The following is a 57,671-nucleotide window of genomic DNA, read 5'->3' as shown; positions in this document are numbered from 1 at the left end:
CGCAGACGGCCGTTGGCCGAGGGGGCCGCCTCCCGGACCGTCATGGGCTGACGCTCGAAGTGGGCATGACCGTCCGGCAGTTGATGGGTGCCGGACGGCAGCGGCCTCATGAATCCGGAGAGCGGTCTACCAGCGGCCGCGTGCCGACGCCGAGCCCAGCTTGGAACTCAGCACCGACAGGACGACCGGGAGCTTGTCCACCGCGGACTTGGGGACAGTGGTGACCTGGACCGTGTCCCGCACCACGTCCTGTACGACGAGCTTGTAGGTGCCGTCCTCCTGGACGAGTTCGGCGGCGTAGAGCAGTGTTTCCACCAGGGGCCCCTCGGTTGTGTCGGGCGACGGGTCAGGCGACGGGTCAGGCGCCGTTGAGCCAGGCGTTCCAGGCCTTGACGGCCTGCTTTTCGTCCGCGTCCTCGGCGAACAGGTGGTGGCCCAGCCAGATCGGCCAGTTCCAGGAACTGCCGTTGAAGAACCGGTACAGCGCGTCCGGGCCGCGCAGGCCGAGGAAGTCGGGGCTCAGCCAGTCCACGACCACCTCCGTCGGGCCGCCGTCCGTACCCGGGAGGTCGAGCGACACCCGGTCGCCGACGGCCGTGTCGTCGTCGAGGCCGAGGCGCCGGCACAGAGTGGCGAAGTCGGCGGGGTCCTCGGTGCAGTCGCCACGGGCGGCCTTGACGTAGACGGCGGGGCGGCCAGCGAAGTGCTCCAGGTACTCGGGGAGGGAGTGCTGGTAGAAGTCGACGTGCTTCTCCGCCGCGTCCGCCTTGGTGTCCCAGTTCCAGGCGTCGTCGACGACGCCCGTGTGCACCCAGTGGATTCCCATCCGCAGATGGCTCGTGCCGCCGTCGGCCGGCTCGATGCGGTAGGTGAGCGTGTTGGAGAACCCGCCGTCCTGGGTCGCCCGGACCGCGAAGTGGTGCGGCGGCTCCCACGCCACGACGGTGCTGTCGCCGCGCGTGGCCTTTCCGCCGACGCGCGGCTCGACCTCCATCGGGTACAGCCAGCCGAGGTTGCCGGCGCCGGTGGCGACCGCGTCCCAGACCTGTTCGGGTGTGGCGGGCAGGTCCTGTTCCCGGCGGACCTCTAGCTCTCGGGCCATGGTCGCTTCTCCTTCGTCGTCGTTCATGGGCCAGTAGGCGAATGGGCCAAGCAGGCGAATGGGTCAGTAGGCGAGCGGCAGCGCGGTGAGCCGCCGTTGCAGCGGGTTGGGCCGCCAGTCGAGGACCGCGCCGTCGGCCAGCCGCAGGTCCGGGAGGCGGCGGACCAGCGTGCCGACGGCCACCTCCGCCTGGAGCTTGGCCAGCGGGCCGCCGAGGCAGAAGTGCGGGCCGTTGCCGAAGCTGAGGTGCCGGTTGCCGGGGCGGGTCAGGTCGAGCCTGTCGGGGTCCTCGAAGCGCTCGGGATCCCGGTTGGTCGCGGCGAGGAACAGGTAGGCCAGCTCGCCCTCGCGCAGCGTCCGCCCGCCGATCTCGATGTCCTCGGCCGCGACCCGGACGATCGCCTGGGTCGGCGTGTCGTAGCGGGCGAGTTCCTCGACGGCGGCGCGGACCAGCGCCGGTTCCTCGCGCAGCCGGGCCAGTTGGCCGGGGTGGCGCAGCAGGGCGAGCATGCCGTTGCCGACCAGGTGGGTGGTGGTCTCGTCGCCGGCGGTGATCAGGACGAAGCAGGTGGACAGCAGCTCGGAGTCGGTGAGCCGGTCGTCCTGGGCCTGGGTGGCGACCAGGGCGCTGATGAGGTCGTCGCCGGGGGCGGCCCGGCGTCGGCGGACGAGCCGGGCGAGGTACTCCTCGTACTGCTCGATCGCCGCCTCGGACTTGTCGATGTCCTCGGTCAGCCGGCCGAAGCGCTGGAACCAGGTCTTGACCTGCGGGAGATCCTCGGGCGGGATACCGAAGAGCTCGCAGACGACGGACATCGGCAGCGGGGCGGCGACCGCCTCGATCAGGTCCATGGCCGGCCCGGCGGCGACCGCCTCGTCGATGAGCCGGTCGACGATCCGCTGGATGCCGTCGCGCAGGGCTTCGACGCGCCGGGCGGTGAAGGCCCGGTTGGCCAGCTTGCGCAGCCGGGCGTGGTCGGGCGGGTCGGTGTTGCTCATCACCCGGCCGAGCCGGTCGGTGAGCCGGCTGAAGGCCTTGAGGTCGCCGCCGAGCGCGCTGTAGGCGCGGGTCATCCTGTCCCGGTCGTTGGAGAGCCGCAGGTCGCTCAGGGCCGCCTCGACGTCGGCGTACCGGGTGAGGTACCAGATGCCCTGGGCGCTGCGGTGGACCGGGTCCTCGCGGCGCATGCGGGCGTAGAACGGGTACGGGTCCCGGCGGGCCTCGGGTGTGAGCAGCGCCGCGCCGAGGTCGTCGCACCGGGCGAGGCCCGCGCTGTCGCGGGCCTCGTCGGTGGTGTCGGTCAGGTTCACCACGAGCCGCGCTAGCGCTGGGCGTTCATGGCGTCGGCGAGGCTCCTGGGGCGCATGTCGGTCCAGGACCGCTCGACGTACTCCAGGCAGGCGGCGTGGGTGTCGGGTCCGTGGGCGGTGCTCCAGCCGTCGGGGACGTCCGCGAACTGCGGCCACAGCGAGTGCTGGTTCTCGTCGTTGACAAGCACGAGGAAGGCGCCGTCCTGGTCCTCGAACGGGTTGGTCATGGGTCAGTCCTCCTGGAGGGAAAGGGTGGGGTCACCCTGGGGGGAAGGGGTGGTGTCATCGGTGCCCGCGGTGAGGTGGGCGGTGGTGTCCCCGGTGGCCTCGGCGAGGCGGGCGGCCAGGATCGGGCCGATCTGGGCCAGCGAGCCGGCTTCGGTCATCCGGTTGTGCCGGGTGGTGATCTCGTGCGATTCGATCCGGCCCGCGATGTACGGGCGCCAGGTCGCGGGCCCGGCGTCGTCCCCGTCGCGATCGATCGTGGAGTTGAACAGCAGCAGGTCGCCGTCGAACCCGGCGGGGACGAAGTCGACCGCCAGCTTCGCGTTGTTGATCATGATGTGGACGATGACCTCGATCTGCTGCTCCGTCAGGCCCTGCAGCGCGCTGCCCCGCCGGTTCAGGACCTCGGCGACCTCGGCGTAGGTCAGTTCGCGGTCGCCCAGTTCGGCCGGGTCGACGTCGAGCACGCCGACGAGCACGTCCCGCTCGGTGGGCACGGGCATCTCGTCGAACTGCACGTCCTTCACCGGGTAGGCGTCGAGGATGGCAAGGAGCGCGGTCCGCTCGCCGCGTGCCTGCAGCTCGCAGGCGAGCGCGTGGGCGATCAGCCCGCCGGCGGACCAGCCGAGCAACAGGTACGGGCCCTCGTGCTGGATCTTGCGGATCTGGTCGGCGTAGTCGGCCGCCATCTCCTCGACGGACGTCGGCAGGGGTTCGGGGCGGCCGAGGCCGCGTGCCTGGATCGCGTAGACCGGGTGCTGGGGACCGATGTGGTTCAGGAGCCCGCTGTACGACCAGCTGATGCCGCCGCCGGGGTGGATGCAGAACAGCGGGGTGCCGGTCCCGGTCGAACGCAGCGGCAGCACCACGTCCAGCGCGTCGGCGGGGTTGTCCATCACCAGGCGCTCGGTGAGACCGGCCACGGTCGGCGCCTCGAACAGCATGCGCAGGCCCAGCTCCAGGCCGAGGGTCTCGCGGACCCGGGAGGCCAGGCGGGCGGCGAGCAGCGAGTGCCCGCCCAGATCGAAGAAGTTGTCGTCGATGCGCACCTGTTCGCGGCCGAGGACCTCGGCGAAGAGGTCGCACAGGAGTTGCTCCCGGGGCGTCCGGGGGCCGCGTCCGGTGCCCGTCGCCCCGTACTCGGGGGCGGGCAGGGCGGCCCGGTCCAGCTTGCCGTTGGCGGTCAGCGGCAGCGCCTCCAGGGTGACGAACGCCGACGGCACCATGTAGTCGGGCAGGTCACGGCGGAGTCGCCCGGAGAGCTCGGCGGCCTCGGGCACGCCCTCGGGGGCGGGCACCAGGTAGGCCACGAGCCGCTTGTCGCCGGGCCGGTCCTCGCGGGCGACGACGGCCGCCTGGGCGACACCCGGGCAGCTCGCGAGGATCGCCTCGATCTCGCCGGGCTCGATGCGCAGGCCGCGGAGCTTGACCTGGTGGTCGGTCCGTCCGGCGAACTCCAGGGTGCCCTCGGCGGGCCACCACGCCAGGTCGCCGGTGCGGTACATCCGGCTCCCGGGCGGCCCGTACGGGTCGGCGGTGAAGCGCTCCGCCGTCAGGCCGGGCCGGCCGAGGTAGCCGCGGGCCACACCCGTCCCCGCGAGGTACAGCTCGCCGACCAGGCCCGTGGGGACCGGCCGCAGGTGCTCGTCGAGCACGTAGGCGCGCATGTTCGCCATCGGCCCGCCGATCGGCACGGTCGCGGCGTTCTCGGGGAGGCTGTGCACGGGGTGGCAGGTGGCCAGGGTCGTGGCCTCGGTGGGTCCGTAGCCGTTGACCACCTCGATGCCGGGGCAGACGTCCAGCACGCGGGCGACGGCGGCCGGGGAGACCACGTCACCGCCGGTCCACACCTCGCGCACCCCGGCGAGCAGACCCGGCCGCTCCTCGGCGACCAGACGGAACAGGCCGGCCGTCAGCCACAGTCCGGTCACCCCGTGCGTGCTGATCGTGTGCTGCAGCAGGTCGAGGTCGAGCCGCTCGGGCGGCGCGACCACGATCCGGCCGCCGTTGAGCAGCGGCACCCACAGCTCGTAGGTCGAGAGGTCGAAGGCGGTCGGGGAGTGCATCAGCACCCGCTCGTGGCCGCCGCCTCGGTATTCGGGGCCGCCTTGATATTCGAGGCCGCCTTGGTATTCGGGGGTGAGCGCGAGGCCGACCACGTCGCGGTGGGTGACGGCCACGCCCTTCGGCCGGCCGGTCGAGCCGGAGGTGTACATCACGTACGCCAACTGCCGCTGGTCGCAGCGTACTTCGACGTCGGACGCGTCTGGTTCGTCCTCGATCAACGCGGTCAGCGCGTCCTCGGTGAGCACCAGCGCGGCCCCGGACTCCTTCAGGATCAGGTCGATCCGGGACTGCGGGAAGCGCGAGTCGAGGGGCGCGTAGGCGCCGCCCGCCTTGATGATCGCCAGGAGCGCCACGACGAGGTCCGCCGAGCGGTCGAGGAGCACCGCGACCGGTGTCTCCGGCCGTACGCCCTGACGGATCAGTGCCCGTGCGAGGCGGTTGGACCGCTGGTCGAGTTCCCGGTAGGTCAGCTCGGTGGCGCCCGCTACGACGGCCACCGCGTCCGGGGTGGCGCGCACCTGGCGGGCGAACAGCTCCGGCAGTGCGGCCTCGGGCAGTTCGACGGCGGCGCCGGTGGCCTGGGACAGCAGCCGGTGGCGTTCCTCGCCGGACATGATGTCGATCCGGCTGATGGGCAGGCCGGGGTCGGCGACCGCGGCGCGCAGCAGCCGTGCCCAGCGCTCGAACAGCAGCTCCACGGTGGCCGGTTCGAACAGGTCGGTGGCGTACTCCACCGCGCCGACCAGCCCGTCGGGGCCACCGTCCGGGCCGAACTGCTCGGCCAGGCTGAAGGTCAGGTCGACCCGCGAGGTCCCGGTCGACGCCTCCAGGTGGCCGGTCGTGAGGCCCGGCAGCGTGAACTCGCCCACCGGGGCGTTCTGCAGGGCCAGCATGATCTGGAACAGCGGGTGGTGCGACAGCGAACGGGCCGGGTTGACCACCTCGACCAGGTACTCGAACGGCACGTCCTGGTGGTCGTAGGCGGCGAGTGCCTTCTGCCGTACCCGGCCGAGCAGTTCGGCGAAGCCGGGATCGCCGCTCGTGTCGGTGCGCAGCACCAGGGTGTTGACGAAGAAGCCGACGAGGTCGTCCAGCGCCTGGTCGGTACGGCCGGCGATCGGGCTGCCGATCGGGATGTCGGTGCCGGCGCCGAGCCGGGTGAGCAGCGCGGCGAGGCCGGCCTGGAGCACCATGAACATGCTGGCGCCGCGCGCGGCGGCCAGGTCCCGCAGTGCCCGGTGCAGTTCGGGGTCCAGCCGGACCACGACCCGGCTGCCCCGCTGGGAGGCCACCGGCGGCCGGGGCCGGTCGGCGGGCAGCTGCACCTGCTGCGGAATTCCCGCCAACTCGTCCTTCCAGTAGGCCAGTTGCCGGGCGAACAGGCTGTCGGGGTCGGTGGTGTCGCCGAGCAGGTCGCGTTGCCAACAGGTGTAGTCGGCGTACTGCACCGGCAGCGGGGACCACTGCGGCTCCTCGCCACGGCAGCGGGCCGTGTAGGCGGCCGCGAGGTCGCCGGAGAGCGGCCCCATCGACCAGCCGTCCGCGGCGATGTGGTGCACCACGACCAGCAGCACGTGCCGGTCGGGCGCGAGCGCGTACAGCTCCGCCCGGACCGGCGGCTCCGCCGCGAGGTCGAAGCCGCGCCGTGCCGTCCGCGCCAGCCGCTCGGCCAGCCAGCTCTCGTCGAGGTCGACCACCGGCAGGTCGAGGTCGACCACAGGCAGCTCGGGGTGCGCCTGCGATGCGCTCAGCACGACCTGGTACGGCACGCCGTCCGTCTCGCGGAAGACCGTCCGCAGACTCTCGTGCCGGGCGATCACGTCCGCGAGCGCCGCATGCAGGGCCGGGCGGTCGAGTTCGCCGGTCAGGCTCAGCGCGAGCGGCATGTTGTAGGTGGCGCTCGGCCCGTCCATCCGGTGCAGGAACCACAGGCGGCGCTGGGCGAAGGACAGCTCGACACGTTCGGGCCGTGGCCGCGCGGTCAGCGTGGGCCGCGCCGTGCCGGAGCCGTCGAGGCGGGCCGCAAGGCCGGCCACGGTCGGCGTCACGAACAGCGTGCGGACTTCGAGCTCCGCGCCGAGGGTCGCCCGGACGCGGGAGGCCAGGCGGGTCGCCAGCAGTGAGTGTCCGCCCAGGTCGAAGAAGCTGTCCTCGACGCCGACCTGGGCCAGGCCGAGCACCTCGGCGAACAGTTCGGCGAGGAGCTGTTCCTGCGGGGTGCGCGGCGCCCGCCCCGCTCCGGCCTGACCGAGGTCGGGCGCGGGCAGCGCGCGGCGGTCCAGCTTGCCGCTGGCCGTCAGCGGCAACGTCTCCAGCGCCATGAACGCCGACGGGATCAGGTAGTCGGGCAACCGCCCGCGCAGCCAGTCACGGAGTTCGCCGATGAGGGCGCCGGTGCCCCGGCTGCCGGTCGGGCGGTTGGTCAGCGATGACAGCGGCCTGCCGGCGGTCCCGGCCGACCGGTACGGCTCGACCGCACCGCCGTGCTGTGCGCGCGGGTCGGCGAAGACGATGTCCACGGCGTCGGGCACGGTGGCCGACCAGGTGACGCCCACCCAGCGGTCGAACTCCCGCCCGAGGGAGCGGAAGTCCTCCGGGTCGGGGAGTTCGTTCTCCTCCGGGCCGTGCAGCCGCTCCAGCAGCTCGGCGAGCGAGCCGTCGCCGTTCTGCACCGCCCGGGCCAGGGCGGACTCCCGCACCACGCGACGGTTCGGCACCCCGGTGATCCGTAGCACGTCCGCGTCCGGCCGGACGAGCAGCTCGCGCAGTTCGTCCAGGCCGACGACCTGCCGCCCCCACTCCAACGCGACGGACCGGCTCGGCGCCACCGGCGCGACCGGCGACTTGTGCAGCGTCACGTCGTAGCGGTAGCGGGTCAGTTCGTTGTGGTGGCGGCCGTGCTTGACCTCCACGGCCACCGCGCCGATGTGCGTACCGACGTCCGCGCCGATGTCCCTGCCGCGCTCCCGCAGGGCGGTGAAGAAGTCCGGGTCGACCAGGAGTTCCTTCTCCACCCTGACGGCCTGCTCCACCGCGCGGCGCACCGCCGCGAGGTCGCCGTCGGCACCGGTCCTGTGCAGCTGGACCGCGGTGGCCAGCGGGCGCAGCAGCCGCAGGTTGCGGACGTCGCCGACGAAGAGCGTGCCGCCGGGGACGAGCAGCCGCATCAGCTTCCCGATCACGTCCGCGAGGTAGTCGCCGGACGGGAAGTACTGCACCACCGAGTTGATCACGATGGTGTCGAACAGTCCGGCCGGGAGGCCGTCGGTGTCGTGCGCCGGGCGGGTCCCCAGTACGACGCGCTCGGCCAGGTCGTCCTGCCGGGCGACCTGCGCGGTCAGCGCGTCGATGGCCGTGGCGGAGAAGTCCGTCGCCCAGTAGGTCTCGCAGTGCGGTGCGATCCCCGAGAGAAGCAGGCCGGTGCCGACGCCGACCTCCAGCACGCGCCGGGGGTGCAGGGCCAGGATGCGGGCCACGGTGGCGTCCCGCCACTCCCGCATCTGCTCGACCGGGATCGGGCTCGCGTCGTAACTGCTGTTCCAGCCGACGAAGTTCTGGCCGAAGCCGGCTTCCTCGGGGGTGATGGGCAGGGCGTCGTAGATGTCCTGCCACTCGCCCACGTGGTCCGCTTCCAGGCCACTGTCCCGGGTGTCGTCCTGGTGCGGGACGACGTAGCCGACGAGCCGGTCGTCCTGGGCGAGGACGGCGGCCCGGGCGACGGCGGGGTGCTCGGCCAGGGCCGCCTCGACCTCGCCAGGTTCGATGCGGAAGCCGCGCACCTTCACCTGGTCGTCGGCACGGCCGACGTACTCCAGCTCTCCCCCAGCCTCCGGCCGGGGGGACCCCCAGACACGCCAGCGCACCAGGTCTCCGGTGCGGTACATCCGCTCACCGGCACCGAACGGGCAGGCGACGAACCGCCCGGCCGTCAGCCCCGGCCGGTTCAGGTAGCCGCGCGCCAGTCCCGCGCCCGCGACGTACAACTCCCCCGCCACGCCCGTCGGCACCGGCCGCAGCCGGTCGTCCAGCACGTACACCCGGGCGCCCGCGATCGGACGGCCGATCGGGGGCACGCCCGCCCCCGGGGACAGCGGATCGCTCATGGTCGCGCAGACCGTGGTCTCGGTCGGACCGTACGCGTTGACCATCCGGCGCCCGGACGCCCAGCGGTCCACCAGCTCCGGCGGGCACGCCTCGCCCGCCACCACCAGTGTCGACACCCGCAGGGAGCCGTCCGGTACGGCGGCGAGGACGGACGGGGGCACGGTCACATGGGTGACCGCGAGGTCCCGGTCGGTGAGCGCGGCGACCGGGTCCGCCGTCGGGGGCAGGACCAGGGCCGCGCCGCGCAGCAGTGCGGTGTAGATCTCCGACACCGAGGCGTCGAAGCTGGGCGAGGCGAACTGGAGCACCCGGCTGTCGGGTTCGATCGCGAAGCGCTCGATCTGTCCGGCGACCAGGCTCGCGACGCCACCATGGCCGACCACGACGCCCTTGGGACGGCCGGTCGATCCCGAGGTGTAGATCACGTAGGCCGGATGCCGGACGTCGAGCGCGACCACGGGGTCGGTCTCCGGCCACGTGGAGACCTCGGTCACCAGCGCCGGGTCGTCGACCATCAGGGCCGGCCGGGCGTCCGCGAGCATGTAGTCGATCCGGGCCCGCGGGTACGACGGATCCACCGGCAGGTACGCGGCCCCGGCCTTCAGCACACCCAGGACGGCCACCACGGACTCCACCGAGCGCGGCAGGGCGACGGCCACGGTCTGCTCCGGCCCGACGCCCCGCGCGATCAGCGCATGCGCGAACCGGTTGGCTCGGGCATTGAGTTGACGGTACGTCAATTCGTTGCCACCGCAGATGAGCGCGACCGCGTCCGGTGTCGCCGCCACCTGCGCGGCGAACGCCTGTGGGACCGGGACGGCGTCCGCCTCCCGGGCGGTCGCGTCGCCCTGCTCCAGCAGCCGGTGGCGTTCGTCGGCGTCGAGGAGTTCGATCCGTCCGATCGACCGGTCCGGGTCGGCGGTGACCGCCTCCAGGAGGCGCGTCCAGCGCCTGGCGAGCGTTGCGACCGTCGAACGGTCGAACAGGTCGGTGGCGTACTCCACCGCTCCGGTGATCCCCGCCGGGCTGCCGTCCGGACCGAACTGTTCGACGAGGCTCACACCCAGGTCGAACTTGGCGGTCCCGGTGGCCACCGCGTAGGTGGCGACGTCCAGGCCGGGCAGGGAGAAGCGGCCCATCGGAGCGTTCTGTACCGCCAGGATGGTCTGGAACAGCGGGTGGTGGGACAGCGAGCGGGACGGGTTCAGCACCTCCACCAGGTGCTCGAACGGCACGTCCTGGTGCGCGTACGCCGACAGCGCCGTCTCTCGCACCCGCCCCAGCAGCTCGGCGAAACTCGGGTCACCGCTCGTGTCGGTGCGCAGCACCAGCGTGTTCACGAAGAACCCGACCAGATCGTCCAGAGCCTCGTCGGTACGCCCCGCGATCGGACTCCCGATCGGAATGTCCGTCCCGGCACCCAGCCGCGTGTACAGCGCCGCCAACGCCGCCTGCAGCACCATGAACAGGCTCGCACCCGACCTTCGGGCCAACTCCGTCAGCGCCGCGTGCAGTTCGGGGCTCAGCTCCAGGCCGACGTGGTCCCCGCGCCAGCCTGCGACGGCCGGCCTCGGCCGGTCGGCGGGCAGCTGGAGCAGCTCCGGCAGGTCGGACAGCTGGTGCTTCCAGTAGTCGAGTTGTTCGGCGAACCGGCTTTCCGGGTCTGTCGCGTCGCCGAGCAGGGCGCGCTGCCACAGCGTGTAGTCCGCGTACTGCACCGGCAGGGCATGCCAGTTGGGCGTGCGGCCCTCGCACCGGGCTGCGTACGCCTCGGCCAGGTCGCGGGCCAGCGGGCCGGTGGACCAGCCGTCACCGGCGATGTGGTGCATCACCAGGAGCAGCACGTGCTCGTCCGGCGCGAGCGCGAACAGCTGTGCCCGCAGCGGTACTTCGGCCTCCAGGTCGAAGGGCTGCCGGGCGAACTCGGCGAGCCGCTCGAACAGTTCGGCCTCCGACAGCTCGGCCTCCGGCAGCTCGGCCTCGGGCACCTCGGTCAGCCGCGCGCGGGGCCGGGCTTCGGCCGGGTCGAGGACGCGCTGGCAGGGTACGCCGTCGACCTCCGGGAAGACCGTCCGCAGGCTCTCGTGCCGGGCCACCACGTCGGCCAGCGCCTCGTCCAGCGCCGCCCGGTCGAGCATTCCGGTCAGCTGGAGCGCCAGCGGGATGTGGTAGGTCGCTGCCGTGGCGTCCATGCGGTGCAGGAACCAGAGCCTGCGCTGGGCGAAGGACAGCGGCACCGACTCCGGCCGCTCGTGCGCGGTCAGCGCCGGGCGGGCGTGACCGGCCCCGGCCAGCGCCTCGGCCAGGCCCGCCACGGTGGGCGCCTGGAACAGCGCGCGCAGCCCCAGCTCCACTCCGAGCACCGAGCGCACCCGCGCAGCCAGCCGGGTGGCTAGCAGGGAGTGCCCGCCGAGGTCGAAGAAGTCCTCGTCGACCCCGACCCGTGGCACGCCCAGCACCTCGGCGAACAGCTCGCACAGGATCTGCTCCTGCGGCGTGCGCGGCGCCCGACCAGCGCCGACGGTCGCATCCGGCTCCGGCGCGGGCAGCGCCGCCCGGTCCAGCTTCCCGTTCGGCGTCAACGGCAGCACGTCCAGCACCACGAACGCCGACGGCACCAGATAGTCGGGCAGCCGGTCACGCAGGTACGCCGCCAGTTCGGCAGGGCGGACGGCCGTGTCGGGACGGGCCGCGACGTAGCCGATGAGCCGGTCGGTCCGGGCGAGCACGGCGGCCTGGGCGACGGCGGGGTGCTCGGCCATTGCCGCCTCGACCTCGCCGGGCTCGATGCGGAATCCTCGCACCTTCACCTGGTCGTCGGCACGCCCGACGTACTCCAGCTCGCCGTCGTTGCGTCGACGCACCACGTCCCCGGTGCGGTACATCCGCTCGCCATCGGCGCCGAAGGGGCAGGCGACGAAGCGTCCGGCCGTCAGCCCCGGCCGGTTGAGGTACCCGCGGGCGAGTCCCGGCCCCGCGACGTACAACTCGCCCATCACACCGGGTGGCACCGGCCGCAGCCGCTCGTCCAGGACGTACGCCCGGAAGCCCGCGACCGATCGGCCGATCGGCGGTACACCGGCCCCCGGGGACAGCGGGGCGCTCATCGTCGCGCAGACCGTCGTCTCCGTCGGACCGTACGCGTTGAACATCCGCCGTCCCGGCGCCCACCGGGCCACCAGCTCCGGCGTGCAGGCCTCGCCCGCCACCACCAGGGTGCCGGCCGTGAGGTCGGCGCTCTCCAGCGCGGCCAGGGCCGAAGGCGGAAGCGTCACATGGGTGACGTCGAGCCGACGGTCCGTCAGCGCCTCCAGCGGGGCCTCGGCCGGGGCCAGGACGAGGGCCGCACCGGTCAGCAGGGCCCCGCACAGGTCCCAGAAGGACGCGTCGAAGCTGGGCGAGGCGAACTGCAGAACCCGGCTGCCCGGCGCCACGCCGAGCCGGTCGATCTGCGCCGCCACCAGGCCCGACACGCCCGTGTGGCTCACCATGACGCCCTTGGGACGACCGGTCGAGCCCGAGGTGTAGATGACGTAGGCCGGATTCCGGACGTCGAGCGCGATCTCCGGATCGCTGTCCGGCCAGTCGCCTTCGGTCACCGTCGCGGGATCGTCGACCACCACGAGCGGCCGGGCGTCGTCCAGCATGTACGCGATCCGGGCCTGCGGGTACGCCGGATCCACGGGCAGGTACGCGGCTCCGGCCTTCAGCACACCCAGGACGGCCACCACGGATTCCACCGAGCGAGGCAGCGCCACCGCCACGGTCCGCTCCGGACCGACGCCCCGCGCGATCAGCGCATGCGCGAACCGGTTAGCCCGGGCGTTGAGTTGACGGTATGTCAACTCAACATCTCCGGAAACGAGCGCGACCGCGTCCGGTGTCGCCGCCACCTGCGCCGCGAACAGTTCCGGCAGGCTCACCCCGGCCGCCCCGCCCTTGACGGCGGGCAGCAGCTCGCGGCGTTCCTCGGCGGAGAGCAGGTCGATTCCACCGATCGGCTGGTCGGGTGCGGCGGCGACCGCGGTCAGCAGCCTGGTCCACCGGGCGACCAGAGTCTCGACCGTCGCCCGGTCGAACAGGTCGGTGCTGTACTCGACCGCACCGCTGAGCCCGGACGGCGCGCCGTCGGGCCCGTGCTCCTCCGCGAACCCGAAGGTCAGGTCGAGTCGTGCGGTCCCGGTGAGCACGGTCACCCCGGAGACCTGCAGACCCGGCAGCTCGAAGTCACCGCCCGGCGCGTTCTGCACGACCAACCCGGTCTGGTACAGCGGGTGGTGGGACAGCGAGCGGGACGGGTTCAGCGTCTCGACCAGGTGCTCGAACGGCACGTCCTGGTGCGCGTACGCCGACAGCGCGGTCTCCCGCACCCGTTCCAGCAGCTCGGTGAAACTCGGGTCGCCGCTCGTGTCGGTGCGCAGTACCAGCGTGTTGATGAAGAAGCCGACGAGATCGTCCAGCGCTTCGTCGGTGCGCCCCGCGATCGGACTCCCGATCGCGATGTCCTCCCCCGCGCCCAACCGCGTGTACAGCGCGGCGAGCGCGGCCTGCAGCACCATGAACAGGGTCGTGCCCGACCTTCGGGCCAACTCCGCCAGCGCCGTGTGCAGTTCGGTGTCGATCCGGAGTTCCAGCAGGTCGCCGCCGTACGACATGGTGGCCGGGCGCGGCCGGTCGGCGGGCAGTTGGAGCTGCTCGGGCAGCCCGGCCAGCGTTTCCGTCCAGTAGGCGACCTGGCGGGCGAACACGCTGGCCGTGTCCTGCTCGTCGCCGAGGATCTCGTGCTGCCACAGGGTGTAGTCGCCGTATGTCACCGGCAGCGGTGGCCAGTTCGGCGCCCCGCCGCCCTGCCGGGTGGTGTAGGCCGCGGCGAGGTCGCGGGACAACGGGCCCATGGACCAGCCGTCCCCGACGATGTGGTGCATGACCAGCAGCAGCACGTGCTCGTCGGGCGCGAGGGCGAACAGCTCCGCCCGCAGCGGTACTTCCGCGGTCAGCTCGAAGCCGCGCACCGCCGCCTCGCGCAGCAGGTCGGGCAGCTCCGCCTCGCCGGCCGCGCGTACGGTCAGCGGGACGGCGGCCTCGGTGGTGTCCAGCACCCGCTGGTACGGGACTCCGGCGGTGTGCGGGAAGACCGTGCGCAGGGTCTCGTGCCGGGCCACCACGTCCACGAGCGCGGCGCTCAGCGCGGCCCGGTCGAGGTCGCCGGTCAGCCGCAGGGCGAGCGGCATGTGGTAGGTGGCGCTCGGCGCCCCGAACTGCTGGAGGAACCAGAGCCGGCGCTGGGCGAACGACAGCGGCATGGGTTCGCGACGGGGCTGGGGTACCAGGGCCTGCCGGGCGGTCCCGGCGTCGTGCAGCCCGGCCGCGATCCCGGCGGGGGTCGGCGCCCGGAACATGCTGCGCAGTTCCAGCTCGACGCCGAGGGTCGCCCGAACCCGGGAGACCAGCCGGGTGGCTAGCAGGGAGTGCCCGCCGAGGTCGAAGAAGTCGTCGTCGACCCCGACCCGCTCCACGCCCAACACCTCGGCGAACAGCTCGCACAGGATCTGCTCCTGCGGCGTACGCGGCGCCCGCCCGCCGCCGACGGTCGCACCCGGCTCCGGCGCGGGCAGCGCCGCCCGGTCCAACTTCCCGTTCGGCGTCAGCGGCAGCGCGTCGAGCAGCATGAACGCGGACGGCACCATGTGGTCCGGCACCCTGTCGCGCAGATACGCCGCCAGCGCCGCCGGGGTCGCCCCGATCCCGGCCCCGGTCCCGCCCAGGGGGACGACGTACGCGACGAGCCGGTCCTCCCGGGCGAGCACCGCGACCTGGGCGACACCCGGGTGCGCGGCCAACTCGGCCTCGATCTCGCCCGGTTCGACCCGGAACCCGCGGATCTTCACCTGGTGGTCCACCCGGCCCGCGAACTCCAGCTCGCCGTCGGCGCGCCAGCGGACCAGGTCACCGGTGCGGTACATCAGCGCCCCGGCCGGGCCGTAGGGGTTGGCGACGAACCGGATGGCGGTGAGCCCGGGCCGGTTCAGGTAGCCGCGGGCGAGTCCCGCCCCGGCGAGGTACAGCTCACCCAGCACGCCGGGGGCGACCGGCCGTAGCGCCGAATCCAGCACGTACACCTGGCAGTTGGCGATCGGACGGCCGATCGGTACCGGCAGCGGGCAGTCGGCGGGGTCGGCCGGGAGCGGGTAGGCGGTGATCACATGGGTCTCGGCGGGGCCGTAGTGGTTGTGCAGCTCCCGGCCCGGCCTGCGGGCCTGGAAGCGGCGTACGGCACCGCCGAGGCGCATCGCCTCACCGGCCTGGGCGACCAGCCGCAGGCTCGGCAGTTCAAGGCCGGCCTCCTCGGCGGCCTCGGCCAGCGCCTCCACCACCAGGTTGGGCGCGAACAGCTCCTCGACCCGGTGCCGGTCCAGCCAGCGGGCGAACAGCTCGGCGCTGCGGCGCTGTTCCTCGGTCGGCACCACCAGGGTCTTGCCGTACAGCAGCGCGGAGAGGGTCTCCTGCACCGAGACGTCGAAGCTGATCGCGGTGAACTGCGCGGTGCGCGTACCGGGTTCGCCGCCGACTGCCCCGTGGTGCCACGCCAGCAGGTTCAGCAGCCCGGCGGCGGGCATCACCACGGCCTTGGGGCGGCCGGTGGAGCCCGAGGTGTAGATGACGTAGGCCGGGTGCCGCGGGTCCACGGTGACGGCCGGATCGTGCTCCGGCTGCTCGTCGGACGGTGTGACGGCCGCGAGGTCGTCGAGCACCACGGCCGGGCGCGCGTCCTCCAGCATGTACGCGATCCGGGCGGCCGGGTAGTCCGGGTCGACCGGCAGGTAGGCGGCGCCCGTCTTGAGCACCGCGAGGACGGCGACCACCAGTTCGGCGGAGCGCGGCAGCCGCAGGGCGACGACCTGCTCCGGACCCACCCCTCGCGCGATCAGCGCGTGCGCCAGGCGGTTGGCCCTGCGGTTCAGCTCCCGGTAGGTCAGCACGGTGTCCTCGAACACCACCGCCGGGGCCTCGGGGGTCGCCCGGACCTGTGCCTCGAACAGGGCGGGCAGGCCGGCATCGGGAGTGGGGCAGGCGGTGTCGTTGCGCGCGACCAGCAGTTCGTGCCGTTCCCCCGCGGTGAGGACGTCGATCCGGCTCAGCGGCCGGTCCGGCTCGGCGACCACCGACGCCAGCAGCCGCAGCCACCGGGCGACCAGTGCCTCCACCGTGGCGGGGTCGAAGAGGTCGGTGCTGTACTCGACCCGTCCGACGATGCCCTCGGCCGGTCCGCCGGTGCCGCCGCGCTCCAGCAGGTGGAAGCCGAGGTCGAACATCGCCGTCGGCGTCCGCGGCAGGACGATCTCGGCGGCCAGACCGCTCAGCTCGAACTCGGTGCGGGGCACGTTCTGGAGGGCGAGGAGCACCTGGAACAGCGGCTGGCGGGCGAGCGACCGGGCCGGGTTGAGGGCCTCGACGACGTGCTCGAACGGCAGGTCCTGGTGCGCGTACGCGGCCAGCGCGCCCTCGCGGACCCGGCCCAGCAGTTCGGCGAAGGTCGGGTCGCCGCTGGTGTCCGTGCGGAGCACCAGGGTGTTGACGAAGAATCCGACGAGGTCGTCCAGGGCCTGGTCGGTCCGGCCGGCGATCAGGCTGCCGACCGGGACGTCCGTTCCGGCGCCGAGCTTGTCCAGCAGCGATGCCAGGGCGGCCTGCAGCACCATGTACACGCTGGCGCCGTGCTCCCGGCCCAACCGGAGCAGCCCGGCGTGCAGTTCGGCGTCCAGTTCGATCGCGAGGTGGCCGCCGGAGTAGGAGGGGGTCGCGGGGCGGGGCCGGTCGGCGGGGAGCCGGATCTGCTCCGGCAGGTTCGCCAACTGCTCTGTCCAGTAGGCCTGTTGGCGGGCGAACAGGCTGTCCTGGTCGGCCGGGTCGCCGAGCAGCTCCTGCTGCCACAGGGTGTAGTCGGCGTACTGCACGGGCGGTGGCGTCCACTGCGGGTCCTCGCCCTGGCGGCGGGCCGCGTACGCGGTGGCCAGGTCGGCGGCGAGCGGGCCCAGCGACCAGCCGTCACCGGCGATGTGGTGCATCACCAGGAGCAGCACATGGTCGTCCGCCGAGACCTCGAACACCTCGGCGCGCAGCGGCGGTTCGGCCGCGAGGTCGAATCCGCGCGCTGCGGCCCCCGCCAGCAGGTCCGGCAGCTCCGTCTCGTCGGCCGGGGTGACCGACAGCCTCGGGCGCGCCTCCGCGGTGGCCAGCACCTGCTGGTGGGGCACGCCGTCCACGGCCGGGAAGACCGTGCGCAGGGTTTCGTGCCGGTCGACGACGTCGCCCAGCGCCGCCTCCAGGGCCGCCAGGTCCAGTGGTCCCGTAAGCCGCCACGCGAGCGGCATGTTGTAGACCGAGGCGGCGCCCTCCAGCTGGCGCAGGAACCACAGCCGGCGCTGGGCGGACGACAGCGGCACCCGTGCGGGCCGCTCCGCCCGCTCCAGGGCGAGCCGGGCCTGGTCCGCGCCGCCCAGACCGGCGGCCAGCCCGGCCACGGTCGGGGTCTGGAACAGGGTGCGCAGCGCGAGTTCCACGCCCAGGGTGGCACGGACCCGGGCCACCAGCCGGGTGGCGAGCAGGGAGTGCCCGCCCAGGTCGAAGAAGTCGTCGTCGGCACCGACCCGGGGCAGACCCAGCACCTCGGCGAACAACCCGGCCAGCACGTGTTCCTGGGGAGTGCGCGGTGCCCGTCCGGACCGCGTCGCGGTGGCCTCGGGCTCGGGCAGGGCGCGCCGGTCCAGCTTGCCGTTGGCGTTCAGCGGCAGGACGTCGAGGGAGACGAACGCGGCCGGCACCATGTAGTCCGGCAGCCGCTCGCGCAGATGCGCCCGCAGGTCCTCCGGCCGAAACTCCGCCCCGGTGGCGGGCACCAGGTAGGCGACCAGGCGGGTGTCCGCCGCCCGGTCCTGCCGGACGGTCACGGCGGCCTGCGCGACCCCCGGGTGTTCCGCCAGTGCCGCCTCGATCTCGCCGAGCTCGATCCGGAATCCCCGGACCTTGACCTGGTCGTCGGTGCGGCCGAGGAACTCCAGGTTCCCGTCCGGTCCCCACCGCACCAGGTCGCCGGTGCGGTACATCCTCGTGCCGGCCGGCCCGAACGGGTCCGCGACGAACCGTCCCGCGGTCAGCCCGGGCCGGTTCAGATAGCCGCGCGCCAGCCCCGCACCGGCGATGTACAGCTCACCCGGCACACCCGCGGGCACCGGCCGCAAGGCGGCGTCGAGCACATGCAGCCGGACACCGCCGAGGGGACGGCCGATCACCTGGCGCGGGCTCGACTCCAGCGGCGCGAAGACCGAGTCGACCGTGCACTCGGCCGGGCCGTAGTAGTTCAGGGAGAACACGCCGTCGGCCGCCCGCAACCGCTCCCACAGCTGCTCCGGCACGACCTCACCGCCCAGCCCGACCAGCGCCGGCCGCCACCGCGGGTCGTCCAACAGGCCGTGCTCGACGAGGACTTGCAGGTACGACGGGGTGCCGCCGACCGTGTCCAGTCCGGCCCGCACCGCGTACTCCAGGTAGGCCTCCGGGTCGGTCCAGGTCGCCTCGTCCAGGACGTGCAGCTCGTGGCCGGCGTACAGGGCGAACATCTGGTCGCAGGAGGCGTCGAACGACACGGACGTGGTCAGCCCCACCCGTACCCGCTCCCCCGTCCGGAACATCAGCGGACACTGGTTGGCGAACAGGTTGCGCAGACCGCCGTGCGTCGCCACCACGCCCTTGGGCCTGCCGGTGGAGCCGGAGGTGTAGATGACGTAGGCCGGGTGTCCCGGATCGACGGCCACCGCGGGGTCCGTCGCCGGGCAGCCCGCCACCAGCGCGGCCGTCTCCGGGTCGTCGGCCACCAGCCACCCTGCGGGACCGGTCTCCGGCAGCCGGTCCCGGGTGCGGGAGTCGGTCACCACCAGGACGGGCCGGGCGTCGTCGAGCATGTATGCGATCCGGGCGGCCGGGTACTCCGGATCGACCGGGAGGTACGCGGCGCCCGTCTTCAGCACCGCGAGGATCGCCACCACCAGCCCGGCCGACCTCGGCAGCGCCACCGCCACCAGCCGCTCCGACCCCGCCCCGCGCGCGATCAGCGCATGCGCCAGCCGGTTCGCGCGCGCGTCCAACTCCGCATACGTCAGCGACTCTTCCGGCCCCACCACCGCGACGGCGTCCGGAGTCGTACGCACCTGAGCCCGGAACAGCTCCGGCAGGCTCTCGGTGAAGTCCTGGGCCGCCGGGCCGGTACCCAGCGCGGTCAGCTCGGCGTGCTCCTCGGCGGTGAGCAGGCCGAACCGGCTGAGCCGGCGCTGCGGGTCGGCGACCACGGCGCGCAGCAGCCGCTCCCACCGCTCGATCATCGTCTCGACGGTGGCCGGGTCGTACAGGTCAGCGGTGTACTCGACGGACCCGTCGATCCCCTCCGGGGAGCCGTCCTGCGCGTGCCGCTCGGACATGGTGAAGATCAGGTCGAGCTTGGCGGTGGTCGACGTCGACGGCAGGTCGGCGACGCGCAGCCCGGGCGGCGCGAAGTCGGCCCGGGGTGCGTTCTGCAGCACCAGCATGACCTGGAACAGCGGGTGGTGCGCCAGTGACCGGACCGGGTTGAGGGCCTCGACCAGGTACTCGAACGGCAGGTCCTGGTGCGCGTACCCGGCCAGCGCGGTCTCCCGGACCCGGCCCAGCAGTTCGGCGAACGTCGGGTCGCCCGAGGTGTCGGTGCGGAACACCAGGGTGTTGACGAAGTAGCCGACCAGTTCGTCCTGCGCCTGGTCGGTCCGGCCCGCGACCGGGCTGCCGACCGGGATGTCGTCGCCCGCGCCGAGCTTGCTCAGCAACACCGCGAGGCCGGCCTGGAGCACCATGAACAGACTGGTGCCGTGGGCGCGGGCGAGCTCGCGCAGCCCGCGGTGCAGTTCGGCGTCCAGCCCGGCACGCACGGAACCGCCCCGGTGCGAGGCGACCGCCGGGCGGGGCCGGTCGCCGGGCAGCTGGAGCTGCTCGGGCAGATCGGCCAACTGCCGGGTCCAGTAGGCCGCCTGGCCGGCGAACAGGCTGTCGCCGTCGGCCGCGTCGCCGAGCAGCTCGTGCTGCCACAGCGTGTAGTCGGCGTACTGGACCGGCAGTTCCTCCCACCGCGGCTCCTCGCCACGGCAGCGCGCCGCGTAGGCGGTGGTCAGGCCCTGTGCGAGCGGGCCGAGCGACCAGCCGTCGCCGGCGATGTGGTGGAGCACCACCAGGAACACGTGCTCGTCCGCGGCCAGCTCGAACAGCCCGGCGCGCAGCGGCACATCGGCCGCCAGGTCGAACCGACGGTCCTTCGCTTCCGCCATGACGGCCGGCAGCCCGGCCTCGGTGGTCCGGCTCACGAGCAGCCGCGGGCGGGCTGCCTCGACGTCCAGCACCTGCTGGTACGGCACGCCTTCGACCGCCGGGAAGACCGTACGCAGGCTCTCGTGCCGGGCCACCACGTCCGCCACGGCGGCCTCCAGGGCCCGCCGGTCCAGATCGCCGGACAGTCGCCAGGCCAGGGAGATGTGGTAGTTCGCGCTGCCGCCCTCCAACTGGTGCAGGAACCACAGGCGCCGCTGCGCGAACGACAGCGGGATCGCCTCGGGGCGCTCGCGCCGGGCCAGGGCGGCCTGCGCCGGTCCGGCCGCCACCAGGGCGGCGGCCAGGCCGGCCGGGGTCGGCGCCTCGAACAGGGTGCGCAGCGGCATCTCCAGGCCGAGCGTCGCGCGGATCCGGGCGGCCAGGCGGGTGGCGAGCAGCGAGTGTCCGCCCAGGTCGAAGAAGCCGTCGTCGACGCCGGCCGACGCCACGCCCAGGACCTCGGCGAACAGCTCGCAGAGGATCTGCTCCTGCGGGGTGCGCGGCGCGCGGGCGGTGGCCGCCGGGGCGAGGTCGGGGGCGGGCAGGGCCCGGTGGTCCAGCTTGCCGTTGGCGGTCAGCGGAAGCGCGTCCAGCACGACGAACGCCGACGGCACCATGTACTCGGGCAACCGCTCACGCAGGTGCGCGCGCAGGTCGGCCGGGCGCAAGTCAGCCGCGCGCACCTCGGCCGCCCCCGGTGTGGCACTCGCGGCCGGCACCAGGTACGCGACCAGTCGGGTGTCGTCGGCCCGGTCCTGCCGTGCCAGTACTGCGACCTGGGCGACACCGGGGTGCACGGCCAGCGCCGTCTCGATCTCGCCGGGTTCGATCCGGAAGCCGCGCACCTTCACCTGCTGGTCGGCCCGGCCGACGTAGCGCAGGCCGCCGTCCGTCGCGCGGCGCACCACGTCGCCGCTGCGGTACATCCGCGTTCCCGGCGGTCCGAACGGGTCGGCCACGAAGCGCCCGGCGGTCAGGCCGGGCCGGTTCAGGTAGCCGCGCGCCAGTCCGGCGCCCGCGACGTACAGCTCGCCGGGCACGCCCGGGGCGACCGGCCGCAGGTGGGGGTCCAGCACGTATGTCCGCAGGTCCGGAATGGCTTCGCCGATCTGGCCTGCGGCGGCTGCGGTCCGGTCGAGCGCCGCGTACGTGACGTGCACCGTGGTCTCGGTGATGCCGTACATGTTGACCAGCCGTGGCGCGTCGTCCGGGTGCCGCTCGTACCAGCTCGCGAGCCGGGCGTGCTCCAGCGCCTCACCGCCGAACACCACCGTGCGCAGCGCGAGCGGGCGGCCGGTCTCCGGGGTCTGGGCGTCCGCCTGCATCAGCTGGTAGAACGCGGACGGCGTCTGGTTGAGGACGGTCACCCGTTCCCGGGCGAGGAGCTCCAGGAAGCGGCCGGGCGAGCGGCTGGTCTCGTGGTCCACGACCACCAGACGGCCGCCGTGCAGCAGCGGACCCCACAGCTCCCACACCGAGAAGTCGAAGGCGTAGGAGTGGAAGAGCGTCCAGACGTCGTCGGCACCGAAGCCGAACAGCTTGTCGGTGGTGCCGAACAGCCGCACCACGTTCCGGTGCGGGACCACCACGCCCTTGGGGTCCCCGGTGGAGCCGGAGGTGTAGATGACGTAGGCGGCGTGGTCCGGGTCGAGGGGGACCTCCGGGTCCGTGTCCGGCAGCCCGTCCAGGTCGACGGCGTCCAGCAGCAAGCGGTCCACCGGGTCCGCGCCCGGCAGGTCGCCGATCCGGCTCGTGGTCACGAGGAGCGCGGGCCGGGCGTCCTGGAGCAGGTAGGCGATCCGGGCGGCCGGGTACTGCGGGTCCACCGGGAGGTAGGCGCCGCCCGCCTTCAGTACGGCGAGCACCGCCACGACCTGCTCCGCCGAGCGCGGCAGGGCCAGCGCCACGCGCTGCTCCGGGCCCACCCCCCGGTCGATCAGGGCGTGCGCGAGCCGGTTCGCGCGGGCGTTCAACTCGCCGTAAGTCAGGCTGACTTCGCCGTCGGTGAGGGCCACTGCAGCTGGGTTCGCCCGTACCTGTCGCTCGAACAGCGCGGTCAGGCTGTGTTCCGACGGCCGCCCCTCGCGCCCGTCGATCCCCTTGCTCCGGTCGGCAGGCGCCGGAAGCAGTGCGCGGAGCTCGTCGGCGGACAGCACGTCCACCTGGCCGATCCTGCGGCCGGGGTCGGCGACGACGGCGCGCAGCAGCCGCAGCCACCGCTCGACGATCCCGGTCACGGTGGCCTCGTCGAACAGGTCGGTGCTGTACTCCACCACGCCCGACAGCCCGTCCGCGTCGGGCTGTTCGGCCAGGATGAAGGTCAGGTCGCACTTGGCGGTGCCGGTGTGGACCAGGTCGGTCGTCACCCGCAGCCGGGGCAGGTCGAAGGTGCCGAGGGGCGCGTTCTGCAGCGCGAGCATGGTCTGGAACAGCGGGTGGTGCGCCAGCGACCGGGTCGGGTTCAGCGCCTCCACCAGGTGCTCGAACGGCACGTCCTGGTGGGCGTACGCGGCCAGCGCGTCGGCCCGTACCCGGCCCAGCAGTTCGGTGAACGACGGGTCGCCGGAGAGGTCGGTGCGCAGGACCAGGGTGTTGACGAAGAAGCCGACCAAATCGTCCGCGGCCTCGTCGGTGCGCCCGGCGATCGGTGTGCCCAGGGGTACGTCGGTACCCGCGCCCAGCTTGCCCAGCAGGGCGGCCAGTCCGGCCTGGAGCACCATGAAGAGGCTGGCCCCGCCGCCGCGCGCGAGCGTCCGCAGGCCCTGGTGCAGCTCGGCGTCGATCCGCACCGGCAGGTGGGCGCCCCGGTAGGACATCGCGGCCGGCCGGGGCCGGTCGAACGGCAGCTCCACCTGCTCCGGAAGGTCAGCCAACTTCGAGCGCCAGTAGGCGAGTTGGCTGGTCAGCAGGCTGTCCTGGTCCGCGCCGTCGCCGAGCAGCTCCCGCTGCCAGAGGGCGTAGTCGGCGTACTGGACCGGCAGGGGCGACCACTCCGGCTTCGCGCCCTCGGCGCGGGCCGCGTAGGCGGCCGTGAGGTCGCGCGAGAGCGGTCCCGTCGACCAGCCGTCGCCGGCGATGTGGTGCACCACCAGCAGCAGCATGTGCTCATCGGCCGACAGCTCGAAGAGTTCGGCGTGCAGCGGCGGCTCCTCGGCGAGGTCGAAGCCGTACCGGGCCGCCTGCGCGAGCCGCTCCGGCAGCTCGCGTTCGCCTAGCTCGGTCACCCGCAGCCGCGGCCGGGCCTCCTCCGGGTCCAGTACCCGCTGGCACGGCACGCCGTCGACCGTCGGGAAGACGGTGCGCAGGCTCTCGTGCCGCTCGACCACGTCCGCCAGGGCGGCTTCCAGGGCCCGCCGGTCCAGGTCCCCGGACAGCCGCAGGGTCAGCGGGATGTTGTAGGTGGCGCTCGGGCCCTCCATGCGGTGCAGGAACCACAGCCGGCGCTGCGCGAAGGACAACGGGATCGCGTCGGGCCGCTCGCGCCGCCCCAGTGCCGGGCGCGCCCGGCCCGCGACGTCCACGGCCGCCGCCAGTTCCGCCGGCGTCGGCGCGTCGAACAGGTCGCCGAGCCGCAGCTCCACGCCGAGGACCGAGCGGACCCGGGCGACCAGCCGGGTGGCCAGCAGGGAGTGCCCGCCGAGGTCGAAGAAGCTGTCGTCCGGCCCGGGGTCGGCCACCCCGAGCACCTCGGCGAACAGTCCGACGAGCAGGTGCTCGGTCGCGGTGCGCGGTGCGCGGCCCGGCGCGGCGATCTGTCGCTCGGGCGCCGGGAGGGCCCGCCGGTCGAGCTTGCCGTTCGGGGTCAGCGGCAGGGCGTCCAGCAGCATGTACGCGGCGGGCACCAGTTGCCGGGGCAGCCGGTCCCGCAGGTGGTCGCGCAGGGCGGTGCCGGTCACGGTGGCGCCGGGCTCGGGCACCGCGTAGGCGACCAGCCGGGATTCGTCCTCCTCGGTGCGCACCGCGACGGCGGCCCGGGCGACCTGCGGGTGCTCGGCGAGGACTGCCTCGATCTCGCCGAGTTCGACCCGGAAGCCGCGGATCTTGACCTGGTCGTCGGTGCGGCCGAGGAACTCCAGGTTCCCGGCCGCGTCCCAGCGCACCAGGTCCCCGGTGCGGTACATCCGCGACCCGCTCGGTCCGAACGGGTCCGCGACGAACCGCCCGGCGGTCAGCGCCGGCCGGTCGAGGTAGCCGCGGGCCAGCCCCGGACCCGCGATGTACAGCTCACCCGCCGCACCGGTCGGCAGCGGCCGCAGGGCGCCGTCGAGCACGTACAGCCGGGCGTTGGTGACCGGTCGGCCGATCACCGGGCGGGGGCTCGACTCCAGCGCTGCGACCACCGAGTTGACGGTGCATTCGGACGGCCCGTAGAGGTTGAGGCAGAACACGCCTTCCGCAGCCCGCAGTTGCTCCCAGAGCCGCTCGGGTACGGCCTCGCCGCCCGCCCCGACCAGTGCCGGGCGCCGCTGCGGGTCGCTCAACAGGCCGTGGGAGACGAGCACTTGGAGGTAGGACGGGGTGGCTTCGAGGTAGTCGAGGCCACAGCGTGCCGCGTATGCGACGAAGGCGTCGGGGTCGGTCCAGGTCGCGTGGTCCAGGACGTGCAGCTCGTGGCCCCCGAACAGGGCGGCCAGCTGGTTCCAGGAGGCGTCGAAGGACACCGAGGTGGTCAGCGCCACCCGCAGCCGCTGCCGCTCCTTCAGCACCGGCGCGAAGTGCACCTGCCGGAGGTCGGTGAACAGGTCGAGCAGGCCGCCGTGGGTCGGCAGCACTCCCTTGGGCCTGCCGGTGGAGCCGGAGGTGTAGATGACGTACGCCGGGAGGCCCGGGTCGACGGCCACCATCGGGTCGGTCGCCGGGCAGTCGCTCACCAGGGCGGCCGTCTCCGGGTCGTCGAGCACCAGCCGGTCGACGGGCCCGGCCTCGACCCCGTCTCCGACCTCGGCACCGGCACCGGCACCGGCACCGACCTCGATCCCGGCCCCGGTCCCGACCCCGGCCCCGGGCAGCCGCTCCTCGCTGCGGGAGTCCGTGACCAGCAGGGCGGGCCGGGCGTCGGCGAGCAGGTACGCGATCCGGGCGGCCGGGTACTCGGGGTCGACCGGCACGTAGGCCGCGCCGGTCTTCAGCACCGCGAGGATCGCCACCACCAGCTCCGCGGAGCGCGGCAGGGCCACCGCCACCCGCCGCTCCGGGCCCGCTCCCCGGGCGATCAGGGCGTGCGCCAGCCGGTTGGCCCGCGCGTCCAGTTCCGCGTACGTCAGCGAGACGTCGCCGCACACCAGCGCGACCAGGTCCGGGGTCGCCCGGACGTGCTCCCGGAACAGCTCCGGCAGGCTCGTGGCGTGAGCGGGCGCGACCGGTCCGGCGCCGAGCACCGCCAGCTCGCGGCGCTCCTCGGCGGTGAGCAGTTCGATCCGGCCCACCGGCTCGTCCTGGTCGCAGTCCGCGAGGGTGTCCAGCAGCGCGAGCAGCCGCTGCTGGTGGCCGGCGAGGTCGTCGGGGCCGTACGCGTCCGGCGAGCCGTGCAGCCGGAGCAGCGGCGGGTTGCCGTCGCGGTAGTCGAAGACCCAGACGGCGAGGTCGGTGGTCGACCCGGACACGAAGTGGTGCACGGAGGCCGGGTGCCCGGCGAAGCTCGGCCGGGAGTTGAAGGCCATGATGTTGACGATCAGCGGGAACGCCGTGCCGATGCTGCCTGGGGCACCGAGGTCCCGCAGCAGGTCCTCGCTGCGGTAGCGCTCGTGCGCGACGGCCGTCTCGACCTCCCGTGCCGCCTGGGCGACGAGTTCGCGCCACGGCATGTCCGGCCGCACCGTGAGCCGTAGCGGCACCACGTTGGACATCGTGCCCGGTACCGCCGTCAGGTCGCGGTCGGCGCCCCGACGCGCTGTGACCGGCAGGGCGAGCACGATGTCCTGGTCGCCGGTCAGCCGGTGGGCGTAGAGCGCCGTGGCCGCGACCAGCAGCCGGGACCACCGGACGCCGCAGCGTCCCGCCGCCGCCCGCAGGGCGTGCGGGCGGCGCAGTTCCCGCTCCTCGGCCACCCGCAGGGCGCGGTGCGGGTCGGTCGCGGAGGTGTCGGCGAGCCGGGTCGGGGCGGGCAGGTCGGCGAAGCGCCCGGTCCAGTAGGCACGGTCGGCGGCGAAGTCGGTGGAGGCGCGGTAGGCGGCGTCGCTGTCGACCAGGTCGCGCAGCGAACCGAACGGGCAGGGCGGCACGGCGCCGCCGTCGGCGAGTGCCGAGTACACCTCGCCGACCCGCTGCCGGAGCATGGAACTGCTGATCGCGTCCAGCACCACGTGGTGGTAGTTCAGGTACCAGAGGTACTCCGTCGGCGACGCCTTGATCAGCGCGTGGCCGAACAGCGGGTCACGGGCGAGGTCCAGCGGGCGCAGCAGGTCCCGCTCCATCCAGGCCACGGCCGCCGCCCGGGGGTCGGGCTCCCCGCTGAGGTCGAGGTGGGCCGGAGCCCAGTCCCAGCTCTCCCGCAGGACCTGGCGCGGGCCCTCCCCGTCGTCGACGAAGGTGACGTGCAGGGCGTCGACCTCGTCCACCACCCGGCGCAGCGCGGTCTCGAACAGCTCCCGGTCCACCGGCCCGTGGATCTCCAGGCACTCGCCGACGCGGTAGCCCGGAATCGGCGTCCGGGCGCGCTGCTCGGCGAGCCAGATCTCGCGCTGGGCCGCTGTCAGGGGAAGGGCGTCACCGTCGCGACGGGGCATGGGGGTATCTCCGAAGGTGGGGCCGAAGGTGGGGGCGGGCGTGGTGGCGGGGCGCGCCGGACCGCACCGACAAGGGTGTCGACGGGGATGCCGACGGGGATGTCGTCACGCGGTCGGCCGGCGCGGGGCGGCGGCTGCGGTCAGGCGGCGGGTTCGCCGGCCTGGAGTTGCCATAGGGACGCGTAGAGTCCGTGCCGGGCGAGGAGTTCGTCGTGGGTGCCCTGCTCGGCGACGACGCCGCCCTTGTCCATGACGTAGATCCGGTCGGCGTTGCGGACCGTGGAGAGCCGGTGGGCGATGATCAGCATCGTCCGGTCGGCCGCGAAGACGCGGAGCGTGCGCTGGATGGCGGCCTCGGTCTCGTTGTCCACGGCGGAGGTGGCTTCGTCGAGGATCACGACCGGCGCGTCCTTGAGGATCGCGCGCGCCAGTGCGATCCGCTGTCGCTGGCCGCCGGAGAGCGCGGCACCGCGTTCGCCGATCACCGTGTCGTAGCCGTCGGGCAGCGTCGCGACGAAGGTGTGTGCCTCGGCCTTCACGGCCGCCTGGACCACTGCCTCGCCCGAGGCCCCGAAGCTGCCGTAGCGGATGTTGTCGGCGATGGTGCCGTCGAAGAGGAAGGGGTCCTGGGCGACGAACCCGATCGCGTGGCGCAGGTCGTGCCGGGACAGTTCGCGCACGTCCCGCCCGTCGAGCAGCACACTGCCCGTGTCCGCGTCCTGGAATCGCATCAGCAGCTTGGCGATCGTGGTCTTGCCGGAGCCGGTGGCGCCGACGAGGGCGGTGATCTGCCCGGCGGGGACGGTCAGCGAGAGGTTCTCCAGCGCCGGCGGCCGATCGGGGTAGGCGAAGGTGACGTGGTCGAGGACGATCTCGCCGTGCACCTTTTCGGTGTCGAGCGGTCCGCCGGTGCCGTTGGTCTCGGCGGGCAGGGCGCGCAGCCGCCGGACCCGGTCGTAGGCGGTGATCGTGCGCTGGTACTGGTCGACGATGGCGCCGAGCCGGTTCATCCGCAGCAGGACCATCTGGGGCAGCCCGATCAGCGGGCTGAACACCTCGAACGGCAGGCTGCCGTCGAGTACCGCCCGGCCGCCGATCAGCAGGGTGCCGGCCATCGAGCTGGTCGTGCAGACCCGGACGGTCTCGGCGTGGCGGATCGTGCTCCGGTCGGTCCGCCGGCTGCTGTCCTGGGCCTCCTCGCTCAGCCGGTCGATGCGTTCGGCCTCGTAGTCCTCGGTGCAGAAGCTCTTGACGGTGGCCCCGGCCTCCAGCGAGTTCACCAACTGGCTGTGCAGCTTGGCCTGGTGCTCGCCGGAGACGGCGTAGTCGGCCGTGACCTTGTCCTGGTAGTGGAGCGACAGCCAGGCGATGACCGGGATGGGCAGGAACGCGATCCAGGCGATCTGCGGTGCCAGCAGCAGGAACAGCGGCACCAGGAGGGCCAGGCTGGTGCCGAGTTGCAGCACGTCGTTGGCCGAAGTGGCGAAGAAGGTGCCCAGTTGACGGACGTCGTCGGTGAGCGCGCCGGCGATCCGGGTGGTCCGCTCGCCTTCCAGGTGCCGTAGTTCGAGGTGCTGCACATGGGCGTACGTCCGGTTGAGCCAGTCGTGCTCGATGTCCTGGCCGAGCCGGCGCCACTGGAGGTTCGAGGCGTACGACAGGCCCGCGACGGCGGCACAGGCGGCGGCCATCAGGCCTGCCAGACCGACGAGTTGGGCGGACGCGGTGGTCAGGCCGAGGCTGACCAGCGGTGCCGCCTCGCCCTTGATGAGGACCAGTCCGGTCCAGCCGAGGAAGGTACCGAGCGCCATCTCCGAGACCTGGCAGGCGACGGACAGGGCAACGGCCCCGTAGAGACGGCGTCGGTGCGGTCCGACGATCTCCACCAGGGGGTGGCGTTCGGCGCCCGGCCCGGCCGCGTCCTGGGCCGTGTCGACCGATCTGTGCCAGGCCTTGCGGAGGACGGCCGTGGTCGCCGCGGCCACCCCGCCCACCGCCACCAACTGCCTGCTCAGCGCCGACCCCTTGACCAGCGCGATCCCGGCCGCGACCCCGCCGCCGACGGCGAGCACCGGTCGCACGACCAGGCCGCGGTCCACCGGCGGGGCCGGCGCGGCGGCGGGTCGGGCCGGTGCCGGGCGGACCGCTCCGGTCGGATCCTCCGCGACCAGGGCGACGGCCCTGCGGACGATCCGGCCGACGTCGTCGGCGCGCACCCGCGCATCGTGCCGGACGAGCACCCCGCCGGTGACCGGGTTGGCGTGGGCCTCGGTGATCCCGGGAACGCGGCGCAGCGCGGCGGCGAGAATCTCGGCCGTCCGTGGCCGTCCGAGCACCAGCCTGACGTCCCAGCGCTGGCGGCCCGGAGTGACCGAGCGCGGACGCGGGTCCCCTTCCGCGGAGCGGAATCCGGCTGCGGCACCCAGTAGCGATGACATGCGTACGATCACCTGTTTGCGGAGGTCACGGGTAATCCGTCAACGGGCGCGCTGGAATTCGGCGCACGGCGGATCACTGCGGCGGAACGGAAAGTCCGAAAGGGGGCGGAAGCACGGCCGAAAGGCCCATGGCCGACCGCCGCGAGGACCCGTCTTCCGAGGTCGGCAGGAAGACGCGTCCAGGCGGCGGGCCGGGCCACGCGGCAGGGCGTCACTACGCCTTGCTACGCCTTCGCGGCGCCGGCGCCGGCGGTGGCGCGGATCTTCGGAGTCCTGGTCTCGTCCTTCTCGCCGCCCGAGGCCGCACCCTCGGTGGGCCGGTCGCCGTCACCGGCGGCGATCTGCGCCGCCACCATGTCGGCGGCCACCTCGACCGCGAGGTCGTGGATGTTCTCCCCGGCCTCGTGGGCCGCCTTCTTCACCTCCATGACAACACCGACGGACGTCGTGACGACACCGCGCAACAGCGGCTTGAGGAGACGCTTGGCCAGGGGCGCGACGATGAGACCGATCAGAAACGGCGGAACGACGGGCGGCATGATGCTCCAACCTCTATATGCACAGCGGGGAAGGCGGAAGGACCCATTTTCGGAATTCCCGATATCCCGTGCCGGACGCACTGCCGGGTTGAATTCCTTGCCGATGGGGTAAACCGTCCGCTCGTAGATCACCGTAGTCCAGTCACCACAGTCGAGGCCAAACGGTGTGGGCGGGTTTCACTCATGCGAGTGCTATCCATGTTCCGACCGCTACGGATTGCAATAGATGCACACAACAAACGAAGCACTTTTCCAATTTACCTATTATTGGCGATCGCCTTCCCGACCCACGTCGCGGCTGCGACCGTTCACGGACGAGTGAACTCCCAGCCGGCCGCTGGCGCACCGGCCGCCGCGAACGCCAGCATGGCCGGCATGGCCACCACGCACCCCCGAGCTGAGCGGGCCGACCAGGCCCGGGCGGCCGAAGCCCAGCTCGCCGCCGACGGAATCGACGGGGTGGTGTTCGGCTGGGTCGACAACGCCGGACTCACCCGGGTGAAGTCCGTCCCGCTCACCCAGCTCGCCCACGCCGCCGAGTACGGCGTGGGCGCCGTACCCTGCTTCGACGTCTCCCTGGTGGACGACTCCTTCACCGTCGCGCCTTCGGGTACCGGCCCGGTGGGCGACCTGCGGCTCGTCCCCGACCTCGACCGGCTCACCCCGCTCGCCGCCCAGCCCGGCTGGGCCTGGGCCCCGGCCGACCGCTACACCCAGGACGGCACCCCGCACCCCGGCTGCCAGCGCCGGTTCGCCCGCGAGGTCACCGAGGCCGTCGAGCGGCGCGGGCTTTCGGTGCGGGCCGGGATCGAGGTCGAGTGGGTGGTCGCCGACGCCGCCGGGACCCCGGCGGCACTCGGGCCCGGATACGGGATGACCCGCTTCGTCGAGCACTCCGACTACCTCCGCGAGGTGCTCCGCGCCCTCACCGGCCAGGGGCTGGCCGTGCTCCAGCTCCACCCCGAGTACGCCGCCGGGCAGTTCGAGGTCTCGGTCGCCGCCGAGGGGCCGGTCGAGGCGGCCGACACCACGATGCTGGTGCGCCACACCATCCGGGCCGTCTCCGCCCGGCACGGCCTGCGGGTCTCGTACGCCCCCGTCTTCACCGAGGGTTCGGTCGGCAACGGCGGCCACCTGCACCTCAGCCTCTGGCGAGAGGGCCGCAACCTCGGGTACGGCGGCCCCGGCCGCCACGGACTGCACCCCGACGCCGACCAGTTCCTCGCGGGCGTGCTGGCCGAGCTCCCCGCCCTGCTCGCCCTCGGCGCGCCCGGCGTCTCCTCCTACCTGCGGCTGGTCCCCTCCCGCTTCGCCGGGGCCTACCGCTGCTGGGGCCTGGAGAACCGGGAGGCGGCGCTGCGCCTGATCACCGGCTCCACCGCCGGGCAGGCGAACGCCGAGCTCAAGTGCTTCGACGCCGCGGCCAACCCGTACCTGGCGATCGGCGGCGTGCTGGCCGCGGGACTCGCCGGCCTGGACGCCGGCCTGCCCCTCCCGCCCGAGACCTCGTGCGACCCCGCCGCCCTCGGCGCCGCCGAGCGCCTCCCGGCGAGCCTGCCGGAAGCGATCGACGCGTACGAGAAGTCCGCACTGCTGCGGCAGGCGCTCGGTGCCGAGCTGTACGAGGCCGTGCTGGCCGTCCGGCGGGCGGAGGCGCAGTTGTTCGCGAACCACACGGACGCGGACGTCATCGAGGCCGTCCGCTGGCGCTACTGACGGGCGCCGGTTCCACTCCCCCGGCCCCCGGGGGGAATGAGCGGTTCCCCGGCCGTACCCGTGGCCGCGTCAGCCCACTTCGGCTCCGGGCGAGGAGCCGGGAGCCGGATCGGCGACAGCGGGTTCCAGCGGCTTCGCCATGTAGACCGCCTCGGCGCCGTAGCTCGCGGGCAGCCCGATCTCGGGCCGGGCGCGGTAGCCCAGCGGGGTCCACAGCACCTGAGAGCCGCGCACGGCGACCATCGAGAGGGTCCGGTAGCGGGCCGCCCGCCCGGTCCCCTCCAGATGCCACAGTATCCGGTGGGCCAGTCCCCGGCCGCGCGCCCGCTCGGCGATCACCAGGTCGTGGGCGTGCAGATTGCTCCCCCGGTCGCTCTCCTGTACCGCGCCTTCCTCGGCCAGGCTCAGGTCCGGGCAGCGGAACAGCGGGTACGGCAAGGCGAGCAGGTAGCCGCCGAAGCCACCCGCGTGCTCCAGCACGAAGCAGGTCGTAGGCGAGGCGAGATACCGGGAGCGCAGCGCCTCCCGCCCCTCGGACAGGCCGCTCGCGGCATAGGCGCGTTCCTCCAGCGCGACCACCTCGTCCCAGTCCTCCTCCCGGAACGGCCGGATCCGGGTGTCGGTCATGCGCCTCCTCCGTCCGGAGCCGGGCCGCCGACGCAGGTGTACGGCAGCGGCGCGAAGCCGTTGAAGCCGCGGGTGGCGTAGGCGGCGGCGTACGCGCCGCAGGAGTGGACCCACACCGGGTCACCGGAGGCGATCGCGCACGGGACCGGTACCAGGCCGTCCTCCTGGGCGTAGGCGTCGTCGCTGTCGCAGGTCGGGCCGGCCACCACGGCGTTGACGAACTGTCCGCCGGTGTGGGTGGGGAACTCCAGGCGGTACTGCAACTGGTCCATCTCGTACAGGCCGTTGAACTTGCCGCAGCTCAGGTAGAGCCAGTCGGCACGGGTGCCGTCGAGCCGGTGCCGGGAGGTCAGCCGTGCCACGTGGGCGCGGATCGCGCCGTGGTCGGCGACCAGGTGGCGGCCGGGCTCCAACACGAAGTCCAACGGGGCGGCGTTGACGGCGCGCAGCCGCTCCATGCCCTCGCGGATCACCAGGAACATCTTGCCCAGCGGCGGTTCCAGCGGCCGGCCGCAGCGGTCGAGGACGCCGAGGGCGGGCAGTCCGCCGCCGAGGTTGATCCGGTCCGGCGTGATGCCGCGCCGGCCGAGCGCCTCCAGGACCGCCGCCAGTGAGTCGATCGCCGCGGCCCAGGCCTCGGCGGTCATCTGCTGGGAGCCGACGTGCACCGACAGGCCGGAGGGCACCAGTCCGGCGCTCCGGGCGGCACCGAGCACCCGCAGGGCGTCCTCGGGCGAGCAGCCGAACTTGTGGCTGAGGCCCCACAGCGCGCCCTCGCCGGTGGTCGCGATCCGACAGAACACCCGGGAGCCGGGGGCGTGTTCGGCGATCGCGGCGACGTCCTCCAGGCAGTCGGTGGCGAAGTCGCGCACGCCCAGCCGGTAGGCCTCGGCGATGTTGCAGTCGGACTTGACGGTGTTGCCGTAGTGGATCAGCCCGGGGGCCGCTCCGGTGCGCAGCGCCTGGGCGATCTCCTGCGGGCTCGCCGCGTCGAAGCCCGAGCCGAGCCGGGCGAGGTGGCCGAGCACCTCGTCCACCGGGCACGCCTTCATCGCGAACCGGACGCCGACGCCGGGCAGTTCGGCGCACAGGGCGGCGTACTGGCGGCCGATGCCGTCCAGGTCGTAGATGACGGCATCCTCCGTGGCGGCGGCGAGCGCGGCACGCAGGGCGGGGTGGTCGTGCTGGTCGTTGCGGTCGTTGCGGTCGGGGAGGGACGCGGTGGATGGGTGCGCTGCGGCAGGCATGGTCGGGGCACGGTGGCCGGTTCTGCACTGGTCGGCCGTCCGGCGCGGTTCGGCGATCTGGCGCACGTCGGTGGTCTGAGGCCTCACGTGTGAACTCCCGGTCCGACTGGATGAATGGTGCCAAGGGCTTGCTGGCAGGCATGAGATGAGGCGAGGGAGTCCAGAGGCCGGCTGTGACGCCTGACCTGGACTCCCTCCGCTCCGCACTCTATGCACTTCTGATGCGTCGCCTGTACGTGCCATTCACCCTGCGCGTCACCCTGCGCGCCCTGCTCGACCCACCCTGGGCAGATCCTGATCAGCGAACCGTCTCACCGATCTTCCGCCGGGCAATCGCGGCCCGCCTTGAGCCACCGCTCGACATGCGGAACCACCCGAACGGCATCGGCGTGAACCTCCACGGCCTTGACGATCAAGTACTACCGGGCCTCGTTGAGTGAGGTTGGCCGGGTCGCCGTGTCCGGTGCGCTGCCCGTCTCGTTGCGGTAGCTGTTCCTGAACGATGTTTCGCCCCGACAGCTGGAAGGTGCCATGAGCGCGCGTCGTCTGTTACCGAACGAGGAGTCCCTCGACCTCATCAGGCAGGTCCGGCAACTGGCGGCCGGCGAACTCGCGTCACGGGTGGATGCCGATGAGGCGAACGAGGCGTTCCCCCGTGACGTCTTCAGGCTCCTCGGACGCGTCGGTCTGCTCGGTCTGCCGTACTCCGAGGCGTTCGGTGGCAGCGGCCTGTCCTACGAGGTGTATCTGCAGGTTGTCGAAGAGATCGCGTCCGTGTGGGCTTCGGTCGGCGTAGGTGTCTGCGTGCACGTGCTGTCGTGCTTCGGCCTGGCCACGACGGGTACCGAGGAGCAGAAGCGGGAGTGGCTGCCCGCGATGCTCGGTGGCGAGTTGCTGGGTGCCTACTGCCTCTCCGAGCCGCACGCCGGCTCGGACCCGGCCGCGATGCGGACCCGGGCCCGTCTGGACGGCGACCACTACGTCCTGAACGGCGCGAAAGCCTGGACGACCCATGGCGGCCACGCGGACTACTACAAGGTCATGGCCCGCACCTCGGAGGACCGCACGGGTATCTCGTGCTTCATGGTCCCGGCCGGCGCCGAGGGCCTCACCGCTGATGTGCCTGAACGGAAGATGGGCCTGACCGGGTCCACGACGGCGACCATGGTGCTGCGGGACGTCCGTGTCCCCGTCGAGCGGCGTATCGGTGCCGAGGGCGGCGGCCTGCGGATCGCTCTGGCGAGCCTGGATTCCGGCCGTCTCGGTATCGCGGCCGTCGCGGTCGGCCTCGCCCAGGGCGCTCTCGACCACGCGATCGCCTACGCACGCGCCCGGAAGACGTTCGGATCACGCATCATCGACCACCAGGGAATCGCGTTCCTGCTCGCCGACATGGAGGCCGCGGTCTTTTCAGCGCGCGCTGCGACCCTCCATGCCGCCCGGTTGAAGGACGCGGGGCTGCCGTTCAGCCGTGAGGCGTCGGTCGCGAAGCTCGTCGCGACCGACAACGCGATGCGGGTCACCACCGATGCGGTGCAGGTGCTCGGCGGGGTCGGCTACACGCGCGAGTCCCCGGTCGAGCGGTACATGCGCGAGGCCAAGGTGACTCAGATCTTCGAAGGCACGAACCAGATCCAGCGCATGGTCATCGGGCGGTCGCTCGCGAAGTCCGACAACGGAGACCTCACCCTTGCCCCCTGAGCTCGAGGGATCAGGTCGAGACGAGAGTCTCGGGCTGCATCTCGTAGGAATGCTGGATGGCCCGGTGCCGGGTCCAGAGGCCATCCGTGACCTTGCGCTCCCAGGGGACCTGCTGGAGTTGTTTGGTCTCTTCGAGCGTCGACGCGGGCTCCAGGTTGCGGAACCTGTCGACTTCTCCGGCGGCGACGGCGGTCAACGTCGCGAAGACGGGTTCCGGATCGAACTGTGCCCGGGGAAAGGCGAGTTCGGAGTAGTCGAAGAGCCGCTGCGAGGGGTCGTCCTCCCAGCTCTCCCAGGTCTGGAACATACGGTCGTTGAATCCGGTCAGGAACGGCCCCGGGTTGACCGTGGCGACTTCGATGTTGTGCTCCTGCAGTTCGTAGGCCATGGTTCCTCCCGGGAGGAGACCCATACGACCCTGCCGGCACCGCGTTTGACCATCTGCTTGGCGATCCCCTGAGTGAGGAGCAGCGGGCCGGTGACGTTGACCTCGAACCGATGCCGGATGTTCGATCCGGGAATGTCGACCGTCGAGCCGCCTTCGCCGACTCCCGCGTTGTTCACCAGGATCTCCACACCCCAGTCGAGAGCCTTGCGGCGATCACATCGAATCCTTTTTCCGCCAGGCGCATGGCAGATTCATATCCGAAGCCGGTACCTGCTCCGGTGCCACACACTCCGCCGACCCGCGATCCGACCGCGGTCCCGCCGGACGCCGTACGGGCAGCGGATCACGGGGCGGGGATCATTCATTGATTCCGGATAACCGTTCGGCTTGACCGTCGCGGATCCGGGGCTACGCTGATCTAGCGCCTCACGTCGGCTCTCCGCTTTCCATGTCGGGGCACCGCCCCGATTCTCGCCGCCGACCGTATACGGAAATCGCGGCAGCTGCGGCAGCCATGGCCGACGCCTTCCAAACGATCCTCACCGTTCTCCGTTCTCAGTCGCCGAATAGGCCGAGTTCACCCAGCACGCCGAGGAAGTGGAAGCCCATGACCGTTTCTGGAATCCTGACGTCGAGCAGGGGCCGACTCGCCCTTGGAGTGGCGGTCCTCTCCGCCCTGACCGTGGTGCCGACTCACGCCGCAGACGATCTCGGCAGGGCTCCGGGGGGCCAGAAGCCGACTGTCGTGCTGGTACACGGGGCATTCGCCGACGGGTCCAGCTGGAACGCGGTGGTGCAGCGCCTGCAGCAGGACGGCTACCAGGTCATCGCCCCACCCAACACGCTGCGCGGCATACCCCAGGACTCGACGTACCTGAACAGCCTCCTGAAGACCATCAAGGGGCCCATCGTCCTCGTCGGGCACTCCTACGCCGGCGAAGTGATCTCACAGGCGGCCGCCGGCGTCGACAACGTCAAGGCGCTCGTGTACATCAACGCGATCATGCCGGACAAGGGAGAGTCCTTCGCCAGCCTCTCCGGCAAGTTCGCGCCGGCCCCGCTCACCAAGGCGTTCAAGCAGGTCCCGTTCCGCAACGGCGACGGCACCACGGGCACCGACGTGTACATCCAACCCGCCAAGCTCCACGCGGACTTCGCCCAGGACCTCTCCCAGCAGCAGGCGTCCGTCATGGCAGCGACCCAGCGCCCGATCGCACAGTCGGCCTTCACCGACAAGCTCACCCAAGCGGCCTGGCGGGACAAGCCCGTCTACGTGCTCGTCGGCACGCAGGACCGGGCCATCAACCCCGACCTCGAACGCTACGAGGCCAAACGCGCACACGCGCGCAAGACAGTGGAGATCAACTCCTCCCACGTGTCCCTGATCTCCCACCCCCAGGCCGTCACGGACCTGATCGTCACCGCGGCCCGCAACTCCGGTCACCAGTAGGCGAACGGGCAGCACGCCCAGCACGCGGCGAGGGGCCTCCGGCATACACCGGAGGCCCCTTTTCGCAGAGCGCCTCGACGTGCGCCCCGCCCGGGCGAGGCGTGCTCTCACTCGTCGGCCGCCGCGACCGCGTCCCTGATGAGGCGGCGAGCGGCCGCGTCGGTCCGGACGGCGTCATGGGTCACCAAGCGGTCCTGGCACAGACCGCGCAGGCCGGAGACGAGGAGCGTGGCCCCTGCCTGCGCCTGCTGCGGCGAGTGCCCCAGCCGGACGTACGCCGCGGCGATGGGGCCGACCATGACCTCGACGGTCTCGGCCGCGATCTCGCCGTACTGCGCCGGATCGGTGGCGGCCAGGCTGAGCAGCTGCAGCAGCATGCGGATCGGCCCCGCCTGCTCCCCGACGGTCATCGCTTCCCACAGGTCATGGGCCGCCGTACGCAGCCCGGCGCTGTCGCTGACGTCGTCGAACATCGCGTGGGCGTCGGGACGGCTGGCGGCCAGCGCCTGGGCCAGCAGATTCTCGCGGCTGCCGAAGTAGTACAGAAGCATGCGCTTGGTGGTGCCGATCGACTCGGCGAGCGGACTCAGCGACATCTGCGCGACGCCGTGCCGCTGGAGGTGGTGCACCACCTGCTTCAGCAGCTCGGCTCGCTTCTCGGCATTGACGGGACGAGGCACGGCTTTGACTGTACCGACCGGTACGCGTACGGTGCAACGGACGTAGATGTGCCGATCGGTACATTAACTGAGTGGTGCCGTCCCGGTGGCCGGGCGCGGGCAGCCGAGAGGAGCATCGTGAGACTGGTCGGACCACGAGCAGGACAGGACCACCGGCACCGCCGAGGCCCCCGAGGGGTGGTCCTGTGAGGCGCCCCGTGAAGCACCGGATCGAGCATCACCGGGGCATGTCCCTGGCCAGGGTCCTGGCCGAGACCGTCACCATCCCGGCGCTGCTCTTCCTCGGCCTGCTGTTCTGCTTCCCCACGGCCTTTCACCAGCCTCAGCCCGACCAGGCGAAGCTCGTGATCGCCGATCTCCCGGTGGAACGCAAGGTCGGCACCGCTCTGCAGCGGCAGCATCCCGGCGGGTTCGACGTCACCGCCGTGGCAGACGCCCGAGAGGCCCGCCAGGCGGTACTGGACCGGGACGCGGTGGCGGGCTTCGCCGCGGAGGGCTCAAACGCCGTCCTGTACGTGGCCAAGGCCAACGGGGTGACCCTTGAGCAGGCGCTGACCAAGGGCTTCGCCGAGCTCGCGGCGCACAACCACCAGCACCTCACGGTCACGGACGTGGCGCCCACGGTGAGCAAGGACGGGTCCGGCGCGACCCTGGTGTACTTCGGAATCGCCTGGAACGTCCCCGGCTACATACTCGCGACCACGCTGCTGCGGGCGGTGCCCCTCAACCGGCGCAGGAAACTGATGACGATCGCGGGTGTCGCCGCCCTCTTCAGCGTCGTGGGTTTCTACGTCGGCGTGGGGCTGGGTTTCTTCCCCGACGATCCCACGGCCCTGGCCGTCTCCTTCTTGCTCACCACGGCGGTGGCCACGTTCTCCCTCGGCATGGCGCCTTTCGTCAAGCACTTCTTCCCGTTGGTGGGCCTGGGGCTGTACATCGTGCTGAGCGTGCCGTCCAGCGGCCTCGTCCCCGTCCCGCTGCTGCCGAGGTTCTTCCAGGTACTGCACACCGTCATGCCACTGGGCAACGCGGTCGACGGCTTGAAGGGAATCCTGTACTTCAACGATGCGGGGGTACTGAAGCCGGTCCTCGTGCTGTGCACGTGGATCACCGCGGGCATGGCGCTGCTGGGCCTCGACGCGTGGCGGCACCACCGCATGGCCGCGCGGCAGGGAACGGAGGTCCAGCAGGAGGACGTTCCGGAGCCGCCGGTGGAGGACCCGTCCGTGGAGGCGCCCACGCCTACCGCGCTTCCGGTCCACCCGCACCACTTCGGCGAACTGCTGCCGATGCTGGAGGGCACCGTCCGCGACGGCGAACAGCAGCCCGTCCGCCATGCCGCGGTGACCGTCATGGACACCGCCGGCCGGCAGTTGGTGCGGACCACCACGAACGCAGGGGGCGAGTACGCCGTGACCGGCCTGCCCGAGGGATACATCAGCGTGGTGGTCTCGCACCCCGGCCGAGATCCGCTGGTCCACCAGAAGCTGCTGCAGTCCGGTGTGGCCGTCCGGGCCGACTTCTCCATGCACGAGCGGCGCACCGGGACGTCAACGCGCACGGCCCCGCGACACCTCGATCTCGGCCACGCGAGGCAGGGATCCTGAAGGCCCCGGAGCCCTGTCCCACGCCGACGTCGTCTCCCGGGGCGCGAAAATCCCCGTCGGCGGCACCGCGCAGACAGCCGCCTTCCGCACCCCCTACAGTCGGTCTTCTGGCACCTGACGGTCCAGAAGGGCGGCCCGGCGGTGAACATCGAGCACATGGAAGACACGCATCGCGACACCTACGTCATCGGGGTGGACTTCGGAACCCTGTCGGGACGGGCCGTGGTGGTCCGCGTCGCCGACGGCGCCGAACTGGCCGTCGCCGAGCGCCCCTACCCGCACGCCGTACTCGACCGGCACCTGCCCGACGGGACACCGCTGCCGCCCGACTGGGCCCTCCAGGTCCCGGCCGACTACATCGACGTGCTGCGCACCGCCGTACCCGAGGCACTGGCCCGCGCCGGAGTACGGCCGGAACAGGTCATCGGCATCGGCACCGACTTCACCGCCTGCACGATGCTGCCGGTGCTGTCCGACTCCACGCCCCTGTGCGAACTGCCGGAGTTCACCGGCCGCCCGCACGCCTACGTCAAGCTGTGGCGCCACCACGCCGCCCAGGCACAGGCCGACCGCATCACGGCGCTGGCCGAGGAACGCAAGGAACCGTGGCTGAAGCGCTACGGCGGAAAGATCTCCTCGGAGTGGGAGTTCGCCAAGGCACTGCAACTCCTGGAGGAGGACCCCGAGCTCTACGAGCTGACCGAGCACTGGATCGAGGCCGCCGACTGGATCGTCTGGCGCCTGTGCGGCAGCTACGTCCGCAACGCCTGCGCCGCCGGGTACAAGGGCCAGTACCAGGACGGCGGCTACCCCTCCCGCGCATACCTCGCCGCACTCGACCCCGGCTTCGCCGACTTCGTGACCGGCAAGCTGGACCGCCCGATCGGCCAACTCGGCGACCTGGCAGGTCGGTTGACGGCCGAGGCCGCGGCCTGGACCGGCCTCCCCGAAGGCATCGCGGTGTGCGTCGGGAACGTCGACGCCCATGTGACGGTGCCCGCGGCGACCGCGGTGGAGCCGGGCCGCATGGTCGCCATCATGGGCACCTCCACCTGCCTCATGATGAGCTCCGACCGGTGGGCCGAGGTACCGGGCATGTGCGGGGTCGTCGACGGCGGCATCCTGCCCGGCCTGTGGGGCTACGAAGCCGGACAGAGCGGGGTGGGCGACATCTTCGGCTGGTTCGCGCGCACCGGGTTCCCCGCGTCGTACGCCGAGGAGGCCGCCGCCCTCGGCCGCGACCCGCACGAGCACCTCACCGCACTCGCCGCCGGACAGAAAGTGGGCGCACACGGCCTCCTCGCCCTCGACTGGCACAGCGGCAACCGCTCCGTCCTGGTCGACCACGACCTCAGCGGCGTCCTGGTCGGCCTGACCCTCTCCACCCGCCCCGAGGACGTCTACCGGGCCCTCCTCGAAGCCACCGCCTTCGGCACCCGCACCATCATCGAGGCGTTCGAAACCTCCGGCGTGCCCGTCCAGGAACTGACCATCGCGGGCGGGCTGACGAAGAACGCCCTGCTGATGCAGATCTACGCCGACGTCACCCGACGTCCGCTCGGCGTCATCGACTCGGCGCAGGGTGCCGCCCTCGGCGCCGCCATGCACGCGGCGGTCGCGGCGGGCGCCCACCCGGACATCCGGGCCGCCGCCCGTGCGATGGGCAAGGCCCGGCCGGCCGTCTACCTCCCCGACCCCGACCGGGCCGCCGCCTACGACCGCCTCTACGCCGAATACCGGCTGCTGCACGACTACTTCGGCCGCGGCGCCAACGAGGTCATGCACCGCCTCCGCCACATCCGCGCCCAGGCGTCCGCCTGACCGGCCCCCGCCCAGCTGCCCGGTAGCTGTCCCGGGCGATGCATGGGGCTCAGTAGCCCACGGTGAAGCGGCGGTTGAGGTGTCGGGGGTTGTCGATCTCGTCGACGAGAGCGGTGGCGTAGTCCTCGTAGGAGATGCGTGCCTGGCCGTCCGCTCCCGCGACGGGGTTGTCGAGGCCGGTGCGGTAGCTGCCCGTGCGCTCACCCGGGGCGAAGTGGACCGGGGGCGGGGAGAGGTAGGTCCAGGTCACGGAGTCGTCGAGGGCGAGGTAGGCGTCCAGGGCGCGGATCTGACCGATGGCGTACGGCTTGAACTCCTCGGGGAAGCCGGGGGCGTCGTAGAACCGCACGCCGTCGTCGTCGAGGAGGCTGGCGCCGCCGCCCATGTGGATGATGCGCGGGCCGGCCGGGCCCAGGGCGCGGACGGCCGAGGCGGCGGCGTCGACGGCGTCGGTGTAGAGGGCGGCGTCCGGGCCCCCGACGGTGAGCACCAGGACGTCGGCGTCCTTGGCGAGGACGGCGACCGCGGGCCGGTCGGTGACGTCGCCCGCGACCGCGCGGACCCCGTCGGGAAGCGCGGCCAGCGCATCGACGTCGCGGGCCACGGCGGTGACCTGGTGGCCGCGTGCGGCGGCCTCGGCGACGACGCGGGAGCCTGCCTTGCCCGCGGCTCCGAACACGACGATCCTGCTCATCACGTGCTCTCTTTCTCTTTCTGTTGCTGATGGTGGGACGGGGCTGCTGTGCCGCCTCGCACTCCACTGTCCGCGCGAAGCCCCTGGCAGGCGAGGTACGGTGCAGACGTGTCGTGGTCAAAGACGGACATGAGCGTGAGCGCAGGGGTCGGTGGCGGGGCCGGGGAGGCCCCCATCCCGGGGTTCGGGTTCAACCCGCCGCACGCTCCCGTGCCCGGTATCGAGCTCACCGATCTGGCCGCCCTGCACGGCCGGGTCACCGACGGCACCCTGCAACGGGTGCACCGCGCCGGCTTCCACTCCCTCACCCTGATCACCGAGGGCAGTGCGGAGCACACCGTCGACTTCGTCACGTACCCGTGCCGCCCCGGCACCCTGCTCTGGGTCCGCCCCGGCCAGGTGCAGCGGTTCACCGCACCCGGCCGGATGAACGGCACCCACGTGCTGTTCACCCCGGCCTTCCCCGAGCCGACCGCGGCGATCGTCCGCCTCACCGACGACTGGTCAGGGCCCGTCTGCCGCCAACTGGGAACGGGCGGCGACTACGCCACCACCTCCGCGCTCCTCGGCCGGCTCCACTCCGAGTACACCCGCCCGCAGGGAACGTCCCGCGACATCCTGCGACTGCTGCTCGCCGCACTCCTGCTGCACATCGACCGCCTCCCCCGTCCCGGGACGGACACCGGCGCGCGCCCCGGCAGCGAGGTCTACGCCCGCTTCCGCACCGAACTGGAACGCTCCTACGCCGTCACCCGGCGCGCCGAGGACTACGCCGACCGCCTGGGCTACACCGTCAAGACCCTCACCCGCGCCTGCCGGGCCGCCACCGGACAGTCCGTCAAGGAGGCCATCGACGCCCGGGTCGCCCTCCAGGCCCAGCGGCTCCTCGCCCACACCGACGAACCCGTCGCCGTCATCGCCCGCCGCCTCGGCTTCTCCGAACCCACCAACTTCGGCAAGTTCTTCACCCGCCACACCGGCACCACCCCCGGCGAGTTCCGCCGCAGCCAGTCGGGGACCACCGGCCACTCGGCCGTGTGACCGGCAGGAAGAGAAACGACCCGGCGCTCAGCGGGACTTCCCTGCCCTGCGGTTCGGCCGGGGTGCCGGGGCTTCACCCCGTGAGCTGCGGAGCGGTGGGGCGCTCCATGGCGTTGTCCAGATGGGTGATGACGGCCGGCACGTCGTCGCTCTCGGTGTTCCGGATCAGCTCCAGGGCCGGCCGGACGAGGCCGCCCGGTCGCGCTATCAAGCGTGCGAGTACGGCGGCCCGGGTGTCGAGCCGCTCGATGGTGGCCTCGCGCTCCTGCTCGTTCTGACCGGCGAGCAGAACGGCGTTGTGCCACGCCTCCTCGCGGGACTCACGGACACTGAAGTCGAGGATCCGCTCGTCGGTGCGGCCCCCGATCCGGTCCAGCAGCGACAGGAGCGGCGACAGCGCGTCGACCGAGTCCTGCACCGCCAGCACCACCCGCGCGAGGATGTCGTTGATCAGCAGAAAGTCGTGCCGCAGCGCATGGATGGCCTCGCCCGGGCCGGTCCGTGCGGCGGCGACGGCCAGGTCGAGGTTGATGTGCGCGTTCACGCCGAGTATCAGGTGCTGGACGATGACGGTGTCCGCGTCGTCCAGCAGCCCGAACGTCTCGCGCCAGCAACGCGGCCCGCTCCGGTCGCGACGCCAGGCGTCGTACGCGTCGAAGTAGCGGTTGCCGAAGAGCGTGTCGAACCGGTCCATCCGGACGCCGTCCTCGAACTGCCCCTCGTGAATCGCCGTGCGGATCTCGACGGTCACCTGTCGGTACAACGCCGCGAAGTACCCGGCCCGGTCACCGGCGCGGCCGGCCTCCCGCACGATCCCGGCAAGCCCGTCCACGACATCGTCGATGTTCTCTGCCGCCATGCCCAACTCCCCTTTCGTGTCCGCCCGTTCGGCCCGCATGCGGCTACCGCTGACCGCAGCGCCAGCACGGCCCCGTCCTGCCACCGCACTCCGGGGAGTGAACTACGCATCAGACCACGGGAGTTGAACGACGAGCTAGGTGGCTGAACGGTTCCCGGCCGCCACGACCACATCCCCCGCCGCGGTCCGCGAGTACAGCACCGAGCGCCCGGCCCGGCGCCGTTCCACCAGCCCGGCGCCCAGCAGCACCTTCAGATGCCGGCCGACCGAGCCCAGCCCCTGCCCGGTCACCGCCGTCAGCTGGGTCGTGCTCATCGGGGCGTCCAGCAGCGCCAGCACGCCGGCGCGTGCGGCACCCAGCAGCGCTTCCAGACCGGCCGGAACCGCCCGCTCCGATGGGTCGGCGAGCGCGCCGGAGCAGGAGTAGACCAGCGCGTACCGGTCCGGTTCCTCCCAGGAGACCCAGCCGCCCTTCGGGGTGACCGGGACGAGGAGGAGGTCGGCGCCGGAGATCTCGCGGGGCGGGTACTCGTGCAGGTTGACCTGCAGCCGGTTGGCACCGAGCCAGCGGGTCCGGCCCGGCCGCAGCGAATCCAGCACCTCGGCCCAGCCGCCCCGGCTCACCTGCGCGGTCCTGGCCACGACATCCGCCTCCAGGATCCGCCGCCGACGCTCCCAGTACGGCCGTACGGTCGCCTCCCACACGTACGTCAGCAGGTCCGCCGCGCGGTCGGGCAGGTCCTCGCGGTCCAGGACGGCGGGGAGCGGACCGGCGAGGGCGGTCCGGAGGTTGGCGCGGGCGGTGTCGGGGTGAGCGGCGCGGACGCGGGCGATACCCGCCTCGACGCTTTCGCCGTCCCGGGGCGTGGGGGTGAGGAAGTCGGCGATCCAGTGGCGGCCGAGACCGGCGCGGACGAGCTGCGCGGTGACGGGGTCGGCGGCGAGCCGCGCCCGGTAGGCCGGCAGATGCTCGGCGAGCCAGCGCCGCTCGCCGGGGTGGGTGGCGGTGCCGGAGTGCAGCAGCTTGAGGGCGGCGAAGGTCTCGGCGAGAGGGGAGATCAGGAAACGGCTACGGGCAAGAGTATCCGCGTTGACCTGCCACCAACCCAAGGGGGTCTCCCTGTTGTTAGAGCCTCTCACTGGCGCTAGAACGTCACTAGAGCCTCTCGCTGACCCAAGAACCTCTCGCCACCGTTAGAGGCTATCGCTGACAGTTGAGCCCCCCGCACCCATGAGAACCTTTCGCCCTCACGCGAAACAATAACGCCCGTTTCAGCCTCTCCCCAGACTCCCCACCATGCCCACCACGCCGTCCACCACTCCGCCCACCGCACCGCCCACCAGCTACCAATCCCTCTTCCGCACCCCCGAGTTCACTCCGCTCTTTCTCGGCTCCGCCGCCCAGAACGCCGCCGGTACCGTCGGCGGGCTCGCTCTCGGCACGCTCATGTACCGCGCCACCGGCTCCCCGCTCCTGTCGGCGCTGAGCATGTTCGGCCCCTCGCTGGCACAGGTGCTGGGCGCGACCTTCCTGCTCTCCGGTGCCGACCGGCTGCCCCCGCGCACCACCCTCGCGGCGATCTCCCTCACCTTCGCCGTCACCACCGCCGGTATGGCACTGGCCGGGCTCCCGGCCGGTGCACTGCTCACCGTCGTGCTCCTGCTGGGTCTGGTCGCCTCGCTCGGCGGCGGGGTCCGCTGGGGGCTGCTGAACGAGATCCTGGCCAAGGACGGCTATCTGCCGGGGCGTTCGCTGTTCAACATGATGAGCGGGCTGGTGCAGATCGCCGGTTACGCCACCGGCGGCGCCCTGCTCGCCGCCGTCTCCCCGCGCACCTGTCTGCTGCTCGCCGCGGCCCTGTATCTGACGTCCGCCGTCGCCTTCCGCCTCGGCCTGACCGCCCGCCCACCCCGCTCCGCCGGTCGCCCCTCGGTCGCGGCGACCTGGCGCACCAACGCCCTGCTGTGGTCCTCCCGTCCGCGCCGCCTCACCTACCTGGGCCTGTGGCTGCCCAACGGGCTGGTCGTGGGCTGCGAGTCGCTGTACGTGTCGTACGCCCCGGACTCGGCCGGCACGCTCTTCGCCTGCGCGGCCCTCGGCATGCTGGCCGGTGACGTGAGCGTCGGCCGGCTGCTCCCGCCCGCCGTCCGCACCCGGATGGCCACCCCGCTGCTCCTGTTGCTGGCCACGCCCTACCTGGTCTTCGCGCTGCACCCGCCGCTGGCGCTCGCCGCCGGCTGCGCCACGGTCGCCTCGGTGGGGTTCGGCGCGAGCCTGGTCCAGCAGGAGCGGCTGATGAAGCTGACCCCGGACGAACTCAGCGGCCACGCCCTCGGGTTGCACTCGGCCGGCATGCTGACCATGCAGGGTGTGGGCGCCGCGCTGGCGGGTTCCATGGCCCAACTCACCTCGCCCGCCCATGCGATGGCGCTCATGGCGCTCGCGTCCCTTGCCGTGACGCTGACGCTCGCCGCCGCCGGCCGACAGGAGCGGAGCACCCTGGCGCCGGCGTCTTCGGAGCGGTGAGCTCCGCCGCCGGGGCGTACCGACGCCGCCCCGGGGGCCCTTGGGGTCCGGGCCCGCCGGCCTGAGGGTCCGGCGGGAAGCGGACACCGCCGCTCGCCCCACACCCGTCCTGCAGTCGGCGGCCGTGGCCGTACCATGGCCGCCGACGTTCACGTCCCGCTCGTCGCCCGGCCGGCAGGGGCACGTCTCAGTCCTCGCCCAGCACCGCCCGGATCACGTGCCGTGCGTTGTCCGCCATCGCGGGGTTCGTCCTCCGGTAGTACGGCAGCGCGATCAGCGCCTGGGAGAGTGTCCGCCCCCGGCCGCGGATCCAGGTCGCGTCGTCCACGGCCAGCGCCTGACGGAAGGCCTCCCTTCCGTCGGGTGGCAGCAGGTTCCACGCCGGGAAGAGGTCGCAGGCGGGATCTCCCACCCCCGCGCACCCGAAGTCGATGACCGAGGCCAGCCTGCCACCGTCGACCAGCAGATTGCCCGGCATCAGATCGGCGTGCAGCCACACCGGAGGTCCGTCCCAGGCCGGAGCCCGCAGCGCCTCCTCCCATACGGCGGTCACGGCGGTGCAGTCGACGCCCTCCTGCGGAATCCCCCGCAGCTCCTCGATCGCGGCCCGGGTCTCGACGTCGAGCGAGGCGACCGGTCCGCCCCGGTGGGCCGTCGGCGCGGCCGGCAACGTGATGCTCCGCATCGCCGCCACGAACCCGGCCAGATCCCGGGCCAGCGCCAGGGGCTGGGTCAGTGCCCCCGCCCGGGGCAGTTCCCCCGGCAGCCACCGGTACACCGACCACGGCCAGGGATACCCCTGGGCCGGTTCCCCGGCCCCGAGCACCTCGGGGATGCGGGTGGGCAGGTGGGGCGCGAGGCGGGGCAGCCACTCCTGCTCCGCCCTCACGTCCCCGGCCCCGCTCCGCACCGCACCAGCGGCAGCCGTACGACCATGTCGTCGCCGAGCCGGTACATGGCGTTGACCGTGCCACCCGACGGCCACCGCTCGACCGCCAGCCCGGCCCACTGCGGGAACCGCCCCGCGACCAGCCGTCGTACCAGGCCGCCGTCCATGGGGTGCATACCGGGATGTAACTGCCCTGCGCTCATGGGCGATCATCCGACCACCGGATACCGACGGGCGTCAAACACCTTTCCGGCTGCGGCCTTTGACACCTGCGCCGGGTGCTTTTTGCAGCACTCTCACAGAACCCGCCCCATGCTTGATGTTTCAAGTGTTACGCTCGCGGCCATTCCCCCCACCCTGGCTCAGGAGAATCGCTGTGCTGGACGGCAATGTAGTGGTGATCGGCGGCGGTTACGCGGGCATACGGCTGGCGAAGAAACTGGACGCGACGGCCCATGTCACGCTCGTGGACCGTAAGGAGGTCTTCTTCCACCGCATCGCCTCGCTGCGGGCCGGCGTCCGCCCGGAGTGGACGGGAGCCCCGTTCATCCCTTACGACCGCCTGCTGACCCGCGGCAGTGTAGTCGTGGGCAAGGCGGTCCGCATCGACACCGTCGAACGCCGGGTCGCCCTCGCGACGGGCGACCGGCTGCCGTACGACGTGCTGGTGATCGCCACCGGCGCGGACTACCCCGAGCCGGCCCGTTTCGTCGGCTCCAGTCCCGACGAGGCCGCCAAGGCCTTCGCCGAGCACCAGCACAACATCGCCACCGCCGAGCACATCCTCGTCGTCGGCGGCGGCCCCTCCGGCGTCGAGCTCAGCGCCGAGATCCGGCTGGCCCGGCCGGACGCCCGGGTCACCCTCGCCCACTCCGGGCAGGAACTGCTGCACTCCACGGGCAGCGCCCGCGCCGGCCGCAAGGCCCGGACCTGGCTGGAGTCCCACGGCGTGGCGGTACGGCTGGACTCCTTCATGTCCCCCGGCAACGAGTTCGGCACCTACCGGGACGCCCACGGCACCGTCCTCGCCGCCGACCTCTCCTTCTGGGCGACGGGCACCACCCCCAACACCCTCTGGCTGCGGCTGGCCGGGCACGGCGACTGGCTGTCCGGGACGGGACACATCAAGGTCGACCGGACGCTCCGCGTCGACGACAGACCGGACGTGTTCGCGGTCGGCGACGTGAACGACGTCCCCGAACTCAAGGTCACCCCGGCAGCGCTCGCCCAGGCGGAGGTCGCCGCCCACAACATCCTGGCCTACCTGCGCAGTTCGGGACGGCACAGCAAGAAGGCGCGCTCCTACCGGGCCGTGCACCGCACCCCGCTGATCGTGCCCTTCGGCCCGGCCGACGGTGTGACCGTGCTGCCCGTTCCGCTCGGCGAGAACGCGGTGCTCGGCACCCGTACCACCGCGATGGCCAAGGCGAAGACCCTCATGACCCCTTACATGCGACGCCAGTTGGGCTACTCCGCGGCCTGACCGGGGTACTCCGGGCGGAGTTCGCCGCGCACGTCGTCGTCCGGCCGGGTCTCCTCGATGACCGGGCGCGCCGTCGTCAGCGCCAGGGCGCGGCCCTCCTCGGGGGGGCGGAGATCAGGGTATGCGTACGGTCGCGGGCGTCCGGTGCGGTTCGGGCCGACGCGGCCGTCTCCACCCGCCTCGCGGCGATCCGCCCGCCCGGGCGCTCCGGGCCGGCTCACGTGACACTTGAGGGAGGTCGACCGACGAGCACGGCACGGGGAGGCGAGGGCGGTGATCGCCGTCAATCCGACGGACAGTGCCTCGCTGCTCGCTGCCTTCGGCGCACTGGGCGTCCTGGTGGTGATCTTCGCCGAGTCCGGACTGCTGGTCGTCGGATTCTTCCTGCCGGGTGACACCCTGCTCTTCCCGGCCGGCGTGCTGTGCGCGGCGACCGCGGACCGGCCGCCCCGGCTGGAGCTGTGGCAGGTGCTGGTGTGCGCGGCCGTCGGTGCCGTGGCGGGCGGACAGCTGGGCTATCTCATCGGGCGGCACGGCGGGCGGCCGCTGCTGGACCGGAGCTCCAGACCCCGGGTGCAGGCGGGCGTGGTCCGGGCGGAGCGGCTCCTCGCCCGGTACGGGTACGGCAAGGCGCTGGTGATCGGACGCTTCGTGCCGATGGTGCGGTCGGTGCTGCATCCGGCGGCCGGGGCGCTCGGGGTGCCGGTGCGGACGTTCACCGTCTGGCAGACGGTCGGCGGGGTGCTCTGGTCGCAGAGCTTCGTCCTCGCCGGGTACGCCCTGGGTTCGTCCGTCTCCCACATCGACCACTATCTGCTGCCGCTGGTCGCGGTGATCGTCGTCCTGTCCATGCTGCCGCTGCTGGTGGAGGCCCGGCGCAGGCGCTGACCCCGGTTCAGGGCTCCCAGTGGGCCAGCCGGTGCAGGGCCGCGGCCGTGTCCGTGAAGCCGTCGGTGCCGAGCAGAGCGCGCAGTTCGGCGTTGAAGCGGTCGATCTCGGGCCGCGCCACGTCGAGTACGGCGGCCCCGTGCTCGGTCAGTTCGAGGACGACCGCGCGGTGTTCGCTGGGGTGCCTGCGCCTGCTGACGAGTCCGGCCTCCGTGAGCCGGCGGACCAGCGCGGTGATGCCGGACTCACGCTGCTGGAGGACCCGCGCCAGTTGCTGCTGGGTGCTCCCGGGCTCGTCGGCGAGCGCCAGCAGGGCGCCGAGCTGGGCCGTGGTGATCCCGGCGACGGACAGCAGGCGCCGGTCGGCGGTGGTGCGCAGCTGGTGCGCGGCGCGTTGCAGGAGGAAGAAAAGGCGCTGGTCGGGCTCGGGCATGGGCGGAATCTTGACAGACGCGACGGCCGGGCGCCATTCTCACTTCACTAGTGAATCGAATATTGCCGTGCACCGACTGAGTACCGAGATTCGGTAGGGGTGGCGAGTGTGAACGACACGCCCGATCTGGCCTTCGCCCAGAAGATCCTGGCGGCCCAGCCCTTCAGCGTCCTGCTGGGGACACGGCTGACGGCCTTCGGCGCCGGCGCGGCGACGCTGGAGCTGGACGACCGCGCGGAGCTGCGCCAGCAGTACGGATACGTCCACGGCGGGGTCATCGCCTATGTGGCGGAGAACGCGATGGCCTTCGCCGCCGGTACCGAGCCCGGGGACCGGCCCCTCACGGCCGGGTTCACCATCGACTACGTACGCCCGGCGGGCGGCGCGCTCCTGCGCGCCCGGGCCCGGGTGGTCCGGCACGGCAGGGCGCTCGCGGTCTGCCGCTGCGACGTGGCCTCCGTGGGCGGCGACGGCACCGAGACGCTGTGCGCCGTGGCCCAGGGCACCATCTCCTTCGCACCGCCCGCCGGCTCCGGCAGGGCCTGACCAGAGACTTGCGGGCGCCGGCCAGGTGCGCGGGGTACGCGTCCCGCAGGCAGGCACTTCAGCCCCTCCGGTGAGGGTGGCGGCATGGCCGCGGGGTCCGTCATACGGAGCTCCTGGTTCCCGGCCTCGGACGCGCCGGTACCGGCCGCCCCGTCCCCGGATCTCACCCGGCGGCAAGCGGTTCATCCGGTGAGCAGTCCGGGGTTCTTCCTGACGAATTCGGCCACCCCCGAAGCGGGCCGTCCCAGGACCTGCTCCACACCGTCCGCGTGGCGGTCGTAGCGACCGGCCGCGTGCAGGCGGGCCATGGTGGAGATGTGCTGGAAGGTGTGCTCCGGCAGTCCCAGCGCCGCGAGATCGTCGTCGAGCCATGCCTGGAGGGGTACGTCGTGAAAGCCGACCGTGTGGCCCACCGCCGTGGAGACGTCCGCCGCGATGTCGGCGACGCCCTGGGACCGGGGGCCGGTCAGTTCGTAGGTCTGTCCGACATGAGGGGCCGGATGGGCCAGGATCTCCGCCACGACCGCGGCGACGTCGTCGGCCGCTATCGGGGAGGTCTTCGCCGGGCCGAACGGCCACCGGATGACGCCCTCCCGCGCGATCGAGGAGAGGATGATCCGGAAGATCGGATTCTCCAGGAAGACGGTGGGCCTGACCTCGACCACGGGCAGGCCCGACCAGTCGAGAACCTGCTCGACCAGCCACTGCTGCCGATGCTGATGCGAATCGGACCCGCTTGTGGCATCCATTTCGGAGACGGTGAGCTGCGACATGTTCACGAACGCCTCCAGTCCCCCGTAGGCGCGTGCGACGGCCGTGGTCGTCACGGCGGCCGTCAGGTACTCCGCCGACACGGCCATGCCGAAATAGAGACGTCCGCAGCCGTCCAGGGCGTCGGCGACATCGCGGGCCCGGGTCAGGTCCCCGACGACGACTTCGGCGCCGGTCGCACGGAGCGCCTGAGCACGGTCGTCGTCCCGCCGCACCAGGGCACGGACCTGGAGGCCCCGCCTCCGGAGGCCCTCGACCACCGTCCGGCCGACGGCGCCGACCCTGCCCGCGGCACCGGTCACCAGGATGGGCCGCTCGTTCGCGTCCGGGGTGTGGTCCACAGAGGCAGCCTCCGCTCCGCACCACCGGGCCGCAACCGGAGTGGTCCGCTCGGCGCCCGGACCCACGCTCGAATAAAATTCGGTTGAATATCCGTTTCCTCGGCTATTTCGGCGTCTGATGGGTCATGTCATGGACGGTATCGCCGACCTGGGAGGAACCCCGGGATGGGGCTCCATGCATCCGCCGAGACGGGACGAGCCCGTTTTCAAGGAACCCTGGGAGAGCCGGGCGTTCGCACTCGCCATCCTGTCGAACCGGGTCTCCGGGGGGAACCTGGACTCCTTCCGGCACGCGCTGGAGCGCCTGGACCGCACGCACTACTTCGACGACGGCTACTTCGGGCGCTGGCTCAATGCCGGAGAGCTGAGGCTGATCGACAGTGCCGTCCTGGCGCCGGGCGCGATCGACGCCCGCGCCCGCAACCTCCGCGGCGAGCACGTGGCGGAGCCTCCCGTCCCGGAGCCGGACCTGCCCGAGTACTCCATGACCGCCGAGGGCACGCTGCGCTCCCTCGGCACCGCGCCCGTGTTCTCCGTCGGCGAGCGGGTGCGCGCCAAGGACATGCCGGTGCCCGGACACACCCGGCTGCCGCGCTATGTGCGAGGGCGTGCCGGCATGGTCGACATCGTCCAGCCCGCCGGCGTGCTGCCGGACACCAACGCCCACTTCCTGGGCGAGAACCCGCAGTACGTCTACTCGGTGCGGTTCGACTCGCACGACCTGTGGGGCGCCGACGCCGAGTCCTTCGAGCTCACCGTCGAGCTGTTCGAGAGCTACCTGGAGGCCGCCTCATGACCGGCCCCGGCACCGGCGAATCGGCCGAGCGCCTGCCCGCGGCCCTGCGTACCGAGGCGCTCGAACAGCTGCTCACCGAGCGGGGACTGATCGACCCGCAGGTGATGGACGGGCTCATCGCCACCTACGAGACCGGCGTGGGTCCGCTCAACGGCGCGAAGGTCGTCGCCAGGGCCTGGACGGACCCCGGGTACCGTCGCCGGCTGCTCGGCGACGGCACCGCCGCCATCAGGGAACTGGGCTTCGGCGGGTTCCAGGGCGAGCACATCGTCGTCGTGGAGAACACCGCGACCACGCACAACGTGGTGGTCTGCACACTGTGCTCGTGCTACCCCTGGCCGGTGCTCGGCCTGCCGCCGAGCTGGTACAAGAACCCCGCCTACCGCGCACGGGTGGTGAGGGAGCCGCGCGCGGTGCTGTCGGAGCTGGGACTCGAACTGGCCGACGACGTGCGCATCACCGTCCGCGACTCCACCAGCGAGGTGCGCTGGCTGGTCCTGCCCGAGCGGCCCGCGGGCACCGAGCACCTGTCCGAGGAGGAGCTGGTGCCGCTGGTGACCCGGGACTCGATGGTCGGCGTGGCCAGGGCGGAGGCACCGTGAGCGCGCCGCTGGCCGTCGAGGGCCCCGCCGCACCGCCGCGCGCCAACGGCGAGCTGGTGTTCGCCGAGCCGTGGGAGAGCCGCGCCTTCGGTATGGCCGTCAGTCTCCACGAGTCCGGTGCGTTCGCCTGGCCGGAATTCCAGGGCGCGCTGATCGCCCGGATCAGGGCCTGGGAGAACACGGCGGCGCCGGACGAGCCCTACGTGTACTACCGGCTGTGGCTCGCCGCCCTGGAGGACGTGCTCACCGGCCTGTGTGCCGTGTCCGCGGACGAGATCACCGCACGCGCCCAGGCCCTGGCACGACGTCCCGCGGGCCACGACCACCGAAGCGACCACCGGCACGACCACGAGCATCCGCACTGATCAGCCGGACGTCAGCGGCACCAGCCGTCCCCGGGAGATGAGGGACACGGCCTTCTTGAGGGGCCGTACCCGCATGCTGACGCTGTAGCCGTCGATGCCCGGGGTCGCGGCGACCCGGGTGGTCAGATAGCGGTAGAAGTCGTCGGGGTCGCGGCTGATGACGCTGACCATCAGGTTGTACTCCCCGCTGACGGCACCGGCGAACGGAACCTCCTCGTGGCGGGCGAACTCCTCGCCGACCCGCTCCAGATGGGCGGGGGCCACGCGCAGCCAGAGGGTGGCGTTGAGGGGGTAGCCCAGCCGTTCGGGGAGCAGCTCGATCTCGTACTCCAAGGTGCCGGAGGTCTCCAGGGACTCCAGCCGGCGGGCCACCCGGGCCGGGGACCAGCCGGTGAGTTCGGCGAGCCGGGTCTGGGTGGTACGGCCGTCCTGGGCGAGCGCGTCGAGCAGCGGGGCGTCCTCGTCCGCGGGCAGCGGCGGGGGCCCGGGGACGGGCGGCGGCCGGTCCGCCGTGAGCAGCCGTACCTGCTCGGCGTCGAGGCTGTCGCCGTAGCCGGTCCACTCGGCGGTGCCGGGAGCGCCGTACTCGTGCAGGAGCAGCTCGATGCTGATGTCCAGGACCGAGGCCGACCTCGGCAGTTGCCGGAACAGGACGTCGTCGCGCTCGGTGTCGAGCGGCGAGCGGATCACGCAGAAGATCTCCGAACCGCCCGAGGCCAGGTGGGCGTAGGCGATGTCGGGGCGCCGGGCGAGGGCGTGGGCGAGCGGGCCGACCCGGTCGGGGCGGCAGCGGATCCGGGCCACCCACTGGGCGGAGCCGTACACCCGGGGGTTGACCAGTCCCAGCACCCGCAGGACGCCGTCGCGGCGCAGCGCCTGGTAGCGGCGGGCGGCCGTCTGCTCGGAGACGCCCGCCACCTCGCCGATCCGGCGGAACGGCAGCCGGGGTGCGCACTGCAGGGCGCGGAGGATCTTCCCGTCCACATGGTCGAACATGGCGGAAGTGTGCCACAGGAACCGCACTTCTATGGAGGCTTTTGTAGGCGGGATGGCTGTTGGTTGGCGGTTGCGGGTGTCCAGACCGGATGCTGTGGCGGCGGATTTCCCATCGGAAGTCCGTACGACCCAGGCCGCCGGGTTCGCCGGTGGCCTCGACCGCGGTGCGGTGCGCCGCGAAGGAGAATCTCCGTGAACGTCACGACACCGGCGAGCGCGCCGGTCGAGCGGCGGGCGGCCACGATCGTCATGGCCTGCCTGGGCGTCTTCGTCGCCTATCTTCCTGTCACCACCGTCTCCGTGAGCCTGCCCGCCCTGCAGGCGGCGCTGAACGCCTCGACCGCCCAGCTGTCCTGGGTGCAGGACGCGTTCGTGCTGCCCATGGCCGCTTTCATCCTGACCGCCGGTGTCTTCGGGGACGTGCACGGGCGCAAGAAGGTGTTCCAGGCCGGGCTGTTGTTCTCGGCGGCCGGCGCGGTCACCGCCCTGTGCGCGCACTCCATCGAGGTCGTCTGGGCCGGGCAGGCGCTGGCCGGGACCGGCGCGGCCGCGCTGCTGCCCACGACGCTGGCGCTGATCAGCCACGCGGTGCCGGACCACCGGGAGCGCGGCAAGTACATCGGCATATGGGCCACCTGTCTGATGGCGGCCCTGGCGGTCGGTCCGATGATCGCCGGTGTGGTCGTCGAGCACTTCTCCTGGCGCTGGATCTATCTGCCGGCCATCCCCGTGGCGCTGCTCTCCGTGGCCGTCGCGGCCCGGCGGCTGACCGACTCCCGCGCTCCGCACGACCGCCGTCTGGACTGGCCGGGCCAGCTCACCGCCACGCTCGCGATCACCGCGCTGGTGTACGGCGTGATCGAGGGCGGCGCGGGCTCGTTCACCGACGTCAAGGTGATGGTGGCGCTGTTCACGGCCGTGGTCGCCGGTGTCGCCTTCGTACTGGCGGAGCGGCGCAGCGACAGCCCGATGCTGGACCTGAGCCTGTTCCGCAGCCCCGCCTTCACCGCCACCACGCTCGTCGCGATGATCAGCTTCCTGGCGATGATCGGGTTCTTCTTCGTGCTCAGCCTCTACTTCGGCATGGTGCAGCGCCTGGGCACCCTGGAGGCCGGGTGGCGGCTGCTGACCGTCACCGGGGCGGCCCTGCTGGTCGGCGGGCCCGCCGGACGTCTGATGCACCGGGTGTCCGCGCGCGTGATGATCACCGGCGGGCTGCTGCTCGTCGCCGCGTCCCAGTTCGCGCTGACCGGCCTGGCCGCCGACACCTCCTTCGCCTCGGCGGCATGGCGGCTCGCCCTGCTCGGCCTGGGCATGGGCTTCGTGATGACGCCCATGACGGCGACCGCGGTGGCCTCCGTGCCGTACCACCTGGCCGGCATGGCCGCCGCGGGCAACAACGCCTTCCGGCAGGTCGGCGGCGCCCTCGGCCCGGCCGTCCTGGGCGCGCTGCTCACCACCCGGGCGGTCGACGCGCTCCCGGGTCACCTCACCGACGCGGGTGTCACCGGCGCGACGCACGACCGCATCGTGGCCACCGCACAGGCGGACGGTCTCGGCGCGGTCGCCAGGCTGGATCTGGGCGCCCGGACCGGCCAGGCCCTCGGAGCACTGAGCGACTCCTTCCTCGACGGCATGCGCCTGTGCCTCATCACGGCGGGCAGCCTCACCCTGCTGGCCGCCCTGGTCGCGGCGGTCCTGCTGCGCACACCCCGCCAGCAGCTGACGCTCAGGGCCGCCGGGCACACCACGGGCGAGAAGACCCCGGCCGGGCAGAACACCTGACGGCCGCTCACCGCACCAGGCAGGGCCGTTTGGCGTCGAAGTTCCAGCCCTCCACGAGGTACCGCATCCCGGCCGCGTCGTCCCGCCCCGCGCCGAGGTTCCGCTCCTCGTGGAGGGCGTGGGCCGCGAGCAGCCGGTCCATGTCGAGCCGGATGCCGAGCCCGGGGGCGTCGGTCACGGCGACCTCGCCGCCGACGATCCTCGGCGGCTCGACGGTGAGCCGCTCCCGGCCCTCCTGCCAGATCCAGTGCGTGTCGAGGGCGTTGTACTCACCGGGCGCGGCGGCACCGCAGTGGGCCATCATGGCCAGGGAGATGTCGAAGTGGTTGTTGGAGTGGCACCCCCAGGTCAGCCCCGTCGCATGGCAGAGCTGGGCCACCCGGACCGAGCCGCCGAGGGTCCAGAAGTGCGGGTCCGCGAGCGGGATCGACACCGACTGCAGGGCGAGGGCGTGGGTGAGCTGCCGCCAGTCGGTGGCGATCATGTTGGTCGCGGTGGGCAGCCCGGTGGCCCGGCGGAACTCGGCGAGGATCTCCCGCCCCGAGTAACCGCCCTCGGCCCCGCAGGGGTCCTCGGCGTAGGCGAGCGTGCCGAGCAGCGGCCGGCACAGTTCGACCGCCTCGCGCAGCGACCATGCACCGTTGGGGTCGAGGGTGATCCGGGCCTCGGGAAAGCGCTGCTTCAGCGCCTGTACGGCCTTGACCTCCTCCGCGCCCGCCAGCACCCCGCCCTTGAGCTTGAAGTCCCGGAAGCCGTAGTGCTCGTGGGCCGCCTCCGCCTGCCGGACGATCGCCTCCGGGGTGAGCGCCTCCTCGCGGCGGAGGCGGTACCACTCCACGTCGGCGTCGGGTTCACGCAGGTAGTCCAGGTCGGTGCGGTCGGGGTCGCCGACGTGGAAGAGGTAGCCGAGGACGCGTACCGAGTCGCGCTGTTTGCCGTCGCCGAGCAGGGCGGCGACGGGCACCTCCAGATGCTGCCCGAGCAGGTCGAGCAGGGCGGACTCGACGGCGGTGACGGCGTGCACGGTCGTGCGCAGGTCGAAGGTCTGCGCGCCGCGACCGCCGGCGTCCCGCCCGCCGAACTCCTCCCCCATGGCCCGCAGCACCCGCTTGTGGTCGCCCGGTCGGGAGCCGACGACCAGTGGCTCCGCGTCGCGCAGGGTCCGGGTGATCGCCTCCCCGCCGGGCACCTCGCCGAGACCGGTCCGCCCCTCGGAGTCCTCGACGACCACCACGTTGCGGGTGAAGTACGGGGCATGGGCGCCGGAGAGGTTGAGCAGCATCGAGTCCCGGCCTGCCACCGGGTACACGGAGAAGCGGGTGACGACGGGCTGGCTCATGGGTGAAGGTCCTTACGGGAGTCAGGCTCGCACACGCGTCTACACACTCAGGGCGTCGAGGATCTGCTCCATGACCAGAACGCCGCCCAGGCCCAGGATCGCGAGCACGGTCGTGTAGGTCGTACGGGCCTTGATGGCGTCGAGGACCGACAGGTTGAAGTACTCCTTGAACATCCAGAA

37 protein-coding genes and 1 pseudogene (2 of these 38 only partly in view) are annotated in these 57,671 nt (G+C 72.5%); 16 read left to right on the top strand and 22 right to left on the bottom strand.

Going from position 1 to position 57,671, the window contains the following annotated elements; genetic code table 11:
* Nucleotides 1–51, top strand: partial view of an FAD-dependent oxidoreductase gene (locus AB0D85_RS24345; protein WP_362323726.1) — the 3' end only. 1,311 nt of this gene lie to the left of the window's left edge; only the last 51 of its 1,362 coding nucleotides appear in the window; its start codon lies off the left edge, out of view; the stop codon is at nt 49–51.
* 75 nt (nt 52–126) lie between these two features.
* On the opposite strand, the gene AB0D85_RS24340 is transcribed toward AB0D85_RS24345, so the two are convergent.
* The 7 genes from AB0D85_RS24340 to AB0D85_RS24310 form a co-directional block, all read right to left on the bottom strand.
* The gene (locus tag AB0D85_RS24340; protein ID WP_362323723.1) at nt 127–315 is read right to left on the bottom strand and encodes a hypothetical protein; all 189 of its coding nucleotides are present in this window, start codon (nt 313–315) and stop codon (nt 127–129) included.
* A gap of 43 nt (nt 316–358) precedes the next feature.
* Nucleotides 359–1,102, bottom strand: coding sequence for an SRPBCC family protein (locus AB0D85_RS24335; protein ID WP_362323720.1), 744 nt, complete (start codon nt 1,100–1,102; stop codon nt 359–361).
* A gap of 63 nt (nt 1,103–1,165) precedes the next feature.
* Nucleotides 1,166–2,413 carry a cytochrome P450 gene (locus tag AB0D85_RS24330; RefSeq protein ID WP_362323717.1) on the bottom strand — a complete coding sequence of 416 codons (1,248 nt, stop codon included), beginning with the start codon at nt 2,411–2,413 and terminating at the stop codon, nt 1,166–1,168.
* Between the two features lie 11 nt (nt 2,414–2,424).
* A complete protein-coding gene (locus AB0D85_RS24325; RefSeq protein ID WP_362323714.1) occupies nt 2,425–2,640 on the bottom strand; it encodes an MbtH family protein in 216 nt (71 codons plus the stop codon).
* Nucleotides 2,641–2,643: 3 nt separating this feature from the next.
* Nucleotides 2,644–26,922 carry a non-ribosomal peptide synthase/polyketide synthase gene (locus AB0D85_RS24320; RefSeq protein WP_362323711.1) on the bottom strand — a complete coding sequence of 8,093 codons (24,279 nt, stop codon included), beginning with the start codon at nt 26,920–26,922 and terminating at the stop codon, nt 2,644–2,646.
* A gap of 140 nt (nt 26,923–27,062) precedes the next feature.
* On the bottom strand, nt 27,063–29,360 hold the full coding sequence (locus tag AB0D85_RS24315) for an ATP-binding cassette domain-containing protein (RefSeq protein WP_362323707.1): 2,298 nt from the start codon (nt 29,358–29,360) through the stop codon (nt 27,063–27,065).
* Nucleotides 29,361–29,584: 224 nt separating this feature from the next.
* Nucleotides 29,585–29,899, bottom strand: a complete 315-nt coding sequence (locus AB0D85_RS24310; RefSeq protein WP_362323704.1) for a DUF5132 domain-containing protein — start codon at nt 29,897–29,899, stop codon at nt 29,585–29,587.
* Nucleotides 29,900–30,274: 375 nt separating this feature from the next.
* Between AB0D85_RS24310 and AB0D85_RS24305 the strand changes: the two genes are divergently transcribed.
* On the top strand, nt 30,275–31,615 hold the full coding sequence (locus AB0D85_RS24305; protein WP_362323700.1) for a glutamine synthetase family protein: 1,341 nt from the start codon (nt 30,275–30,277) through the stop codon (nt 31,613–31,615).
* A gap of 69 nt (nt 31,616–31,684) precedes the next feature.
* Here AB0D85_RS24305 and AB0D85_RS24300 read toward each other — a convergent pair whose 3' ends face one another.
* Both AB0D85_RS24300 and AB0D85_RS24295 read right to left on the bottom strand, forming a co-directional pair.
* Nucleotides 31,685–32,242, bottom strand: coding sequence for a GNAT family N-acetyltransferase (locus tag AB0D85_RS24300; protein WP_362323697.1), 558 nt, complete (start codon nt 32,240–32,242; stop codon nt 31,685–31,687).
* Nucleotides 32,239–33,576, bottom strand: coding sequence for a type III PLP-dependent enzyme (locus AB0D85_RS24295; RefSeq protein WP_362323694.1), 1,338 nt, complete (start codon nt 33,574–33,576; stop codon nt 32,239–32,241). Before AB0D85_RS24295 ends, AB0D85_RS24300 begins: the two co-directional genes overlap by 4 nt.
* 134 nt (nt 33,577–33,710) lie before the next feature.
* Between AB0D85_RS24295 and AB0D85_RS24290 the strand changes: the two genes are divergently transcribed.
* Both AB0D85_RS24290 and AB0D85_RS24285 read left to right on the top strand, forming a co-directional pair.
* Entirely contained in the window at nt 33,711–33,929 is a 219-nt protein-coding gene (locus AB0D85_RS24290; protein ID WP_362323691.1) for a hypothetical protein, read from the top strand.
* A gap of 91 nt (nt 33,930–34,020) precedes the next feature.
* Nucleotides 34,021–35,190 carry an acyl-CoA dehydrogenase family protein gene (locus tag AB0D85_RS24285; protein WP_362323688.1) on the top strand — a complete coding sequence of 390 codons (1,170 nt, stop codon included), beginning with the start codon at nt 34,021–34,023 and terminating at the stop codon, nt 35,188–35,190.
* A 10-nt stretch (nt 35,191–35,200) separates the two neighbouring features.
* Here the strand turns inward: AB0D85_RS24285 and AB0D85_RS24280 are convergent, their stop codons facing one another.
* A complete protein-coding gene (locus AB0D85_RS24280) occupies nt 35,201–35,578 on the bottom strand; it encodes a hypothetical protein (RefSeq protein WP_362323685.1) in 378 nt (125 codons plus the stop codon).
* Entirely contained in the window at nt 35,515–35,754 is a 240-nt protein-coding gene (locus AB0D85_RS24275; RefSeq protein ID WP_362324115.1) for an SDR family NAD(P)-dependent oxidoreductase, read from the bottom strand. Before AB0D85_RS24275 ends, AB0D85_RS24280 begins: the two co-directional genes overlap by 64 nt.
* A 431-nt stretch (nt 35,755–36,185) precedes the next feature.
* On the opposite strand from AB0D85_RS24275, the gene AB0D85_RS24270 reads away from it, so the two are divergent.
* Nucleotides 36,186–37,028, top strand: a complete 843-nt coding sequence (locus tag AB0D85_RS24270; protein WP_362323682.1) for an alpha/beta fold hydrolase — start codon at nt 36,186–36,188, stop codon at nt 37,026–37,028.
* Nucleotides 37,029–37,135: 107 nt separating this feature from the next.
* Here the strand turns inward: AB0D85_RS24270 and AB0D85_RS24265 are convergent, their stop codons facing one another.
* A complete protein-coding gene (locus tag AB0D85_RS24265; RefSeq protein ID WP_362323679.1) occupies nt 37,136–37,708 on the bottom strand; it encodes a TetR family transcriptional regulator in 573 nt (190 codons plus the stop codon).
* A 227-nt stretch (nt 37,709–37,935) separates the two neighbouring features.
* Between AB0D85_RS24265 and AB0D85_RS24260 the strand changes: the two genes are divergently transcribed.
* Nucleotides 37,936–39,315 carry a carboxypeptidase regulatory-like domain-containing protein gene (locus AB0D85_RS24260; RefSeq protein WP_362323676.1) on the top strand — a complete coding sequence of 460 codons (1,380 nt, stop codon included), beginning with the start codon at nt 37,936–37,938 and terminating at the stop codon, nt 39,313–39,315.
* 156 nt (nt 39,316–39,471) lie between these two features.
* Nucleotides 39,472–41,136: a ribulokinase gene (gene araB / locus AB0D85_RS24255; protein WP_362323673.1), complete on the top strand. Its 1,665-nt coding sequence runs from the start codon at nt 39,472–39,474 to the stop codon at nt 41,134–41,136.
* 49 nt (nt 41,137–41,185) lie between these two features.
* Here araB and AB0D85_RS24250 read toward each other — a convergent pair whose 3' ends face one another.
* Complete coding sequence (locus tag AB0D85_RS24250; RefSeq protein ID WP_362323670.1) at nt 41,186–41,830, bottom strand: NAD(P)H-binding protein; 645 nt, start codon at nt 41,828–41,830, stop codon at nt 41,186–41,188.
* Between the two features lie 135 nt (nt 41,831–41,965).
* On the opposite strand from AB0D85_RS24250, the gene AB0D85_RS24245 reads away from it, so the two are divergent.
* A complete protein-coding gene (locus AB0D85_RS24245; RefSeq protein ID WP_362323666.1) occupies nt 41,966–42,871 on the top strand; it encodes an AraC family transcriptional regulator in 906 nt (301 codons plus the stop codon).
* Between the two features lie 73 nt (nt 42,872–42,944).
* Here the strand turns inward: AB0D85_RS24245 and AB0D85_RS24240 are convergent, their stop codons facing one another.
* Entirely contained in the window at nt 42,945–43,730 is a 786-nt protein-coding gene (locus tag AB0D85_RS24240) for a DUF5995 family protein (RefSeq protein ID WP_362323663.1), read from the bottom strand.
* A 135-nt stretch (nt 43,731–43,865) separates the two neighbouring features.
* On the bottom strand, nt 43,866–44,840 hold the full coding sequence (locus AB0D85_RS24235) for a winged helix-turn-helix domain-containing protein (RefSeq protein WP_362323660.1): 975 nt from the start codon (nt 44,838–44,840) through the stop codon (nt 43,866–43,868).
* A gap of 187 nt (nt 44,841–45,027) precedes the next feature.
* Here AB0D85_RS24235 and AB0D85_RS24230 point away from each other — a divergent pair, with 187 nt between their 5' ends.
* Entirely contained in the window at nt 45,028–46,257 is a 1,230-nt protein-coding gene (locus tag AB0D85_RS24230) for an MFS transporter (protein WP_362323657.1), read from the top strand.
* Between the two features lie 187 nt (nt 46,258–46,444).
* Here the strand turns inward: AB0D85_RS24230 and AB0D85_RS24225 are convergent.
* Nucleotides 46,445–47,349 (bottom strand): annotated as a pseudogene (locus AB0D85_RS24225) (aminoglycoside phosphotransferase family protein).
* A gap of 173 nt (nt 47,350–47,522) precedes the next feature.
* Between AB0D85_RS24225 and AB0D85_RS24220 the strand changes: the two are divergent.
* A complete protein-coding gene (locus AB0D85_RS24220) occupies nt 47,523–48,629 on the top strand; it encodes an FAD-dependent oxidoreductase (RefSeq protein WP_362323654.1) in 1,107 nt (368 codons plus the stop codon).
* On the opposite strand, the gene AB0D85_RS24215 is transcribed toward AB0D85_RS24220, so the two are convergent.
* Entirely contained in the window at nt 48,614–48,850 is a 237-nt protein-coding gene (locus tag AB0D85_RS24215; protein WP_362323651.1) for a hexameric tyrosine-coordinated heme protein, read from the bottom strand. The two genes, AB0D85_RS24220 and AB0D85_RS24215, sit on opposite strands and share 16 nt — an antisense overlap.
* Nucleotides 48,851–48,902: 52 nt before the next feature.
* Here AB0D85_RS24215 and AB0D85_RS24210 point away from each other — a divergent pair, with 52 nt between their 5' ends.
* Nucleotides 48,903–49,517, top strand: coding sequence for a DedA family protein (locus AB0D85_RS24210; protein ID WP_362323648.1), 615 nt, complete (start codon nt 48,903–48,905; stop codon nt 49,515–49,517).
* A gap of 7 nt (nt 49,518–49,524) precedes the next feature.
* On the opposite strand, the gene AB0D85_RS24205 is transcribed toward AB0D85_RS24210, so the two are convergent.
* The gene (locus AB0D85_RS24205; RefSeq protein ID WP_362323644.1) at nt 49,525–49,950 is read right to left on the bottom strand and encodes a MarR family winged helix-turn-helix transcriptional regulator; all 426 of its coding nucleotides are present in this window, start codon (nt 49,948–49,950) and stop codon (nt 49,525–49,527) included.
* Nucleotides 49,951–50,058: 108 nt separating this feature from the next.
* On the opposite strand from AB0D85_RS24205, the gene AB0D85_RS24200 reads away from it, so the two are divergent.
* Nucleotides 50,059–50,496 carry a PaaI family thioesterase gene (locus AB0D85_RS24200; protein WP_362323641.1) on the top strand — a complete coding sequence of 146 codons (438 nt, stop codon included), beginning with the start codon at nt 50,059–50,061 and terminating at the stop codon, nt 50,494–50,496.
* A 182-nt stretch (nt 50,497–50,678) separates the two neighbouring features.
* Here AB0D85_RS24200 and AB0D85_RS24195 read toward each other — a convergent pair whose 3' ends face one another.
* Entirely contained in the window at nt 50,679–51,608 is a 930-nt protein-coding gene (locus AB0D85_RS24195; RefSeq protein ID WP_362323638.1) for an NAD(P)H-binding protein, read from the bottom strand.
* 118 nt (nt 51,609–51,726) lie between these two features.
* Here AB0D85_RS24195 and nthB point away from each other — a divergent pair, with 118 nt between their 5' ends.
* Genes nthB through AB0D85_RS24180 form a run of 3 tightly spaced genes read left to right on the top strand, consistent with a single transcriptional unit; the run spans nt 51,727 to nt 53,371 of the window.
* The gene (gene nthB / locus AB0D85_RS24190; protein ID WP_362323635.1) at nt 51,727–52,404 is read left to right on the top strand and encodes a nitrile hydratase subunit beta; all 678 of its coding nucleotides are present in this window, start codon (nt 51,727–51,729) and stop codon (nt 52,402–52,404) included.
* Nucleotides 52,401–53,006, top strand: coding sequence for a nitrile hydratase subunit alpha (gene nthA, locus AB0D85_RS24185; protein ID WP_362323632.1), 606 nt, complete (start codon nt 52,401–52,403; stop codon nt 53,004–53,006). Before nthB ends, nthA begins: the two co-directional genes overlap by 4 nt.
* Nucleotides 53,003–53,371 carry a nitrile hydratase accessory protein gene (locus AB0D85_RS24180; protein ID WP_362323629.1) on the top strand — a complete coding sequence of 123 codons (369 nt, stop codon included), beginning with the start codon at nt 53,003–53,005 and terminating at the stop codon, nt 53,369–53,371. The genes nthA and AB0D85_RS24180 overlap by 4 nt, the downstream gene beginning before the upstream one ends.
* Here the strand turns inward: AB0D85_RS24180 and AB0D85_RS24175 are convergent, their stop codons facing one another.
* The gene (locus AB0D85_RS24175; RefSeq protein WP_362323626.1) at nt 53,372–54,367 is read right to left on the bottom strand and encodes an Lrp/AsnC family transcriptional regulator; all 996 of its coding nucleotides are present in this window, start codon (nt 54,365–54,367) and stop codon (nt 53,372–53,374) included.
* A gap of 192 nt (nt 54,368–54,559) precedes the next feature.
* Here AB0D85_RS24175 and AB0D85_RS24170 point away from each other — a divergent pair, with 192 nt between their 5' ends.
* Nucleotides 54,560–56,152: an MFS transporter gene (locus AB0D85_RS24170; RefSeq protein ID WP_362323623.1), complete on the top strand. Its 1,593-nt coding sequence runs from the start codon at nt 54,560–54,562 to the stop codon at nt 56,150–56,152.
* Nucleotides 56,153–56,159: 7 nt separating this feature from the next.
* On the opposite strand, the gene AB0D85_RS24165 is transcribed toward AB0D85_RS24170, so the two are convergent.
* Nucleotides 56,160–57,491, bottom strand: a complete 1,332-nt coding sequence (locus tag AB0D85_RS24165) for an enolase C-terminal domain-like protein (protein WP_362323620.1) — start codon at nt 57,489–57,491, stop codon at nt 56,160–56,162.
* 39 nt (nt 57,492–57,530) lie between these two features.
* A protein-coding gene (locus AB0D85_RS24160; protein WP_362323617.1) for a gluconate:H+ symporter crosses the window boundary here: on the bottom strand, nt 57,531–57,671 show its 3' portion. 1,197 nt of this gene lie beyond the right edge of the window; only the last 141 of its 1,338 coding nucleotides appear in the window; its start codon lies beyond the right edge, outside the window; the stop codon is at nt 57,531–57,533.

It is taken from the genome of Streptomyces sp. NPDC048277 (assembly GCF_040652235.1).
In the GTDB taxonomy this organism is placed as follows: Bacteria; Actinomycetota; Actinomycetes; order Streptomycetales; family Streptomycetaceae; genus Streptomyces.
The sequence above is the reverse complement of the archived record's forward strand: the minus strand, read 5'-3'. Positions and strand labels throughout refer to the sequence as shown.

Bases quoted from the DNA above. Each gene is read 5' to 3' on its own strand.
- AB0D85_RS24310 (WP_362323704.1), bottom strand. From the start codon at position 29,899: ATGCCGCCCGTCGTTCCGCCGTTTCTGATCGGTCTCATCGTCGCGCCC.
- AB0D85_RS24175 (WP_362323626.1), bottom strand. From the start codon at position 54,367: ATGTTCGACCATGTGGACGGGAAGATCCTCCGCGCCCTGCAGTGCGCA.
- AB0D85_RS24165 (WP_362323620.1), bottom strand. From the start codon at position 57,491: ATGAGCCAGCCCGTCGTCACCCGCTTCTCCGTGTACCCGGTGGCAGGC.
- AB0D85_RS24300 (WP_362323697.1), bottom strand. From the start codon at position 32,242: ATGACCGACACCCGGATCCGGCCGTTCCGGGAGGAGGACTGGGACGAG.
- AB0D85_RS24270 (WP_362323682.1), top strand. From the start codon at position 36,186: ATGACCGTTTCTGGAATCCTGACGTCGAGCAGGGGCCGACTCGCCCTT.
- AB0D85_RS24335 (WP_362323720.1), bottom strand. From the start codon at position 1,102: ATGGCCCGAGAGCTAGAGGTCCGCCGGGAACAGGACCTGCCCGCCACA.
- AB0D85_RS24305 (WP_362323700.1), top strand. From the start codon at position 30,275: ATGGCCACCACGCACCCCCGAGCTGAGCGGGCCGACCAGGCCCGGGCG.
- AB0D85_RS24240 (WP_362323663.1), bottom strand. From the start codon at position 43,730: ATGGCGGCAGAGAACATCGACGATGTCGTGGACGGGCTTGCCGGGATC.
- araB (WP_362323673.1), top strand. From the start codon at position 39,472: ATGGAAGACACGCATCGCGACACCTACGTCATCGGGGTGGACTTCGGA.
- AB0D85_RS24290 (WP_362323691.1), top strand. From the start codon at position 33,711: ATGCGTCGCCTGTACGTGCCATTCACCCTGCGCGTCACCCTGCGCGCC.
- nthB (WP_362323635.1), top strand. From the start codon at position 51,727: ATGGGTCATGTCATGGACGGTATCGCCGACCTGGGAGGAACCCCGGGA.
- AB0D85_RS24260 (WP_362323676.1), top strand. From the start codon at position 37,936: ATGTCCCTGGCCAGGGTCCTGGCCGAGACCGTCACCATCCCGGCGCTG.
- AB0D85_RS24320 (WP_362323711.1), bottom strand. From the start codon at position 26,922: ATGCCCCGTCGCGACGGTGACGCCCTTCCCCTGACAGCGGCCCAGCGC.
- AB0D85_RS24230 (WP_362323657.1), top strand. From the start codon at position 45,028: ATGCCCACCACGCCGTCCACCACTCCGCCCACCGCACCGCCCACCAGC.
- AB0D85_RS24280 (WP_362323685.1), bottom strand. From the start codon at position 35,578: ATGGCCTACGAACTGCAGGAGCACAACATCGAAGTCGCCACGGTCAAC.
- AB0D85_RS24205 (WP_362323644.1), bottom strand. From the start codon at position 49,950: ATGCCCGAGCCCGACCAGCGCCTTTTCTTCCTCCTGCAACGCGCCGCG.
- AB0D85_RS24325 (WP_362323714.1), bottom strand. From the start codon at position 2,640: ATGACCAACCCGTTCGAGGACCAGGACGGCGCCTTCCTCGTGCTTGTC.
- nthA (WP_362323632.1), top strand. From the start codon at position 52,401: ATGACCGGCCCCGGCACCGGCGAATCGGCCGAGCGCCTGCCCGCGGCC.
- AB0D85_RS24315 (WP_362323707.1), bottom strand. From the start codon at position 29,360: ATGTCATCGCTACTGGGTGCCGCAGCCGGATTCCGCTCCGCGGAAGGG.
- AB0D85_RS24250 (WP_362323670.1), bottom strand. From the start codon at position 41,830: ATGAGCAGGATCGTCGTGTTCGGAGCCGCGGGCAAGGCAGGCTCCCGC.
- AB0D85_RS24285 (WP_362323688.1), top strand. From the start codon at position 34,021: ATGAGCGCGCGTCGTCTGTTACCGAACGAGGAGTCCCTCGACCTCATC.